This is a genomic window from Microbacterium paludicola, assembly GCF_015235415.1.
In the GTDB taxonomy this organism is placed as follows: Bacteria; Actinomycetota; Actinomycetes; order Actinomycetales; family Microbacteriaceae; genus Microbacterium; species Microbacterium paludicola.
In genome coordinates this window covers 1-54,440 of sequence record NZ_JADGLL010000006.1, presented here as the reverse complement: position 1 = coordinate 54,440, position 54,440 = coordinate 1, and the positions used below count along the sequence as shown (strand labels likewise).

Below are 54,440 nucleotides of genomic sequence, written 5' to 3'. Positions count from 1 at the left end.
TGGCTGTCTACACCCTCCCCGACCTGCCTTACGACTACGCAGCACTCGAGCCGCACATCAGCGGCAAGATCATGGAGCTGCACCACGACAAGCACCACGCCGCGTATGTCGCCGGTGCGAACACGGCGCTCGAGCAGCTCGCCGCCGCCCGCGAGAGCGGTGACTTCGCCAACGTGAACAAGCTCGAGAAGGACCTCGCGTTCCACCTCGGCGGACACACCAACCACACGATCTTCTGGAACAACCTCTCGCCGAACGGCGGGGGAGAGCCCGAGGGCGAGCTCGCCGCGGCAATCGCCGACCAGTTCGGTTCGTTCGCCGCGTTCCAGGCGCACTTCGCCGCCGTCGCCAACGGCATCCAGGGCTCCGGCTGGTCTGTCCTCGCGTGGGACGCCATCGGCCAGCGCCTCTCGATCTTCCAGCTGTTCGACCAGCAGGCGAACGTGCCGCTGGGCGTGACGCCCCTCCTCATGCTCGACATGTGGGAGCACGCGTTCTACCTCGACTACCTCAACGTGAAGGCGGAGTACGTCAAGGCGTTCTGGAACATCGCCAACTGGCAGGATGTCTCCGCTCGCTTCACCGCCGCCCGTGAGAAGACCGCCGGACTGCTCGTCGCCGGCTGACCGACGGAGGTCCCGTCGGGGTGCCTGCCCGCCGGGACGCCCCGTCACCACCAAACCGCGCGCGCAGCGCGCATGACCTACAGGAGACCTCAGTGTCCGTCAGGATCGGAATCAACGGCTTCGGCCGCATCGGCCGCAACTTCGTCCGCGCAGCTCTCGCGCAGGGCGCCGACATCGAGATCGTCGGTGTCAACGACCTCACCGACAACAAGGCGCTCGCGCAGCTGCTGAAGTTCGACTCGGTGGGTGGCCCGCTGGGCAAGGACGTGACCTTCGACGAGCAGTCGATCACGGTTGACGGCCACGTCATCAAGGCGTTCGCCGAGCGCGACCCCTCCGCCCTCCCGTGGGGCGAGATCGGCGCCGACATCGTCATCGAGTCGACCGGTCGCTTCACCAAGCCCGACGAGGCGAAGAAGCACCTCGCCGGCGGCGCCAAGAAGGTCCTCATCTCGGCCCCGGCCTCCGGCCCGGCCCCGACTTTCGTGATGGGCGTCAACGAGGACAAGTACGACGCGGCGAACGACCACGTCATCTCGAACGCCTCGTGCACCACGAACGCGCTCGCCCCGCTGGCGAAGGTGTTCAACGACGCCTTCGGCATCGAGCGCGGCTTCATGATGACCGCTCACGCCTACACGGCCGACCAGAACCTGCAGGACGGCCCGCACAGCGACCTGCGTCGTGCGCGCGCCGCGGCGATCAACATCGTGCCGACCTCGACCGGTGCCGCCAAGGCGATCGGCCTCGTGCTGCCCGAGCTGAACGGCAAGCTCGACGGCACCAGCTACCGCGTGCCGGTGCCCACCGGCTCGATCGTCGACCTGACGCTGGTCACGAAGGACGGTCTCACCGTCGACGAGATCAACGCCGCGTACCAGGCGGCCGCCTCGGAGGGCCGCCTCAACGGCATCCTGCAGTTCTCGACCGACCCGCTGGTCTCGAGCGACATCCAGCTCAACCAGCACTCGTCGATCTTCGACTCGGGCCTGACGAGCGTCGCCGGCAACCTGGCGAAGGTGTCGGCCTGGTACGACAACGAGTGGGGCTACTCGAACCGTCTCGTCGACCTCGCCGAGTACGTGGGAGCGCAGCTCTGATCTGACGTCACCTGAGGCCCGTCGGCACCGGATCCCCGGTTGCCGGCGGGCCTTCGTCGTGCGTCCTGTGAGAGCGGATGCCGCGCGGTAGAGTCGGATCGATGTCTCTGCGAACTCTCGATTCCCTCGGTTCGGTCGCCGGCAAGCGCGTCATCGTGCGCTGCGACCTCAACGTCCCCCTCAAGGACGGCACGATCACGGACGACGGGCGCGTGCGCGCGTCGCTCCCCACCCTGAACGCCCTGATCAACGCGGGAGCCCGCGTGATCGTCGTCTCGCACCTCGGTCGTCCCGAGGGCGCGCCCGACGCCAAGTACAGCCTGGAGCCGGTCGCGCAGCGACTGTCCGAGCTGCTCGGCAAGCCGGTCGCGTTCGCGCGGGACACGGTCGGCGAGTCGGCTCGGGATGCGGTCGCGGCCCTCGAGGACGGCGACATCGCCGTCCTCGAGAACCTGCGCTTCAACCCGGGCGAGACGTCGAAGGACGACGCGGAGCGCGGCGCCTTCGCCGAGCAGCTCGCCGCCCTCGGCGACGTGCTCGTCTCGGATGGCTTCGGCGTCGTCCACCGCAAGCAGGCGAGCGTCTACGACCTCGCGCAGCGGCTGCCGAGCGCGGCTGGCCTGCTGATCGCGACGGAGCTCGAGGTGCTCGACCGCCTCACGGAGACCCCGGAGCGGCCCTACACGGTCGTCCTCGGCGGCTCGAAGGTGTCCGACAAGCTCGGCGTCATCGACCACCTGCTCCCGCGCGTTGACCGCCTGCTGATCGGCGGCGGGATGCTCTTCACCTTCCTCGCCGCCCAGGGCCACAAGGTCGGCTCCAGCCTCCTCGAGGAGGACCAGCTCGAGAAGGTGCGCGGATACATCCGCGAGGCGCAGGAGAAGGGCGTCGAGCTCGTCCTGCCGACCGACATCGTCGTCGCCGCCAAGTTCGGCGCCGACGCGGAGCACGCCGTGACCGCGGCAGACGCCATCGAGGACACGCCCTTCGGCGCCTCCGGCATCGGCCTCGACATCGGCCCCGACAGCGCCGCGGCGTTCGCCGAGGCTGTCCGCGGCTCCAAGACGGTGTTCTGGAACGGTCCGATGGGCGTGTTCGAGTTCCCCAACTTCGCCAACGGCACGAAGGTCGTCGCCAAGGCGCTCACCGAGGTCGACGGCCTCAGCGTCGTCGGCGGCGGCGACTCCGCCGCGGCGGTGCGCCAGCTCGGCTTCGAGGATGCGGCCTTCGGCCACATCTCGACCGGCGGCGGCGCCAGCCTCGAGTTCCTCGAGGGCAAGAAGCTTCCCGGACTGGAGGTCCTCGGATGGGCATGATCCGCACCCCGCTCATCGCGGGCAACTGGAAGATGAACCTCGACCACCTTCAGGCGGTCGCATTCGTGCAGAAGCTGCACTGGGCGCTCAAGGACGCGAAGCACGACTTCGAGTCGGTCGACGTGTCGGTCTTCCCGCCGTTCACCGACCTGCGCAGCGTGCAGACGCTGATGGACGCCGACAAGATCCCGTTCGGCCTCGGCGCGCAGGATCTGTCCGTCCACGAGTCGGGCGCGTACACGGGCGAGATCTCCGGCGCGTTCCTGAAGCGCCTCGACGTCGGATCGGTCATCATCGGCCACTCCGAGCGTCGTGAGTACCACGCGGAGGGCGACGACATCGTCGCCGCGAAGGTCAAGGCGGCCCTGAAGCACGGGCTCGTCCCCGTGATCTGCGTGGGCGAGACGGCGGAGGACCTCGAGACCCACGGCGCCAGCGCCGTGCCGGTCGGTCAGCTCGAGATCGCGCTCGACGGCGTGGACGCCGCGGCGGACATCGTCGTCGCGTACGAGCCGGTCTGGGCGATCGGTTCGGGCCAGGCGGCGACGCCCGAGCAGGCGCAGGAGGTGTGCGCGAAGCTCCGCGACGTCGTGAAGACGAAGCTCGGCGACGACGCTGCCGCGCGCACCCGCATCCTGTACGGCGGTTCGGTGAAGGCCGCGAACATCGCGAGCTTCATGCGCCAGCCGGATGTCGACGGCGCCCTGGTGGGCGGCGCGAGCCTGATCGTCGACGAGTTCGCCTCGATCATCCGCTTCCAGAAGCACGTCGGCGTCTGAGTCGTCGTCGACCCGCCCTGCCGCGCACGACCGCGCGGCGGGGTGGGCCGTATACTGATCCTTCGTGCGGGTTCTCCGTTCCGCACCCACGAAAGGTCTCCTTAGTGTCGGTCATCGAATTCATCCTCCAGGTGCTGCTGGGGCTCACCAGCCTGCTCCTGACGCTGCTGATCCTGCTGCACAAGGGACGGGGCGGCGGGCTCTCCGACATGTTCGGCGGTGGCATGTCGCAGGCGATGGGCTCGTCGGGCCTCGCCGAGCGAAACCTCAACATCCTGACCATCGTGCTCGCCCTCGTGTGGTTCTTCTCCATCGTGGGCCTCGGCCTCATCACGAAGGCCTCGGTGCTCTGACATGGCCGTCGGTGGTAACGCGATCCGCGGCACGCGCGTCGGCTCCGGCCCCATGGGGGAGCAGGACCACGGGCACCACGCCGACCGCATCTCGGTGAGCTACTGGGACGGGCTCGGCAACGAGACGGTGCGCCACTATGCGGCGGGGCTCCCCGAGGAGGAGATCCCCGACATCGTCGACCACCCGCACTCGGGGCTTCCCGCGGGGCGCGACAAGGACAACCCTCCCGCCGTCGCCAAGAACGAGCCGTACAAGACGCACCTCGCCTACGTGAAGGAGCGTCGCACCGACGACGAGGCCGAGGAGCTGCTCGACGAGGCGCTCCAGAAGCTGCGCGAGAAGCGCGGCCAGTAAGCCTTCACGCGCAGCACGCGTCTGCTGCTCCCACCCGACTCCGGTCGTTGAGCGAGGAGCGAAGCGACGAGACGAAACGGCCCGGACTCCCTGCGGCAGATGCCATGGGAAGTCCGGGCCGTTTCGACTCGCTTCGCTCGCTCAACGAGCGGGAGTGCTCAGTACTCCGGGTCGATCAGATCCTCGGGGACGTCCGCGGCGGCATCCTGGTCGACGAACACGACCGTGTCGGCGGTGCCGGACGCGCCGGCGGCCGGGACGCCCGCCTGGCCCGCGCCCGCGAGCGTGAGGCCGAGGGCCGACGCCTTGTCGGCGCCGGCGACGACCATCCAGATGTCGGCCGAGGTGTTGATCACCGGCAGCGTGAACGTGATCCGCTCGGGCGGGGGCTTGGGCGACTCGCGCACAGGCAGCACCGCGCGGTCGGTGACGAGCACCTCGCTGCGGTCGGGGAACAGCGACGCGATGTGGCCGTCGGGGCCGACCCCGAGGAAGCACACGTCGAACGCGGGCCACGGCCGGTCGTCCTCGCCGTAGCGCGCGAGCTCGGCGGCGTAGGCGTAGGCGGCCTGGTCAAGCGTGATGCCGTCGTCGGACGCGGCAGGCTCGTGCACGTTCTCCGCGGGAACGCTGATGCGCTCCAGCAGCGCGTCACGCGCCTGTCCCGCGTTGCGCTCGGCGTCGGCGCGCGGCACGAACCGCTCGTCGCTCCACCAGAAGTGCACAAGCGACCAGTCGATGTTCGACGCCCAGCCGTGCGCGGCCGTCGCGGCGAGCACGGCGGAGCCCATCGACCCGCCGGTGAGCGAGATGTGCACCGGCCGGCCCTCCTGCGTCAGCTGGGCGAGGCGGCCGACGAAGCGGTTCGCGACTCCCTCGGCGAGCTGCGCCTTGTCGGGCAGGACGACGACACGACGATCGCTCATGCCGACTCCCGAGGCTCGGTCAGGCGCGACCAGCCGTCGCTGATGACCCGCCCGTAGAGCGTGTCGGGGTCGAGGCGGCGCAGCTCCTCCGCGAGGCACTCGCGCAGCGAGCGACGGGGGAGGTGCAGCTCGTGGTCGGGCTGCCCGGGCTGCGTGAGCAGCGCGAGCGACTCGGTCTGACGCTCGAGCAGGATGTCGCCGCTCGGCCGCGTGAGGCGCACCGAGTGGATCCCGTGATCCCAGACCGCCGGATCCTCGTACTGCCAGTCGACGGGAAGGTCGAGCGCGAGCCCGAGCCAGGCCGCGAGCAGTGCGGTCGACGGGGAGGTCGACGCGCCGCGCACGGAGACCGCGGTGACGGGCTCGTACGGCGGCTGGTCGAGCACCGCCGCGAGCTGCTCGCGCCAGTTCGTCAGCCGCGTCCACGCCAGGTCGGTGTCGCCGGGCGTGTACGACTCCTCGAGCTTCGCGAGCCGGTCCGATGAATACGGCGCGGTGGACGTGTCGGTGATGCGGCGCTGCGCGATCCGACCGAGGGCCGACGCCCCCGGCTGGGACGGCGGCTCATCCGGCCACCAGGCCACGACGGGCGCGTCGGGAAGCAGCAGACCGGTGAGCAGCGTCGACTCGTTGCTCGCCGCGTCGCCGTATGCCTGCAGCACGATGACCTCGCTGGCGCCCGCGTCGCTGCCGACGCGGATCTGCGCGTCGAGACGCGCGTCGCCCTCGGCGTCCGTCACGAGCACGATGACGCGCATCGGGTGCTCGCGCGACGCGTCGTTGGCCGCCTCGATCGCCTCCTCCTCGAAGCCGCGGTGCGACTTGATGACGAGGGTGAGCACGCGGCCGAGGGCGACGGCGCCGCCCTCCTCGCGCGTGCTGACGAGCTGGCGGGCGACCTTGCTGACGGTGGTGTCGGGCAGATCGATGATCACGGGCGCCTCCAGACGCGGCCGTCGCGGGCAAGGAGCTCATCGGCCGAGGGCGGACCCCACGAGCCCGAGTCGTACTGCTCGAGCGGGCCGCCGAGCGAGGCCCAGTACTCCTCGACCGGGTCGAGGATCTTCCAGGACAGCTCCACCTCCTCGTGACGGGGGAAGAGCGGCGGGTCGCCGAGCAGGACGTCGAGGATGAGACGCTCGTACGCCTCGGGGCTCGCCTCGGTGAACGCGTGGCCGTAGCCGAAGTCCATCGTCACATCGCGCACCTGGGTGCCGTAGCCGGGCACCTTGGAGCCGAAGCGGATGGTGACGCCCTCGTCCGGCTGGACTCGGATGACCAGCGCGTTCTGCCCGAGCTCGGCCGTCTGACCGCGCGTGAACAGGTGCTCGGGGGCGCGCTTGAACACGACCGCGATCTCGGTCACGCGGCGGCCGAGGCGCTTGCCCGAGCGCACGTAGAACGGCACTCCCGCCCAGCGGCGGGTGTTGATCTCGAGCTTGATGGCCGCGTACGTCTCCGTCGTCGACTGAGGGTTCATGCCCTCTTCCTCGAGGAAGCCGCACACCTGCTCGCCGCCCTGCCAGCCGCCCGCGTACTGGCCGCGCGCGGTCGCCGTGGACAGGTCCTCCGGCAGCCGGACGGCGGCGAGCACCTTCTCCTTCTCGGCGCGCAGATGCTCGGCCGAGAGGCTGATCGGCTCCTCCATCGCGGTGAGCGCGAGGAGCTGCAGCAGGTGGTTCTGGATGACGTCGCGTGCCGCGCCGACCCCGTCGTAGTACCCCGCGCGACCGCCCACGCCGATGTCCTCGGCCATGGTGATCTGCACGTGATCGACGTAGTTGCGGTTCCAGATCGGCTCGTAGAGCTCGTTCGCGAAGCGCAGCGCCAGGATGTTCTGGACCGTCTCCTTGCCGAGGTAGTGGTCGATCCGGAAGATCGAGTCGGCCGGGAAGGCTGCCTCGAGCGAGTCGTTCAGCTCTCGCGCGGAGGCGAGGTCGTGGCCGAACGGCTTCTCGATCACCACGCGGCGCCAGCGGTCGTCGTCGGGGCTGTCGTCGACGAGCCCCGAGTCGAGCAGCTGCTGGGCGACTACGGGGAATGCCTTCGGCGGGATCGACAGGTAGAACGCGTGGTTCCCCATCGTGCCGCGCTCGACGTCGAGACGGTCGACCGTCTCGCGCAGGCGCCGGAACGCCTCGGGGTCGTCGAACTCGCCCTGCACGAACCGGATTCCCTGCTGCAGCTGCTGCCACGTCTCCTCGCGGAACTCCGTGCGCGAGTACTGCTTGACGGCGTCGTGGACGACCTTCGCGAAGTCCTGGTCCTCCCAGTCGCGGCGGGCGAAGCCGACGAGCGCGAATCCGGGCGGCAGGAGGCCGCGGTTGGCGAGGTCGTACACGGCCGGCATGAGCTTCTTGCGCGACAGGTCTCCCGTCACGCCGAAGATCACCAGCGCGCTCGGCCCCGCGATGCGGTTGAGCCGTCGGTCTGACGGGTCCCGCAGCGGGTTGATCCCGCGGGCGATCTGCACCGGTCCAGCGGCGTCCGTCACTGTGCCGCCTCGAACAGCGCGAGGATCTCGGCCTGCGGGTCGGTGAGCGTCAGCGTGACGACGGGTCGGCCGTGCTCGCTGAGCACGTTCGCATCGCCGGCGGCCTGCGCCTCGATCAGCTGACCGAACGTGAACGGACGCTCGGGGATCTCGACGTCGACCTCGGTGCGCTCGGTGATCTGCAGGAACACTCCCTGCGCCGGACCGCCCTTGTGGTACTGGCCGGTCGAGTGGAGGAAGCGCGGACCCCAGCCGAAGGTCGTCGGGCGACCGGAGTCGGCCGCGACCATCTCGCGCAGGCCCTGCAGCTGCGGGACCTCGAGGCGGTTCACGTATGCCTGGATCGACACGTAGCCGTCGGCAGGCAGCGCGGCCCAGAGGGCGTCGAGGACGCCCTGCACCGTGCCGCTGGCGGCGAGGGCCGGGTCGCTCACGCGCACCTCGACGCCGGCCTCGACGAACGCCGGAGCGGTCGGCTCGGGGCGCGCGTCGAGAAGGCCGCGGGCCGCGACCTTCGCCGACTCGACGTCGGGCTGGTCGAACGGGTTGATGCCGAGCATGCGACCAGCGATCGCCGTTGCGTACTCCCACACGACGAACTGCGCGCCGAGCGTGCCGCTGACGAGGATCTCGCCGTGGTGACGGTGCTCCACCTCGTCGGCGTCGTCGACGAGGCGCACGATCTGCAGGTCGGCCGGCTTCGACTCGAGCTCGGGGGAGACCGGCAGCAGCACGACGGGGAGGATGCCCGTGCCCTGCTTGCCCGTGGACTCGGCGATGAGCTGCTCGATCCAGTCGGGCAGGCCCACGATGTGCGTGCCGTCCGTGATCAGGCCGAGCTTGTCGCGCCGGGCCGAGCCGTCGGGCGTCTGCGTGCCGGCGATCGCCGCGGCGAGCACCAGCGCGGGGTTCTCGGGCGCGTCGATCGCGACCTCGAGCAGCGAGGCCTCGGCCTCGTCCAGGAGCTCGTCGATGTCGACGCCGGCGAGCCCCGAGGGGACGAGCCCGAACGCGGTGAGGGCCGAGTAGCGGCCGCCGACGTTCGGGTCGGCGTTGAACACGCGGTAGCCCGCGGCGCGCGCCGACTCGTCGAGCGGGGATCCGGGGTCGGTGACGACGATGATCCGCTCGGCGGGATCGATGCCGAGGTCGCGGAAGGCTGCCTCGAAGGCGCGGCGCTGCGAGTCGGTCTCGACGGTCGAGCCCGACTTGGACGACACAACGAGCGCGGTGCGCTCGAGGCCGCCGTCGAGTGCGGCGAGGACCTGGCCCGGGGACGTCGAGTCGAGGATGGTGAGCTCGACCCCGGCCGTCTGGGTGATGACCTCGGGCGCGAGCGACGAGCCGCCCATGCCGCCGAGCACAAAGCGGTCGACGCCCTTTGCCGCGAGCTCCTCGCGCAGGGCGAGGATCTCGGCCACGAGCGGGCGCGAGACCTCGACGGCCTGCACCCAGCCGAGGCGCTTCGCCGACTCCTCCTCGGCCTCGGGGCCCCACAGGGTGGGGTTGAGGTTCGTGATGCTCGAGGCGACGTAGTCGCCGATCAGCGTCGGCAGGTGCGTGGCGACCGCGGTCTCGGCATCGCCCGAGACGCGGATCGAGAAGGTCACGCGTCCGTCCCCTTCGCGGCGCTCTCCAGGGCGGCCTTCACGGTCTCCTGGAGGTCGTGCCACGAGGCGATGAACTTGTCGACGCCCTCGACCTCGAGCACCTCGGTCACGTCGATGAGGTCGATTCCCGCCGCGGCGAGCTTGTCGAACACGTCGTGCGCCTCGGCGTACGCGCCGGTCACGGTGTCACCCGTGATCTCGGCGTGGTCGAAGGTCGCCTCCAGCGTCTTGGCCGGCATGGTGTTGACAGTGCCGGGCGCGACGAGGCCCGTGACGTAGAGCGTGTCGGGCAGCGCCGGGTCCTTGACGCCGGTCGACGCCCACAGGGGACGCTGGACGTTTGCACCCGCGGCGACGAGGTCGCTCGCGCGGCTCTCGGCGAACCGCTTCTCGAACAGCTCGTACGCGAGACGGGCGTTCGCGAGGCCCGCCTTGCCGACCAGGTCCTTCGCGTCGTCCGTGCCGAGGGCGGCGAGGCGCTTGTCGACCTCGGTGTCCACGCGGGAGACGAAGAACGACGCCACCGAGTGGATCTTCGAGAGGTCGAGGCCGGCGGCCTGCGCCTTCTCGAGGCCGGCGAGGTAGGCATCGATCACGAGGTCGTACCGCTCGAGGCTGAAGATGAGCGTGACGTTGACGCTGATCCCGGCGCCGATGACCTCGGTGATCGCCGGCAGGCCAGCGAGGGTCGCGGGGATCTTGATCAGGACGTTCTCACGGTCGACCGCGGCGTGCAGCTCCTTCGCCTGGGCGATCGTGGCCTCGGTGTCGTGGGCGAGGTCGGGGGAGACCTCGATCGACACGCGGCCGTCGACGCCGCCCGTGGCGTCGTAGACCGGACGGAAGATGTCCGATGCGTCGCGCACGTCCGTCGTCGTGATGGCGAAGATCGCCTCGTCGACGGACGCACCGGCGGCCGCCTGGGCAGCGATCGCCTCCTCGTAGCCGATGCCGGCCGAGATGGCGCCCTGGAAGATCGTCGGGTTCGTCGTCACGCCGGAGACGTCGCGCGTCTCGATGAGCTCGGCGAGGTTGCCCGTCGTGATGCGCTGACGCGAGAGGTCGTCGAGCCAGATGCTGACGCCCTGTGCGGCGAGAGCTGCGGTGGGGGTGGTCATGCGTTCTCCTTGATGGTCTCGCGGGCCGCGTTCACCACGGCTTCGGCGGTGATGCCGAACTTCTCGAACAGGGTCTTGTAGTCGGCCGAGGCGCCGAAGTGCTCGATCGAGACCGAGCGGCCGCTGTCGCCGACGATGCCGCGCCACGTGAGGCCGAGGCCGGCCTCGACGGACACGCGCGCCTTGACGCCCGAGGGAAGCACGCTCTCGCGGTACGCCTCGTCCTGCTCGGCGAACCACTCGAGCGAGGGGGCCGACACAACGCGGGCGTTCACGCCCTCGGCCGCGAGCGTCTCGCGGGCGGCGACCGCCAGCTGCACCTCGGAGCCGGTGGCGATCAGGATGACGTCGGGCGTGCCGTTGGGCGCCTCGGCGAGGACGTACGCGCCCTTGGCCGCGAGCGACGCGGACGCGAACGTGTCGCCCGTCGCCTCGCCGTCGCCGCGCTCGAACACCGGGATGTTCTGGCGGGTCAGGGCGATTCCCGACGGGCCGCCGCGACGCTTGAGGATCTCGAGCCACACGACGGCGGTCTCGTTCGCGTCGGCCGGGCGCACCACCGTGAAGTTCGGGATGGCGCGCAGCGTCGCGAGCTGCTCGATCGGCTGGTGCGTCGGGCCGTCCTCGCCGAGCGCGACCGAGTCGTGCGTCCAGACGAACACGCTCGGGATGTCCATGAGGGCCGCGAGTCGCACCGCGGGGCGCATGTAGTCGCTGAAGATCAGGAACGTGCCGCCGAAGGCGCGCGTCGGGCCGTGCAGCACGATGCCGTTGACGATCGCGCCCATCGCGTGCTCGCGGATGCCGAAGTGCAGCACACGGCCGTAAGGGCTGCCGCTCCACTCGTGCGTCGACCACTCGGCCGGGATGAACGACTTGGCGTCCTTGATCGTGGTGAGGTTCGACTCGGCGAGGTCGGCCGATCCGCCCCAGAGCTCGGGGAGCTCGGCGGCGAGGGCGTTGATGACCTGGCCCGACGCGGCACGGGTCGAGACGTCCTTGCCCGCCTCGAACACCGGCAGCGCGCTCTCGATGCCCTCGGGCAGGGTGCCGGCCTGCAGGCGGTCCCACAGCGCCTTGCGCTCGGGGTTCGCCTCGGCCCACGCGTCGAACTTCTGCTGCCACTCGGCCTTCGCCGCGGCACCGCGCTCGGCGAGCGCGCGGGTGTGCGCGAGGACGTCGTCGGCGACCGCGAAGGTCTGCTCGGGGTCGAAGCCGAGCACCTTCTTGGTGGCGGCGAGCTCGTCGGCGCCCAGCGCCGAGCCGTGGATCTTGCCCGTGTTCTGCTTGCCGGGCGAGGGCCATCCGATGATCGTCTTCAGGACGATCAGCGACGGCTTGGTGGTCTCGGCCTTCGCGGCCTCGATCGCGGCGTGGAGCGCGGCGACGTCCTCGACGTACTCGCCCGACGTCTTCCAGTCGACGACCTGCACCTGCCAGCCGTACGCCTCGTAGCGCGCGGCGACGTCCTCGGTGAAGGCGACGTTCGTGTCGTCCTCGATCGAGATCTGGTTCGAGTCGTAGATCGCGATGAGGTTGCCGAGCTGCTGGTGACCGGCGAGCGATCCGGCCTCGCTGGTGACGCCCTCCTGGAGGTCGCCGTCACCGGCGATGACGTAGACGAAGTGGTCGAACGGGCTCTCGCCCGCCGGGGCCTCCGGGTCGAACAGGCCGCGCTCGTAGCGGGCAGCGTACGCGAAGCCCACCGACGAGGCGAGGCCCTGGCCGAGGGGGCCGGTCGTGATCTCGACGCCGTCGGTGTGGCCGTACTCCGGGTGGCCCGGGGTGAGCGAGCCCCACGTGCGCAGCGCCTTGAGGTCGTCGAGCTCGAGCCCGAAGCCGCCGAGGTAGAGCTGCACGTACTGCGTCAGCGACGAGTGGCCGGCCGACAGGATGAACCGGTCGCGACCGGGCCAGTGCACGTCGCTCGGGTCGTGCCGCAGCACCCGCTGGTACAGCAGGTAGGCCGCGGGGGCGAGGCTCATCGCCGTCCCCGGGTGGCCGTTTCCGACCTTCTCGACGGAGTCCGCCGCAAGGGCGCGGGCCGTGTCCACGGCGCGCCTGTCGATCTCATCCCAACGCAGTTCCGTCACCGGATCGCCTTTCGTGGTGGGGTGGTGCGCCCGTGCGCCGGCGCATCGTGGCCGTGACAGCACTGGAGTGAAAAGCACGGTGGAGCAACCGGCGCGTGGCGCGCGTGTGCCCCCAGCATAGCGCTGGGGAAATGGCCGGGATCGAGTCCCGACACGGAGCGTGACATACCCGATCGCGCGCTCTGAGACGGCGCGGTGACGGGCGCGTATCGTGCCGCTCACCGGGGTGCCGTGCGCGTCGTGAGGTCCCGCCGATGCTCTAGAATCGAAGGGCCGTTCCCGGGCGCGTCCGCACCGTCATCCGCGTGCGACGGCGCCCAGGTCGTTATCGAGGTCGCAGAAGGAGAAGCATCGGCATGTCGACGATCGCGCCGGAGACCTCGACGTCGAACCGCAGCAGGGCCGGCTTCGGCCGCAAGGTGCGCGCGTATGTCGCCCTCACGAAGCCCCGCGTGCTCGAGCTGCTGCTGGTGTCGACCGTTCCGGTGATGTTCCTCGCCGCCGACGGGATGCCGAACCTCTGGCTGGTGCTCGCCACGGTGATCGGCGGCTCGATGAGCGCCGGATCCGCCGCGGCGTTCAACATGTACATCGACCGCGACATCGACGCGCACATGCAGCGCACCGAGAACCGGCCGATCGTGACCGGTGAGATCCCGCCGCGCAACGCGCTGATCTTCGCGTGGACGCTGGCGATCGTCTCGACCGTGTGGTTCCTGCTCACCACGAACGTGCTGACCGCGGCGCTGTCCGCGACGGCGATCTTCTTCTACGTCGTCATCTACACGATGATCCTCAAGCGCCGCACCGAGCAGAACATCGTGTGGGGCGGCATCGCGGGCTGCTTCCCGGTGCTGATCGGCTGGGCGGCCGTCGCGAACTCGCTCGACTGGGCCGCGTTCATCCTGTTCGCGCTCGTGTTCCTGTGGACGCCGCCGCACTACTGGCCGCTCTCGATCAAGTACGCGGCCGACTACGCGAACACCGACGTGCCGATGCTGGGCGCGACGCGCGACGGCGTGCAGGTCGGCCTGCAGATCATCCTGTACGCGTGGGCCACGGTGGCGTGCTCGCTGCTGCTGATCCCGGTCGCCGGCATGGGCCTGGTCTACACGGTGTCGGCGCTGGTGTTCGGCGGCTGGTTCCTCTACGAGTCGCACCGCCTGTACAACCGCACGGTCAGGCGCGAGACCGCCGGGCCGATGCGCGTGTTCCACGCCTCGATCACGTACCTCACGCTCGTCTTCGTCGCCGTCGCGATCGACCCGCTGCTGCCGTTCTGACGTGAGCGGCGCACGCTCCGTCGAGCCCTCGTCCACCGCCGGCCTCAGCCCCTGGCCCGCGTTCTGGGTCTGTGCGGGCGTCGCCAGCCTGACGATCCTCGACATGACGAAGGTCAACGTCGCGCTGCCGTCGATCGAGGCGGCGTTCGAGGTCGGCTCCACGGAGCTGCAGCTCGTGGTGTCGAGCTACGTGCTCGCGCTCGGTCTGCTGATGGTGCCGATGGGGCGCGTCGGCGACCAGCGGTCACGGCGCACGCTGTTCGTCGTCGGCCTCGCGCTGTTCACGCTCGCGTCGGTGCTGTGCGCCGTCGCGCCGAACGCCGAGGTGCTGCTCGTCGGACGCGTGCTGCAGGGAGTCGCGGCGGGAATCCACATGCCCCAGGTGATGGGGCTCATCCAGCAGCTGTTCAGGGGCGCGGAGCGGGGACGGGCCTTCGGTCTGTTCGGCGCGACGATCGGCCTCGCCACCGCATTCGGCCCGCTGACGGGCGGCATCCTGATCGGGCTCGGCGGCGCCGCGGACGGCTGGCGCGGGATCTTCTGGATGAACCTCCCCGCCGGGCTGATCGCGATCTGGTTCGCCGTGCGGCTGCTTCCCCGCGACGGGCACCGGGCCGCCGACGGGCCGCGACCGCGCCTCGAGCTCGACCCGGTCGGCACGGCGCTGTTCGGGGCGACGGTGATCGCGCTGATGCTGCCGTTCCTGTTCACGACCGGATCGCCGGAGGACCCGCCAGCCCGCTGGTGGTCGCTCGCGGCCTTCGCGGTGCTGCTCGCCGTGACGCTGTGGTGGGAGCGGCGGTACGCCGCAATCGGACGCGCGCCGCTGCTGCCGCTCGGGCTGTTCGGCGTCTCCTCGTTCCGCAACGGCGCGCTGGTCGGCACGGCGTACTTCTCCGCGATGCCGGCGATGTTCCTGCTCACCACGCTGTTCCTGCAGATCGGCGTGCACTTCGATCCGCTTCACGCGGCTCTCGTCACGATCGGCTTCGCGCTCACCAGCTCGCTGACCGCGTGGCTCGGCGGACGCCTCGTCGCGCGGATGGGGCGCGCACTCGTCGTCACCGGCGTCGCCACGATGCTCGCCGGCGCCGTCGGGCTCGTCGCGGCGGCCGTCTTCGCCCCGGTGGGCGCGGTCGGCTTCATCATGGCCGGGATCATGGTCATCGCCGGCCTCGGCGGCGGCCTCGTGATCTCGCCGAACCAGACGCTGATGTACGCCGAGGTGCCGGTCCACCAGGCGGGGCTCGCCGGATCGGTCGGGCAGCTCGGTCAGCGCTTCGGCACGGCGATCGGCACCGCGGTCGCGCTGTCGCTGTTCTACGCGACCGTGTACCGCGAGCAGGGCGAGGCGCAGGATTCGGTCGTCTACCACGACGCCTACGCCTTCGGGATGGCGGCGGTGGGCGCATTCCTCCTGGTCGCGCTCCTCGCCGGCGTCGCCGACCTCGTGCAGCGACGCCGCACCGCGGCTGCCGCGGGCTGACGGACGACGAAGGCCCCACCCGGCGCACGCGCGAGGGCGTGGCACCGGACGGGGCCTGAGGTGGACGTCAGTCGCGCGCGCCGGAGGTCGCGAGGTCGGCGTCGGCCGGCTCGCTCTCGGGCTCCGCGGCGATCTCCGGGGCCGTCTCGGTCACGACGGCGCGCGGGATCAGCGATGCCCCGGCGGCGAGCGCGAGGGCGATCAGGATGCCGAGCACACCCGCACCGGCGAGCGCCGCGCCGAGCGTGACCCAGGCCTGTCCCGAGTAGACCTCGACACCCGTGGCGCTGCCGTCGAGCAGGCTCGACGTCATCACGCCGATGTTCGGCACGGTCAGCAGCACGCCGATCGCGAGGCTCGCGATCGAGGTGAGCACGAGGACCCAGTAGGCGATGCTGCGCACGAGGCGCGGGCGGCGGACGGGGGTGGTCTGAGCGACGGACATGTTCCTCCATGGTCTGGCCGCAACGGCGGCCGGGTCGGGCAGCCACCCACCTTTCCCACCGAGCCGGTGCGGGACTCATGCGGCCCCTATGGATCTGCTGGACGCGTCCCGTCAAGGCCCGCGCGCGTGGGATGCGGGCGCTCTAGTCTGGCCGCGAAAGGAGGGTCAATGTTCTCTTACGACCCGTATGCCGAACTCGCCACGCTGCGCGACTTCGCGCCGCTGACCCTGACGAGCACCGACATCTCGCACGATCAGCCGCTCGCCAAGGCCCACTGGGGGTCGCAGGCCGGCGGATCCGACACCTCGCCTCAGCTCACCTGGTCGGGCGCCCCGGAGGGCACGAAGTCGTTCGCGCTGTCGTGCTTCGATCCGGATGCGCCGACCGGCTCTGGCTTCTGGCACTGGGCGGTGTACGACATCCCGGCCGACGTGACGTCGTTCCCGACGGGGGAGACCCCGGCCGGCATCACCCTGCCGAACGAGCAGCGCACGCGCCAGTTCATCGGCGCGGCCCCGCCGCCCGGCACGGGCGTCCACCGCTATTTCTTCGTGGTCGACGCGCTGGACGTCGAGCACCTGGAGCTGCCGGACGAGGCGACGCCCGCCATCCTCGGCTTCAACCGGCACTTCCACTCGCTCGCGCGCGGCATCCTGGTGCCCACCGCCACGAGCGACGAGTGACTACCGTCCGGCCGGGCGCTCGACGTGCCCGGCGGGGCGCTTCAGCCGCAGCACAACCACGGTGAACGCCGCGGCGGACAGCGCCGCCAGCACCATGTGGATTCCCACCAGCAGCTCGGGAAGCCCGTTGCGCGCCTGGATCACGCCGACGACCACCTGCACGGCGATAACCGCGAGCAGCACAACGAGCCAGCGCAGCGGCCGCAGGCGCAGCATCGCCGCCGCCACGGTCAGGATCACGCCGAGGCCGAGAAGGATGTAGCCGGGCCACGAGTGCACGTGCGCGAGCACCGTGGCGTCGAAGCCGGTGCGGATGACGTTCCGGTCGCCGGAGTGCGGCCCGTTGCCGGTCGTCAGGACGCCGAACGCGATGGTCGCCGCCAGGACGAGCGTCGTGACGTGCGTCAGGATGGCGAACCATGCCGGCACCGCGCGCTCGCGCGGCCCTGGCACGTCGTACGCCCGCACGAGATACGCGGCGGTCAGGGTGACGAGCACGACCGAGCTCGCGTAGTGGAAGCCCACGATGAACGGGTTCAGACCGGTCAGCACCGTGATCCCGCCGACGAGGCCCTGCGCGACGATGCCGATGAGGACGAGCCAGGCGAGGACCAGGAGGTCGCGGCGGGCGGGGACGCGCCGGATCGTGACGATCGCCGCGGCGATCACGGCCAGGAGGGCGGCCGAGACGGCGGCGACGAAGGAACTCGTGACGACGAGCGTCAGGACGGCGAGCGCGATGCCGCCGAGCGCGAACCAGCCGACCGTCACGAGCTGGCGGCGGGCCCGCAGGTGCACAAGGGTCAGCGCCAGCACGACGAGCGCCAGGATGCCGACGACTCCCGTCATCGTGCGGTTTCCGAACTCGATCAGCCCGTGGATGCCGAGCTCCTGCGTGGGCACGAGCGACTCGGGCGTGCACAGGGGCCATTCCGAGCAGCCGAGTCCCGACCCGGTCAGGCGCACCGCGCCGCCGGTGCCGATGATCACGACCTCCGCGATGAACGACAGCCACGCGAAGGTCATCAGCCAGCGGCCGGGCCGGTGGCTCGCCACCGGGCGGCGAGGGGAGACGGGCGCGAGGACGTCGGCGGACATGACGGTTTGCCTCCTGGCGTTACCCCGTGAGACAGGTGCCGAACGGCCGGGTGAAGGGCGGAACCTGTAGAATCGGGAGTGCTGCGGATGCGCGCGAGGAGTCTCGCCGCGCCGCTCCAAGTCTAGGCGCGAGTTCTTCGCGCCTCATGTGAAAGGCCCTACGGCGCAGGTGCTGGCTCGTCCAGTGCATCGTCGGGGCGGCTGACACCGTCTGAGGCCTGATGAGGAGAGTGACGCCATGTCCGATGTGCTGATCGACCGTCCCGAGCTCGAGGGTCTGGGGGTGTACGAGTTCGGCTGGCACGACGCGGATGCCGCGGGTGCCAGCGCACGTCGCGGACTCAGCGATACCGTCGTCCGCGACATCTCCGCCCTCAAGAACGAGCCCGAATGGATGCTCAAGACCCGTCTGAAGGGTCTCGACCTGTTCGGCAAGAAGCCGATGCCGACCTGGGGCGCCGACCTCAGCGACATCGACTTCGACAACATCAAGTACTTCGTGCGCTCCACCGAGAAGCAGGCCCAGTCGTGGGAGGACCTTCCGGAGGACATCAAGAACACGTACGAGAAGCTCGGCATCCCCGAGGCCGAGCGCCAGCGCCTCGTCGCCGGCGTCGCCGCGCAGTACGAGTCCGAGGTCGTCTACCACCAGATCCGCGAGGACCTTGAGGCGCAGGGCGTCATCTTCATGGACACCGACACGGCGCTGCGCGAGCACCCCGAGTTCTTCGAGGAGTACTTCGGCACCGTGATACCGGCCGGCGACAACAAGTTCGCCGCGCTGAACACCGCCGTCTGGTCGGGCGGATCGTTCGTGTACGTGCCCAAGGGCGTGCACGTCGAGATCCCGCTGCAGGCCTACTTCCGCATCAACACCGAGAACATGGGCCAGTTCGAGCGGACCCTGATCATCGCGGACGAGGACTCCTACGTCCACTACATCGAGGGCTGCACCGCCCCGATCTACAAGAGCGACTCGCTGCACTCGGCCGTGGTCGAGATCATCGTGAAGAAGAACGCCCGCGTTCGGTACACGACGATCCAGAACTGGTCGAACAACGTCTACAACCTGGTCACCAAGCGCGCCGTGGCGCACGAGGGAGCGACCATGGAGTGGATCGACGGCAACATCGGCTCGAAGGTCACGATGAAGTACCCGTCGATCTTCCTGATGGGCGAGCACGCGAAGGGCGAGACCCTCTCCGTCGCCTTCGCCGGTCCCGGTCAGCACCAGGACGCCGGCGCGAAGATGATCCACATGGCGCCGTACACGCAGTCGTCGATCGTCTCCAAGTCGATCGCCCGCGGAGGCGGCCGCGCCGGCTACCGCGGCGAGGTCCGCGTCGACGCGAACGCCCATCACTCGGCGAACACGGTCCGCTGCGATGCGCTGCTCGTCGACACGATGTCGCGCTCCGACACGTACCCCGCAATCGACATCCGCGTCGACGACGTGCAGCTCGGCCACGAGGCCACGGTGTCGAAGGTCAGCGAGGAGCAGCTGTTCTACCTCATGTCCCGCGGCATGCCGGAGGACGAGGCGATGGCCATGATCGTGCGCGGCTTCATCGAGCCCATCGCACGCGAACTGCCCATGGAGTACGCCCTCGAGCTGAACAAGCTCATCGAGATGGGCATGGAAGGATCGGTCGGCTGATATGACGACGTCGACGTCGGCGCCGGAGACGGCGCAGGATACGCACGCCCACGTGGACCCCGCGGCGCAGGTCGCGGACACGAGCGCGCGCTCCGGCAACGTGCCGGTGCAGACCCGCTCGGAGCGCCTCCGCTCGTACGAGCCCGCCGACTTCGGCGTGCCGACGGGCCGCGAGGTGAACTGGAAGCACACGCCGCTGAACCGCCTGAAGCCCCTCCTCGCGCCCGCCGCCGTGAACGACGGCGTGACGGTCGAGGTGACGGGCGGCAGCGAGTTCGTCGGCGTGCCGCTCAAGATCGGCGACGCCCCGCGCGGCGAGTTCTTCGTCCCCGAGGACCTGCCCGCGGCCATCGCGTGGCAGGGCGCCGCCGAGGCCCTTCACGTCCGCGTGCCGCGCGAGGCCGAGGTCGCCGAGCCCATCGTGATCGAGATCACTGGCGCCGGCGCCGACCGCCGTGCGGACGGCCACTTCGTCATCGAGGCGCTCGAGCACAGCAAGGCGACCGTCGTGCTGCGCCACGCAGGATCCGCGCAGTACGCGCAGAACGTCGAGATCATCGCCCGTGACGGCGCGAACCTCACGGTCGTGACCGTCCAGCAGTGGAACGACGACGCGATCCACGCCGCGGCGCACCAGACGCGCGTCGACCGCGACGCCACGGTGCGCCACGTCGTCGTCAGCTTCGGCGGCGGCGTCGTGCGCGTCAACCCGAACCTCGAGCTGTCGGGCGCCGGTTCGAATGGCGAGATGTACGGCCTCGCGTTCAGCGACGCCGGCCAGCACCTCGAGAGCCAGGTGTATCTGCACCACAAGGGCGTCGAGACCGTCGGCGACGTGCTCTACAAGGGCGCGCTGCAGGGCGAGAGCGCCCGCACTGTCTGGATCGGCGACGTGCTGATCGGCCCGGACGCCACCGGCACCGACTCGTACGAGGCGAACCGCAACCTCGTCCTCACGAACGGCGCGCGCGCCGACTCGATCCCGAATCTCGAGATCCAGACGGGCGACATCAAGGGCGCCGGCCACGCGTCGGCGACCGGTCGCTTCGACGACGAGCAGCTGTTCTACCTGCAGGCTCGCGGCATCTCCGAGGAGGAGGCTCGCCGCCTCGTTGTGCTCGGCTTCCTCGCCGAGACCGTGCAGAAGATCGGCGTCCCCTCCCTGGAGGAGGAGCTCACGGCGCTCATCGAGAAGGAGCTCGCCGAGGGAGCGGATCCGATCGGAGCCGGCGCGTGAGCGCCACGCGCGTCTGCGCGCTGAGCGACCTCGAGCAGGACACCCCGCTGAAGGTCGACGTCGACGGCGTCGCGATCGCCGTGGTGCTCGACTCCGCCGGTGAGGTGCACGCCATCGGCGACACCTGCACGCACGGCGACATCTCCCTCTCCGAGGGCTTCGTCGAGGGCGAGACGCTCGAATGCTGGGCCCACGGCTCGGCCTTCTCGCTCCGCACCGGCAAGCCCCTGAACCTCCCCGCTTACGAGCCCGTCCCGGTGTTCGCCGTCCAGATCGACGGCGACGACGTGCTCATCGACCCCAGCCTGAAGAAGGAAGTCTGAAATGTCCGTTCTCGAGATCCGCGACCTGCATGTCACGGTCGAAACCGACGAAGGCATCATCCCGATCCTCAACGGCGTGACCCTCACGGTCCGCTCCGGCGAGACGCACGCCATCATGGGCCCCAACGGCTCGGGCAAGTCGACGCTCGCGTCGACCATCGCCGGCCACCCGAAGTACACGGTCACGAGCGGCAGCATCACGTTCGACGGTGAGGACGTGCTCGAGATGGCCGTCGACGAGCGTGCCCGCGCCGGCCTGTTCCTCGCGATGCAGTACCCGGTCGAGATCCCCGGCGTCACGGTCACGAACTTCCTCCGCACCGCGAAGACCGCGATCGACGGCGAGGCGCCCTCGCTGCGCACCTGGACCAAGCAGGTCAAGGAGGGGATGAAGAACCTCCGCATGGACGACAAGTTCGCCCAGCGCAACGTCAACGAGGGCTTCTCGGGCGGCGAGAAGAAGCGCCACGAGATCCTTCAGCTCGAGCTTCTGCAGCCGAAGCTCGCGATCCTCGACGAGACCGACTCCGGCCTCGACGTCGACGCGCTGAAGATCGTGTCGGAGGGCGTGAACCGCGCGAAGGAGAACACCGGCCTCGGCGTTCTGCTCATCACGCACTACACGCGCATCCTGCGCTACATCAAGCCCGACTTCGTGCACGTGATGGTCAAGGGCCAGATCGTCGAAGAGGGCGGCCCCGAGCTCGCCGAGCGTCTCGAGAACGAGGGCTACACGGCATACCTGCCTGCCGACGCCCCGCTCGAGGCGTAGGATCGCCGCCATGAGCGCGACCCTCACGCCAGAGAAGTACGACGAGGTCACTGAGGCCCTCAAGGACGTCATGGACCCCGAACTCGGTGTCAACGTCGTCGATCTCGGCCTCATCTACGACCTCGCGTGGGACGACGAGAACGACGCCCTCATCATCCACATGACCCTCACCAGCGCCGGCTGCCCGCTGACCGACGTGCTCGAGGAGCAGACGGCGCAGGCGCTGGACGACGTCGTGGAGCGATTCCGGATCAACTGGGTCTGGATGCCGCCGTGGGGTCCGGAGCGGATCACGGACGACGGCCGCGACATGATGCGGGCGCTGGGGTTCGCTATCTGATTTCCCGCTTCGCGGGGTAGTGCATCGAGCGTGCGCGATCTCTCGCCCGGCGCTTCGCGCCGGGGCTCGGGATCGCGGGCTGTCGCTTCGCTCCATCCCCGACGGGGGTCGCGTTGTGGAGATGGTCGGCAGTCGCTTCGCTCCACGCTCGCTTCGCTCGCACAGCATTGTTCAGAAGCGGCTCGCACGCTTCGGGGCCGCAAGCGGCGCCCTCGCGAGCGAGGCACCGTCGCTGGCGCTCCGTTGCGGCAGCGCTTCGCGCTGCGGGGTCGCTTCGCTCCACGCTCGCTTCGCTCGCAGGGGGTTACGGCCTGAGGGCTTCGCTCGCAGGGGTTGCGGCCTGGGGGCTTCGCTCGCAGGGGTTGCAGTCTGTGGGCTTCGCTCGCACAGCATTGTTCAGAAGCGGCTCGCACGCTTTGGGGCCCGGGGGAGACTCCGGGCCCTTCGGCGTTCGCCGGTAGGCTCGAGCGGGTGAGCATCACCCCGCTGGAAGCGCTGCCCCTGGAGGAACTCCGCAGGCGGAGCAGCTCGAAGTGGCGCACCTACCCCGCCGACATCCTGCCCCTGTTCGTCGCGGAGACAGACTTCGCGCTGGCGCCCGCCATCACGCGCGCGCTGGCCGCCGCGGTCGAGCGCGGCGACACCGGCTACACCCCGCCCCGCACGGGGCTGCCCGCCGCGTTCGCGGGCTTCGCCGAGCGCCGGTTCGGCTGGACCATCGACCAGGAGCGCGTGCGCACGACGTGCGACGTGATGATGGGCGTCGCGGAACTGCTGCGCGCGGTGACCGAGCCGGGCGACCGGGTCATCGTCACCCCGCCCGTGTATCCGCCGTTCTTCATGGTGAACGAGGAGTCGCGCACCGAGGTCGAGCGCGTGCCGCTCCTCGCCGACGAGAACGGCTGGAGCCTCGATCTCGACGGCATCGACGCCGCGTTCGCGCGCGGCGCGAAGGCGATGCTGCTGTGCAACCCCCACAACCCCACGGGCACGGTCCACTCGCGCGAGGCGCTTGCCGAGCTCGCACGCATCGCCCATCGGCACGGCGCGTGGGTCATCAGCGACGAGATCCACGCCCCGCTGACCCTTCCCGGCGCGACCTTCACGCCCTTCCTCGACGCGGCGCCGGAGGCCGCGGAGGTCGGGTTCGCGCTGACGAGCGCGAGCAAGGCGTTCAACCTCGCCGGCCTGAAATGCGCGTTCATCATCACGGCCGCGGACGCACCCTCCCGGATCGTCAGCGACCTGCCGGCCGAGGTCGAGTGGCGCACGTCCCTGTTCGGCGTGTTCGCCAACGTCGCCGCGTTCGAGGAGAGCGACGAGTGGCTCGACGCCCTGATCGCGCGGCTCGACCTCAACCGCTTCCTGCTGCGCGACCTCCTCGCCGAGCACGTTCCCGGGGCCCGCTATCTGCCCGGCCAGGGCGGCTACCTCGCGTGGGTGGACCTGTCCGCCCTCGGGTGGGGCGACAACCCCGCCGCCCGGATCCGGAAGGAGGCGGGCGTCGCGCTCCACCTCGGTCCGCTGTTCGGCGACGAGGGACGCGGCCACGTCCGGATCAACTTCGGCACCGGGCCGGAGATCCTCACGGAGGCCGTCACGCGCATCGGTGCGCTCGCGCGATGACCGGCCCCCTCAACCCGGAACCGCACGGCCTCACCCGTCCGATCCCCGTCGCCCATGTGGATGCGGAGGGTGCACGCTCGCTGTGGGATCCTCGCGTCGCCTGGGTGACCGCGGGCTCCGTCTCGCTGATCTTCCTGGCGGCGCTGACGTCGCTCGCCCTCACCACCGTGATGCCGATCGTGAGCGAGGCCCTCGACGGCGACGCGCTGTTCGCGCTGGCGTTCTCCGGCACGCTCGCCACCGGCGTCATCGGCATGGTCGCCGCCGGCGCATGGTCGGACCGATCCGGTCCCGTGCTGCCGCTGTTCACCGCGGTGGCGCTCTTCGTCGCGGGGCTCGCGATCGACGCCCTGGCGCCGACCATGGAGATCCTTGTCCTCGGGCGGCTCATCACCGGGCTGGGGTCCGGCGCCCAGGTCGTGGCGCTGTACGTCGTCGTCGCCCGCGTGTATCCGTCAGCGCTTCACGGCCGCGTGATGGCGGCGTTCTCGGCGGCGTGGGTGGTGCCGTCCCTCGTCGGTCCGTCCGTGGCCGGCATCGTCACCGAGCACCTCGGCTGGCGCTGGGTGTTCGCGGGTCTCGGAGCTCTCACCATCGTCGCGTTCACGATGATCCTGCCGCGGCTGCTTCACCTGCGCGGCCCCGCAGAGGGCGGTGCGATCCCGCAGGGCGGCGTGGCCCGGCGGCTCATGTTCGCCGTCGTCGTGGCGGTGGCGGCGCTCGCGCTCGGCATCACGGGCGAGCTCGCCGAGTCGCTCGACCCGGCGCTCGGCTGGGGGATCGCCGGGGTCACGCTCGTCGTCATCGGCGCGACCATCCTGCCGCTGCTGCCTAAGCGCACCCTGCGGAGCGCGCGGGGGCTTCCCAGCGTGGTGCTGATGCGTGGGCTGATCGCCGGCGCCCTGTTCGGCGCCGAGATCTACGTTCCGTACCTGCTGATCGATCATTACGACTTCACGCCGACCTGGGCGGGGCTCGGGCTGACCACCGCGGCGATCGCGTGGGCCATCAGCGCACAGGTGTCAGGCCGGTTCGGCGATCGGATCGGCAACACCAGGATCGCCGCGACGGGTGTCGTGCTGCTTCTCGTCGCCGCGGCGGCGTGCGCCGTGACGGCGCTGCTCGCGCTGCCGCCCGTGGTGCCGATCGCGCTCTGGTCGTTCGCCGGGTTCGGGATGGGCCTGATGTATCCGCGCCTGACCGTGCTGACGCTCGCCTACTCGGATCGCGCGAACGAGGGCTTCAACTCGGCCGCGCTGCAGATCAGCGACTCGGTCGGCGCTTCGGCGACGATCGCGGTGATGGGTCTTGCGTTCACATCGCTCGCGGGCACCGGCGCCGGTTTCCCCGTCGTGTTCGCCATCGCGGGCGCGCTGGCGATCCTCGCCCTCGTGCCGGGCCTGCGTCTCGGCCACGCCCACGAACTGACTCAACACAGGTGAGGCTGTCCTAACTTCATCCCGTAGACTCGTCGCCGTGACCACCATCGCGCCGCCTGTCATCCGCCCCGCGTACCGCCCGTACCGTGCTGTCGTGCGGCGCGTCGAACGGCTGAGTCCGCACTTCGCGCGGATCACGTTCGCGAGCGACGAGTTCGAGAACTTCGGCACGGCGGGGCTCGATCAGCGGATCAAGCTGATCTTCCCGTTCGCGGACGGATCGCTCTGCGACGTGGGTCAGGACGACGAGGAGCGCCGGCTCGCCGGCGACTGGTACGACACCTGGCGCGCGCTGCCCGAGGAGCGCCGCAACCCGTTCCGCACCTACACGGTCCGCCGGATCGATCCGGTCGCTCGCCTGCTCACCGTCGACTTCGTTGTGCACCACGACGCGGGCCCCGCCGGCACCTGGGCCGAGAACGTGCGCGGCGGCGAGGAGATCGTCATCGTGGGCCCGGACGAGCGCAGCCCGCATTCGCGGGGCGGCATCGACTTCCGGCCCGCGAACGCCTCGCGGCTGCTCCTCATCGGCGACGAGACCGCCGTGCCCGCGATCGGCGGCATCCTCGACTGCCTGCCCGAGGGGCGGACGGCCGACGTGTTCGTCGAGGTGCCGAGCGTCGCCGACGCCGGGGTGTTCGAGGCGCCGAACGCGGGCGTGAACATCCGCTGGATCGTGCGCGAGCGCGAGGGCGGCGCCGAGCGGGAGCACGGCGAGGCGCTGATCGAGGCCGTCGCCGACTGGGCGCAGGCGCACCGCGATGTGCTGTCCGTGGCCGCGGCCCCGCGACCGCAGGAGCTCGCCGACGTCGACGTCGACCGCGAGATGCTGTGGGACAGCCCCGACCCGATCGAGGGCGAGTTCTACGCCTGGATCGCGGGGGAGGCGGCAACCATCAAGCAGCTGCGCCGGCTGCTTGTGTCGACGCACGGCGTCGACCGCCGCCGTGTCGCCTTCATGGGCTACTGGCGCCGGGGAATCGCCGAGCGCACGGGCTGAGCGGGCTCAGCCCGTGACGTCGAGGCCGGCGAGGATCATCCGCACTCCCGCCGAGAAGTCCGCGGAGGTCGTTGCCACGACGTCCGCCTCGTCCTGAGGATAGGCGCCGAACCTCGCCGCCTGAATGCGCTGCTGCACGAGCGACGCATGTCCGAGGATGAACTGAAGCAGCACTGTCGCCGCGGACGCCGCCGCGTCGCCGCCACCGAGCGCCTGGGCAAGGCGCCGGTGCGTGGCCTCGGACCCGAGGCCGAGTGCCTGCGTGCTCAGCACGACCTCCGCGCCGTCGCGGTGGCTCAGCAGCGCGTCCCGCAGCCCGATGGCCGCCGCTGTCACATCCGCGTCGCGGTCTCCGGTCGCCGGCGCGGCCTCCGCCGCTCCGACGATCCTGTCGGCGACCGCGGCGAGCAGCGACTGCTTGTTCTCGAAGTGCCAGTAGAGCGCGCTCGGCTGAACGCCGATCGCGCCGGCGAGCCGCCGCATCGAGAGGTCGGGGAGGCCCGTCTCCTCGAGCAGGCGTATGGCGGTGTCGATGATGCCGTCCCGTGTGTTGCGCTCCATGACGGGTCGCGCGTCACGGGATTCCATGCGGCTCAGTATAGTGAACGGTGTTCAGGTGAACAGTGTTCAGGTCGCTGTTCGACTTCTCAGGAGGAACCATGGCGTCGTCCGCCCGTTTCGAATCGCGCGATCTCGCACGCATCGCGATCTTCGCCGCGATCATCGTCGTGTTGGGCGTCGCCGGTCAGGTCCCGCTCCCGGTCGGCGTGCCCATCACCCTCCAGACGCTCGGGGTGATGCTCGCCGGGATCGTGCTCGGCCCGGTGCGTGGTGCGGCGGCCGTGCTCGTGGTCCTGCTGCTCGCCGCCGTGGGCCTCCCCGTGCTGTCCGGTGGCCGCGGCGGGCTGGATGTGTTCTTCGGGCCCACTGTCGGCTACATGATCGGCTGGATTCCCGGTGTGATCGTCACCGGCCTCCTCGCTCGCTCCGGACGGACCCGCGGGGCCGGCCCCGTGTGGTGGCGAGTCGCGCTCGGCGCGATCGTCGGCGGGATCGGGGTCGTCTACGCGTTCGGCGTGCCGGGCGTCGCCCTGGTCGTCGGCATCCCGCTGGCGGACGCGGCGGTGTCGAGCCTTGTCTTCATCCCCGGCGACCTGGCGAAGGCCTTCGTCGCGACCGTGCTGGCGCTCGCGCTGTGGCGGGCGTACCCGCCGGCGTTCGCCCTCGCGCCGGCCGCGCCGCGCGCCGGGGAGCCCGTGCCCGCCGCGCGATGACGCGCACGTCGGAGCCCGGTGCACCGGTGATCGAGCTCGACCGGGTCTCGGTCGAGCTCGGGGGCCGGGCGGTGCTGCGTGACGTCTCGGTGCGGCTGGATCAGGGCCGGATCGCCGTGATCGGGGCGAACGGATCCGGCAAGTCCACCTTCGCGCGGCTCCTCAACGGCCTCGTCGCGCCGAGGTCCGGCCGGGTGAGCGTGCACGGCATCGATGCCTCCCGCGAGGCGCGACGCATCCGGGACCTCGTGGGCTTCGTCTTCACCAACCCGGATGCCCAGATCCTCATGCCCACGGTCGCCGAGGACATCGCGCTGTCCCTGCGAGGCACCGGCCTGCCGCGCGACGCGGTCGCGGCGCGCGTCATGGCTGAGCTCGAGCGCTATGGGCTCGCCGACCGAGGCGACCAGCCCGTCTACAGCCTGTCCGGCGGGCAGAAGCAGCTGGTTGCGCTGATCGCCGTGCTCATCCGCCGGCCGGCGGTGCTCGTCGCGGACGAGCCGACGACGCTTCTCGACCTCGGCAACGCGCGGCGGATCGGCGAACTCCTCGCCCCCGCGGCCACGGAGGACGCGATCGCGGCACAGACGGTGATCGTCACCCACGACCTGGATCTCGCGGCACGCTGCGACGTCGCCCTGCGCTTCTCCGAGGGGCGCCTCGTCGAGGTGGGGGCGCCCGCCGAGGTGATCGCGCGGTACCGCGCGGAGCACGAGGACGCGCGACGGTGATCTCGCTCTACCGGCCGGGTACGAGCCCCCTGCACCGGGCGCCGGCGGGCGCGAAGCTCGCCGGCATGGCGGTGCTCGCGGTGGCGATCTCCCTCGTCGCCCGCACGCCGCTGATGGCCGGCGTCGCGGTGCTCGTGGTCTTCGGTGCCTTCCTGCTCGGCGGGTTCGGACCGGTCACGTGGCTCCGGCAGCTGTGGGCCGCGCGCTGGATCGCCGTGTTCGTCGCGGTCACCCAGTTCGTGTTCCTGACCCCCGCGGACGCCGTGGTCAACACCACGCGGGTCGTCTCCGTGGTGATGCTCGCGGGGCTGCTGACCCTCACGACGCGGACCTCGGAGCTGCTCGAGGCCCTGCAGCGGGTGCTGTCGCCGCTGCAGCGCCTGGGAGTCGATCCGTGGCGCGTGGGCTTCACGCTCACGCTGACGATCGCGCTGGTGCCGGTCGTCGCCGACTTCGCGGCGCGCATCCGCGAGGCCCAGCGCGCCCGCGGGGTGCGGATCGGCCCGCGCGGCATCGTGACGCTGCTTGTGATGTCGCTGCGGCACGCCGACGATGTCGCCGACGCGCTCACGGCACGGGGGATCGCGTGAGCACGGGAGATCGCGTGAGTGCGGGCATCCGGGTCGGCGTTCACCGCGTCCACGGTGCGGTGGTCGACGCGCAGACGCGCTGCGCGCACTGGGCGGGCCCGCTCGACGTGTTGGCGATCCTGTTCCCCTGCTGCGGCCGGTGGTACCCGTGTCACTCGTGCCACGAGGAGCACGCCGACCATCCGGCACGCCCGTGGCCGGCCCGCGTCCGCGAGGCGCAGGCGCTGCTGTGCGGCGTCTGCGGCGAGACGTCGTCGATCGACGAGTACCTCGCCGCGGGGCAGTGCGCCCGCTGTCGAGCCGGGTTCAACCCGAACTGCAGCCTCCACCACCACCTCTACTTCGCCTGAGAGCGGGCCGGCGCTCGGGAGACGCTCGGACGCGGGTCCCTATACTGGGACGCTGGCCCGCCTTCGACAGGTTCTCGGGCCGACACCCCCTGAGCAGGCCGCGCGACGCGCGGGGAATGGATGTCCGCTGTGCTCGCCGTGCACGACCTCGAGATCCGCGTCGGCGCGCGCATGCTCATGTCCGACGTCTCGTTCCGCGTCAGCCCCGGCGACAAGGTCGGCCTCGTCGGCCGCAACGGCGCCGGCAAGACCACGCTCACCAAGGTGCTCGCGGGTGACCTCATTCCGGCGAACGGCCGCGTGGAGCGCACCGGAGAGCTCGGCTACCTGCCGCAGGACCCCCGCAGCGGCGATCCGGAGCAGCTCGCGCGCACCCGCATCCTCGATGCCCGCGGGCTCGGCTCGCTGCAGCTCGGGATGCACGAGGCGTCGCTCGAGATGGCCTCCACGGACGAGAAGGTCGCCGCCAAGGCGATGAAGCGCTACGCGCACTACATGGAGCGGTTCGAGGCGCTCGGCGGGTACACGGCCGAGGCCGAGGCGGCGACGATCGCGAACAACCTCTCGCTTCCCGACCGCATCCTCGACCAGCCGCTGAAGACGCTCTCGGGCGGCCAGCGTCGCCGCATCGAGCTTGCGCGCATCCTGTTCTCCGACGCGGAGTCGATGATCCTGGACGAGCCGACGAACCACCTCGACGCCGACAGCGTCGTGTGGCTGCGCGACTTCCTGAAGTCGTACAAGGGCGGGCTGATCGTGATCAGCCACGACGTCGACCTCGTCGAGGAGACCGTGAACCGGGTGTTCTACCTGGACGGCAACCGCCAGGTCATCGACATCTACAACATGGGCTGGAAGCACTACCTGCGCCAGCGCGTCGCCGACGAGGAGCGCCGCAAGAAGGAGCGCGCCAACGCCGAGAAGAAGGCGTCGGCGCTGCAGGATCGCGCCGCCCGCTTCGGTGCGAAGGCGTCGAAGGCGGCCGCCGCGCACCAGATGGTCGCCCGCGCCGAGAAGCTGCTCGAGGGGCTCGAGGAGGTGCGCCAGGTCGACCGCGTCGCGGCGCTGCGCTTCCCGAAGCCGGCGCCCTGCGGCAAGACGCCGCTCATGGCGAAGTCGCTGTCGAAGTCGTACGGCGCGCTCGAGATCTTCGCGGGCGTCGACCTGGCGATCGATCGCGGCTCGAAGGTCGTTGTGCTCGGCCTCAACGGCGCGGGCAAGACCACGCTGCTGCGCATCCTCGCGGGCGCCGACAAGAGCGACACCGGGCAGATCGAGCCGGGCCACGGCCTGAAGATCGGCTACTACGCGCAGGAGCACGAGAACCTCGACGTGAAGCGCTCGGTGCTCGAGAACATGGTCTCGGCCGCGCCGAACCTGAACGAGACCGAGGCGCGCAAGGTGCTCGGCTCGTTCCTGTTCACGGGCGACGACGTCCACAAGCCGGCCGGCGTGCTGTCCGGCGGCGAGAAGACCCGCCTGTCGCTCGCGACCCTCGTGGTCTCGAGCGCGAACGTGCTGCTGCTCGACGAGCCGACGAACAACCTCGATCCGGCATCGCGCGAGGAGATCCTCGGCGCCCTTGCGCACTACGAGGGTGCGGTCGTCCTCGTCTCGCACGACGAGGGCGCCGTCGAGGCGCTGAACCCCGAGCGGGTGCTGCTGCTGCCCGACGGCGTCGAGGACATCTGGAACAAGTCGTACCTCGACCTGATCACGCTCGCGTAGGCGCGCGATCAGGCGTCGAGGAGCGCATCCTCTTCGTCGGCGTCGCGGTCGCGGCGGCGCGGCTTCGCGCGCGCGGGCGCCGCAGTCGGGAGCTCATCGTCGTCGTCACCCTCGGCGTCCTCGTGGCGCGCCCTGACCTCCGTGCGGATCATGTAGGCGATGAAGACGAAGCCCATGATGGCGAACAGGATCCACTGGATCGCGTACGACAGGTGCGGTCCGGGGTCCTCGGTGGGTGCGGCGACCGCGGCGGGGCGGGCCTCCGCCGGCGCCGGGTCCTCGCTGACGAGCTGGCCGTAGAACGCGGTCTCGGTCTCGGGACCCGTCAGGTCCGCCACCGACGGCAGGTGGATGGTCGGCAGCTGACCCTCGGGTGCGGAGCGACCGGATGACGGCAGGGGCTCGCCGGGACGGATCCGCGCGATCACGGTGACCTCGCCCGTGGGCGGGGCGGGCACCGCATCCGGGACGGCGTCCTCGCCCGGCGGGACCCAGCCGCGGTCGATCACGACGATCCGGCCGTCGGCGAGCTGGAAGGGCACAAGCACCTCGAACGCGCTTGTGCCGCCCTGCGCGCGGTTGCGGACGAGCAGCTGCTCCTCGGCCAGATAGCGCCCGGCGAGACGGACGGGGTGCCACTCGTCCTGAGGGGCGAACCCGCGGTCGAGCACCTCTTCGACCGGCAGGGGAGCGGCGTCGTAGTTCGCCTCGACGAGCTCGAGCATCGCGGCGCGGTCCTCGTTGCGCGTGAACTGCCAGTGCGACAGGAATCCGCACGCGATGGCGAACAGGACGGCGATGAGTGCGTAGACGCTCCAGCGCGTGGCGCGGTTCTGCGAGAAGGGGGCGCTCATGCGTCAGCCTCCTTGGGCACGCCGGCAGTGACCTCGAGCGGGAAGTCGCGTGCCGCGAGGAACTCGCGCAGGTAGTCGACGTGCGCGTCGCACGCGAGCCAGATCTTGCGGCGATCGGCCGTGTGGATCTTGGGGTTGCGCCACGCGATCGACCAGGTCGCCGTGTCGCCGCAGCCGGCACGCGAGCAGGTCGGCTCCGCGAGGCCTCCGCCGTTGAGCAGGTCGCCGATCATGTGCGGTCCTCGTCGTCGGGCGCGAAGGTGGGCCGCGCGGCGGGGTCGGCGGTGGGGCGCTCGGGGGTCTCGGCGGCGGGACGCGCGGTGGTCTCGGCGATGCGGATCACCGTCGGCTCCGCGGGGGCCGCTTCCGTCTTCTCCTCGACCGGAGCGGCGTCGAGCGCCGCCGCCACGGGACGTTCGGCGACGGGAACGTTGCGGCCGCTCGCGGCGTTCGCGCCGACCACGGCGATGTAGGGGAGGAAGATCGCGCCGACGGCGAAGACGAACGTGTACCAGCCGTAGGGCGTGATGAGTGCCATGAGAAGCAGGCAGGTGATCCGGATCCCCATCGTGAGCAGGTAGTTGCGCACGCGGACGCCCGCGTCGTCGGCCGGGGCGACCGGCAGCGAGGTCGCCGACTGCGCGGCGGAGGAGGGCTCTCGGCGGGGGGATCTCACGGTCCATCAAGCCTACGCCGCTGTCCCTCCGGTACAGCCGTGCGTCGGGATGCTTGTGCGCGCCCGCACCGGGGTCGGCGTGAGGTGCGTCAGTAGGCTTGCCAGGATCGGCGAGCCAGTGGATCGCCAGGACAGGAGAGCAGCATCGTGAGCAGTGCAGAGGGACGCGTCGTCCTCGTCACCGGCGGCAACCGCGGCATCGGTCGGGCCATCGCCGGGCGCTTCGTGGAGGAGGGCTACCGCGTCGCGGTGACCGCCCGCAGCGGCGAAGGACCCGAGGGCACGCTCACGGTGCGTGCGGACGTGACCGACGGCGCCGCGGTGGACGCCGCGTTCGCCGAGGTCGAGCAGCAGCTCGGCCCGGTCGAGATCGTCGTCGCGAACGCCGGCATCACCAAGGACACGCTGCTCATGCGGATGAGCGAGGACGACTTCGACAGCGTCGTCGCCACGAATCTCGGCGGATCGTTCCGCGTGGTCAAGCGCGCGTCGAAGGGGATGCTGAAGGCGCGGTTCGGTCGCGTCATCCTGATCTCGAGCGTCGTCGGTCTGCTGGGGTCGGCGGGCCAGGTCAACTACGCCTCGTCGAAGAGCGCACTGGTCGGCTTCGCTCGCTCGCTCACCCGGGAGCTGGGAGCGCGCGGCATCACCACGAACGTCGTCGCCCCGGGCTTCATCGAGACGGACATGACCGCCGAGCTTCCCGAGGCGACGCAGGCCGAGTACCGCAAGTCGATCCCCGCGGGCCGCTACGGCAGCGCCGCCGAGGTCGCCGCGGCCGTCACCTGGCTCGCCTCCGATGACGCCGGCTACATCTCCGGCGCCGTGATCCCGGTCGACGGTGGCCTCGGGATGGGGCACTAGACCCGGTCGGCGGCCTTCAGGATCTCGGCCGCCAGCAGTTCCGGCTTCGAGAACTGGGGCCAGTGGGCCGTGCCGAGCTTGACGACCTCGACGTGCTGGATCCGGTCGAAGTTCTCGCCCCAGGCCGGCCACTCCGCGAGCATCCCGCGCAGCTCGGCCTCGTCCTGCCCGCCCGCCAGAACCGTCACCGGCACCGCGAAGCGGCGGTCGTCGTTCAGCTGAAGCTCATCGGTGGGCACGCGCGCAGGGACGGACTTCGTCGTCGGCGCGGTGCGCCTGCGCGTCTCGTCATCGAGATCGGCGGCATCGTCGCCGAAGAAGTCCCAGCCGGGGAACGGCACGACACCGTCGACCAGCGGGAACTCGGAGATGCCCGAGCCGCTCGGCGGCGGCATCGTGTCCACCAGGATGACGCGGCTCACCTTCTCGGGGCGGCGATCGGCGACGCCCCACGCGACGTTGCCGCCGCCCGAGTGGCCGACCACGACGACGGGGCCTGCGGTCGCGTCGACGCGCTGCACAACCGCGTCGACCCAGTCGTCGATGCCGACGTCCTGCGACTCGGTCGCGGGAGCGCCGACGCCCGGGAGGGTGAGCGGGCGCACGCGGTGTCCCGCGGCTTCGAGCGTCGGGACCACGTCGTCCCACGAGGAGGCGTCGAGCCAGAGGCCCGGGATCAGGATGATGTCTGCCATGCCCGCAGGCTATGACGGGCCACCGACATCCGGCGAGAAGATCTCGGGCAGAGCCGCGACGAAGGCGTCGAAGTGGCTGTACCAGACGGTGTGGGCGGCGCCGGGGATGCTGCGGACGTCCACGCCGTGCTCCCACAGCACCCGGACATCCGCGTCGGTGACGAACTCGCTCGGCTCGGCGCGCAGGACGATCGATCCGGGGGAAGGCGCCCAGGATCCGCCCGGGCCCGCGGAAATCGAGGCGGATGTCGCCGGATCGAATCGCTCGGCAGCACGTCCCTCGACGACGGCGTCCGCCTCGCTGTAGTGGGAGCGGGTCTCACGCAGCCGCTGCGGGGTCCGGACCCGCTTGTCGCGCTTGTATCGCGCCAGGGTGGCGTCGCGATCCGCGCCACCGGGGAACGCGAGGGGCGCGTCCACATACACCGCGAGACGGGGCCGCATCCTCTCCGCGGCCGCCGCGAGCAGGAGTGCGCCGTACGAGTGTCCGATCGCGACGGCGGGCGGATGGTCGACGAACGCCCGCACCGTGTCGACGACAGCGTCGGCGGCGCCCTCGAGCGTCATCGTCGGGTCGCGCGGCGACAGCCCGTGCCCCGGCAGGTCGAGGGCGAGGACGCGGTACCCCGCGTCGACGAGCAGCGGCACGACCCGCTGCCAGCTCTCGGCGGAGCCGAGCATCCCGTGCAGCAAGACTGCGCAGCGAGGTCCGCTGCCGGCCTCCACGACATTGAGCAGCATCAGCGCAGCCCCTGGCCGATGGCGTCCTTCATCGGCTGCCAGAGCGCGTCGAGACGTGGGAGCCACGGCGCGGCGAACGCGTCGAGGTTCCGGAGGTGCTCGACGTCATCCGTGGTGACCCAGTCGGCCTCCGCCACCTCTTCGGGATCAAGCGCCAGCACTGACCCATCCGGAAACGGCGCCGTATAGATGTCGACGAGAGCCGAGGGCTCGGGGAATCGGCCGACGAACCGGAAGCGGGCCGGATCGGGGGACAGGCCGGTCTCCTCGCGGAGCTCACGGGTGGCCGCCTCGACGCTCGTCTCGCCGGCGAGGGCGCTCCCGGCGGGGAACTCCCACGTCAGCGGATAGTCCTTCCCGGCGGCGCGGCGGGTGATCAACACCGCACCATCAGGCCGGTAGACGCAGGTCGCGGAAACAATGTGGAAGAACCCGGGCGGGATCTCGCCGATCCCGCGCCGGTGGGTGCGTCCCACCGGGCGTCCGCGATCGTCCGTCAGGTCCCAGAGTTCACCCGTGCCCATGCGTCCATGCTGGCAGGCGCGTCAGAAGGGGGCGCGTGGCCCGCCGGTGTAGATGAGGGATGGGCCTTCGGTGTAGTCGTAGCCGCAGGGACTGGTGATGCGGGTGCGACCGTGCCCGAGGTTCTGCCATCGCCAGGGGGCGTGGTGCTTGAGCATGTGGTGCTGCTCGCAGACGCAGTTCAGGTTGTCGACGTCCGTGACTCCGCCCGCCGAGTAGGGGATCGTGTGGTCGAGGTCGCAGTGCTTGGCCTTGGTCTCGCACCCGGGGACGCGGCAGGTCTTGTCCCGTGCGAGGAGGTACCGGCGTTGGGCCGCCGTGGGGGTGTAGTGGTCGACGGTGAGCAGGGCCCCGGTGTCGGGATCGAGGAAGATCCGCTCCCAGCCGGCGGTCGTGCCGGCGAGACGGCGGGCCGTGTCGGGGTCGATGGGGCCGTAGCCGGCAAGGAGGGCGGGGCCGTCGTCGAGGCCGATGAGGGTGGTGACGGGGATGGTGATCTCCACCGTGGCGCGGATGTCCTGCTCGATGTCGTGCCCGGTCGGGATGCCGGTCAGGAGGAGGTCGAGGGCGAGGTCGGCGCGCAGCTGGCCGAGGTGACGATCGTCGTGGTACTTCGCCGCGTCCGGGGACTGCGGCGCTGGCTCGATGCCGTCGAGTTCGCGGGTCACCCGGCGCCGGTCGCGTATGACGGCGCGGGCACGGGCGGTGAGGCGATCGTAGGCCCCGTGGATGGCGACGGCGTTGCCGATGATGGCGAGCATCGACTGCCCGTCGGGGAGGTCATCCAGGAACACCCGTCGCTCGGCGCGGGCCTTCTCGTGGCGGACCGCGAGCACGTCGGGGTGGTGCCGTTCGGCCACCAGAGAGGCGGTCTCCTTCGTGCGGTGCGGCGTGGTCTTCTCCGCCAGCGCGACGACCTCTGCCTCGTACGCGGCCCGCGCCTCGGGGGCGGGGATGCCGATGCCGGCGGCGCTGATCTCGCGGGCGTGACGGTCGGTGATACGTCCCGCCGCCAGGGCGGCGTGTGTGGCCGGGAACTTCTCGACGAGCTCGGCGGCGCGCTCCATTCGCCCCTGCATCGCCCGAGGCGACTCCCGAAGCGCCAACGCGAGCTCGGTGGCCATCGACCGGAGGGGGAACGCGTACTCGCTGGGCGACGGCATCCGCTCGATCTGCCCGACCGCGATGCCGGTCAGTGCTGCCAGCTCTGTCGCCTCCTGCGCATCCAGCCGCGCCCGCTCGGCCCGGATCTCCTTCAGTCGCTCGACACCCGCACGCGTCCGCGCCTTCTCACCCGAGGTGAAACCCCAGGTGAGACCGTCGGAATCCGTGAACTTCGGCATACATCAAGTGTCCCACGAACCTCGGACATTCGTTCGAATCTCTGGCCTATGTGGAGAATCGAGGGGCTCACCTCCTGTGTGGACGACAGTGCGCCCAGCATCTATTGACTTTCGATAGGTGATCTATCGAAGATCGATGCATGGACCACGATCTCCCGAAGCCGCCGCTCGCGCTTGTCGTCCTCACCCAGGCGCTCCTGGCGGCGCTGCTCCTCGGCGGCATCGGGGTGATCGCCCTCCTGCCGGCTATGTCGGCGAGCATCGCCGCGGCGCTTCCCGAGTACGCATCTCTGCGGACGCCCCTGCTCGCTCTCGCGATCGCGATCGTCCTGCTCGCTCTCGTTACGCTCGCCATGGTCGCTCTGCTCGTCCAACGGATCCACGCCGGCACCGTCCTCGCGCGACCGTCCCTCCTGTGGGTCGACGTGATCGTCTCGACGTTGATCTGCGCCGCTGCGCTGGTGGTCGTCGCATTCGTCGTCATCGGCGTGGGGCAGGCGGGAAGCCCCTGGCTTGCGCTCATCCTGGTGACCGCGTGCCTCGCCCTCACCGCGCTCGCCTGCATCACTCTCGTGCTGCGGTCACTCCTCGGCCACGCGATCCGGCTGCGCACCGAACTCGACGAGGTCGTGTGATGGCGATCCGCATCTCGATCGATCGGATGCTGCGGGAGCGCGGGATGAGCGTCGGCGACTTCGCCGACGCCATCGGCATCACCCCGGCGAACGTCGCGGTGCTCAAGAACGGGCGGGCGCGCGCCGTGCGGTTCACCACCCTGGACGCCATCTGCCGCGTCCTCGACTGCCAGCCGGGGGACCTCCTTCACTACGAGGCCTGAGCGGGCTTCACTACGCGGCCTCAGCGGGCGCGCGGACTCCTCGGCTCACACGTCGCGAAGCACCTGGTCGATCCATTCGTGTCTGGTCAACTGGCCGATCTCGGTCGCGTGAACCACGCGACCTTGTGCAGTTCCTCTTGCTCCAGAACCATCGGGCCTCGCGGAAGCCGGCATTCATAGGCGGTCGTGACGTATGCAACCTCGTCGCCGTTGGGAAGCACGCTGTGCAGCTCGGGTCCGCCGTACGCGCCGATGACCCGGACGACCTCGGGCACCACGCCCAGCTCTTCTGCCACCTCGCGGATGACCGCATCCCGCGGTTGCTCGTCGAGCTCCACACCGCCGCCGACCAGGCTCCAGCGCGCGGTGTCCCGCTGCCGTGCGAGCAGGAAGCGGTCGCCGTCACGGATCACCGCGGTCACACCGGGGAGGATCAGGAGGTCGTGGCCGATCTTCTCGCGCATTGCGCGGACATATGGCGACGCGGGCATGTGGACACCTTAGTGACGAGCCTCGCGATGTGCCTTCGGAAACCTAGTCAAGGCCGAGCGGTAGCGCGGACTTCATGCTCGCCTCAGAACGGCAGCAGCGGGATGACCTGGGACAGGTTGACCGGACCGATCACCAGGGGAGCCGCGCGACGGACGGCGGGCTTGGCGTTGAAGGCGAGGCCGAGGCCGGCGGCCTCCAGCATGAGCAGGTCGTTCGCCCCGTCGCCGATCGCGATCGTGCGCGACATCGGCACACCGTGCTCGTGTGCCCAGCGGGTCAGCCACTCGCGCTTGGCGGCGGCATCCACGATCGGGCCGTCGACCTCGCCCGTCAGCACGCCGTCCGCGGCGAGCAGGCGGTTCGCGCGCCAGAGGTCGACGCCGAGATGCGGGGCGAGCTCGTCGAGGATCTCGTGGAACCCGCCGGAGACGACGCCCACGAGTCCGCCGCGCGCGTGCACGGCGTCGATCAGGGCTGTCACGCCCGGCGTCGGCTCGATCCGGGCCCGCACCCGCACGAACGAGGCGACCGGCACCCCGGTGAGCTCCCGCACCCGCGACCGCAGGCTCTGGGCGAAGTCGACCTCGCCGCGCATCGCCGCCTCGGTGGCGGCGGCGACCTCCGCGCCCCGCCCGGCCTCATCCGCGATCAGCTCGATGACCTCGTTGCGGATCAGAGTGGAGTCGGCGTCGAGGACGACGAGAAAGCGCGCGGTCACGAGTGACGAGCGTAGCGCCCGGCACACCGCGCCCGTGCCCGACCGAGCCCGCGCGTCCGCGCTGGGGGCCCCATCCGGATAGGTAGGCTGAACGCATGCCCACTGTGCTCTCCTTCGAAGACGTCGTGGTCCGCCGAGAAGGTCGGAACATCGTGGATGGACTCACCTGGGCGGTGAACGACGACGAGCGCTGGGTTGTGCTCGGCCCGAACGGCGCCGGCAAGACGACGATCCTGCAGCTCGCCGACACGCTCATCCACCCGACCGCCGGCACTGTCGACATCCTGGACGAGCGCCTCGGCCGGACGGACGTGTTCGAGCTGCGCCCCCGCATCGGCTTCGCGTCCTCCGCGCTGGCAAAGCGCATCCCGGCGGACGAGACCGTGCTGAACGCGGTGCTGACCGCCGCCTACTCGGTGCTCGGCCGCTGGAACGAGCAGTACGAGAACATCGACGAGCGCCGCGCACTGCGCGTGCTGCAGGAGTGGCGTCTCGACCACCTCGCCGACCGCACCTTCGGCACCCTGAGCGAGGGCGAGCAGAAGCGCGTCCAGGTCGCCCGCGCGATCATGACCGACCCCGAGCTGCTGCTGCTCGACGAGCCCACCGCGAGCCTCGACCTCGGCTCGCGCGAGGTTCTCGTCGGTCTGCTCAGCGAGTATGCGAAGTCGCCGGTCACGCCGGCCCTCGTTATGGTGACGCACCACGTCGAGGAGATCCCCGCCGGGTTCACCCACGTGCTGCTGCTGCGCGACGGGAAGATCGTCGCCGCCGGCCCGATCCCCGAGACGCTCACCGAGGAGAACCTCTCGGAGACGTTCGGCGTGCAGATCAAGCTGAGCGAGGACGGCGGCCGCTACGCCGCACGCGCCCACTGACAGCGGTCTCAACGGCGGGTTGAGTCTGGTAGACTCGTTCGCTGGTGCCCAAGCACCGGAAGACTTTTCAAAATCTCTTGGCAAGGACCCCCATGAAGACTGACATCCACCCCGAGTACAAGGCGGTCGTGTTCCGCGACCTCGGTTCGGGCGAGACCTTCCTCACCCGTTCGACCGTGACCAGCGACAAGACCATCGAGCTCGACGGCGTCGAGTACCCGGTCATCGATGTCGAGATCTCGTCGGCGTCGCACCCGTTCTACACGGGTAAGCAGCGCATCATGGACTCGGCCGGTCGCGTCGAGAAGTTCAACCAGCGCTTCAAGAACTTCGGCTCCAAGTAAGCCCTCGTTCTTCAGAAAGGCCCCGCTTCGGCGGGGCCTTTCGCGTTTCCGGGGTGACGGATCACTCGTCGACGTGGATCTCGATGGTCCCGTTATCGAAATCGAGCACGCCCGGGCCGGTGTCCGGGCTTGGCGCGGGGACCGGGATGATCTTCAGCGACTGCGCCTCGATGTCGGCGTCGTGAGCCGAGGGGCGCCAGACCGCGTCCATCGCGGATCCTGCGCCCTGCAGCGGGTACTTCCGCCGCAGCCGGTCCATCCCGTCGTCGCGCACCATGGGGCGAGGCTACGCCGGGGTCAGCGCACGGGCCAGGAGCCGTCGAGCGCTTCGGTCGGCTCGAGGCGGCCGATCGAGATGAAGTACTCCGTGAGGCTCTCGGCCTGCTCGCGCGCCCAGCCGATCTGGCGGGTGTGGAGCTCGAGCGGATCCTCGGGCAGGCGGTCGGCGAACCGGTTCGCCAGCGCGAGGGCGACGCGCCCCGCGGCGATCGCGTCGGCGGACGCCTCGTGCGCCGACTCCAACGGCACGGCATAGTGCGCGGCGACGACGTCGAGCGTGCGCTTTCCCTTGCGGTAGCGGTCGAGCGTCTTGTCGATCACGAGCGGATCGATCACCGGCGCGGGGGAGTCGAGGCACTCGAGCCCGTGGCGCTCTCCCTCGTACTTCAGCAGCGAGAAGTCGTAGGCGGCGTTGTAGGCGACGACGGGGATGCCGCCCGCGAGCAGCGTCCGCAGCGCGGCGGTCACCTCCGCGACGACCTCTTCGGCGGGCCTGCCGTGCGCCCGTGCGTGTTCGGTCGTGATGCCGTGGACAGCGGTCGCGCCCTCCGGGATCTCGGTTCCGGGGTCGGCGAGCCAGTGCTCCTCATGCACGACCTCGCCCGACGCATCGAGCAGGCCCACGTAGGCGGTCACGATGCGGTCCTCGGCCACGTCCACGCCGGTCGTCTCCAGATCGAACACGCCGATCCTGCTCGTCCAGCGGTCGGGAGCGACCTCCACGAGCGCCTCGACGGATGCCTCGGCCTCGACCCGGACGGCCGGCGCGACCTCGACGGTCGCCTCGACGACGGTCTCGACGTGGACCTCGATCACCGGCTCGGGTTCGGATGCCACAACCTCGACGAGCGTCTCGACCTCGACGGCGGTCTCGACGGGCGGGACCCAGGTGATCGCCTCGCCCGGATGGTCGAGCTCGTCAAGCTCGAACAGCGGGGGCGGATCCGGCCACGACCTCGTCATGATCCACACCGTAGAGCGCGCCGCCGACATCACCGGGAAGCCACACCGCGGAGCGCTCACGAACGCCCAGCGGACCCTCCGTAGACTCGACGGATGCCCGTCGCCTCGCCCTACTCCGCCAAGCTCGCCGAGATCCCCGTGGTGCGGCACGAGGTGGAGGTCCTCGGCGGTCGCACCGCCTACTGGATATACGGGCCCGACGACGCGGCGATCACGGTCCTGGCGGTGCACGGGTTCCGCGGCGAGCACCACGGGCTCGAACCCGTTGTGGCGTTCCTTCCCGACGTGCGGCTGATCATGCCGGATCTTCCCGGGTTCGGCGAGACGGCGCCCCTTCCCGGCCGGCGTCACGGCATCGAGGCGTACGCCGACTGGCTCGACGCGTTCCACGCCGCGGTCGCCCCCGAGTCGATCATCCTCGGCCACTCCTTCGGCTCGATCGTGTCGGCCGCCGCCGTCGCGCGCGGTCTCCGGACGCCGAGGCTCATCCTCGTCAACCCGATCGGCGCCCCTGCGCTCGAGGGGCCCCGCGGCATCCTGACGCGGCTCGCGATCTTCTACTACTGGGCGGGGGCGCGGCTGCCGCGCGCGATCGGCACGTGGGTGCTGCGGAGCAAGGTGATCGTGCGGGTCATGTCGATCGCGATGGCGAAGACCCGCGATCCGCAGCTGCGGGCCTTCATCCACGATCAGCACGACCGCTACTTCTCGAATTTCGCCGACCGCGACGTGCTGCACGACGCGTTCGTCACAAGCGTGTCGCACGACGTCAGCCAGTACGCCGAGCGGATCGCCGTGCCCACGCTGCTGGTCGCCGCCGACCGCGACGACATCACTCCGATCGAGGCGGAGCGGGTGCTCGCGACGCGCTTCGCCGACGCGCGCCTTGTCGAGATCGCCGGCGTCGGCCACCTCATCCACTACGAGAAGCCGGCCGAGGCGGCCGCGGCGATCCGGACCTTCCTCGCCTGAGACGGCGCGTCAGCCGCGCGTGGGCTTCTTCCCGGCGAGCACGCGCAGCACGATGCCGATCGTGAGCAGCGTGGTGCCGAGGAGGCCGCCGCCGATCCCCGCGAAGCCCAGCAGGATCGTCGCGTTCAGGCCGAGGAAGAACTCGCCGAAGCCTCCGCCCTCGGTGACGAGGAAGAGGGCGTCCTCGGGCGCGTCCGCACCGGATGCGACCGTGATCAGGTACGAGCCCGCCTCGTCGGCCTGGAACGACGCGACCGCGGATGCCACGGTGGACCCCGAGCTCGAGGTCTCCGCCACGAACGCCGGATCGACGCGGACGGTCTCGGGGCCCGTCACGGTCACGTCCTCGAAGCTCAGGAAGTCCGGATCCGAGGACGAGGACATCTGCCAGATCGTGTAGCGCGCGGGTTCGGCCACGTCGAGCGCCGCCTCGCCGGGGAGCGATCCGGACGCGATGACCTCGGGGCCCGGCCTGCCCGACAGGTCGAGCACCCCGAAGGGCACCGTGCGTAGGAAGAAGAAGAGCGAGAAGGTCGCCGCCGCGATGGCGATCACCAGCAGCACGCTGCCGGTCCAGATCAGCCCGACTCCCCAGCCCCGCAGACCCGGGCGGTAGGGGCGCGGCGGCGGATCGAACGGGCCCGCGACCGGAGGCGGCGGGACGGGCGGCAGCTGGCTCACACGGTCATTCTGCCGCGCGGCGTCGCGGCGCCCGCAAGGCGTGCCCGGGCAGGTTACGGCTCGCGGCGGGCGAGCTGCATAAGACCGTTCACGCGGTAGGGCACTGCTTCGCTCATCACGAGCGACGTCTCGGTGCGCTCGACGCCCTCGATGCCCAGGATGCGCGCATCGACGTCGAAGAGATGACGCGCATCGCGGCACGCGACGAGGGCGAGCAGATCCGTCTGACCGGAGAGCCCGTGCACCTGCACAACCTCCGGGACAGAGGCCAGCTCGCCGGTGATGCGGGGGAGGTCGACCTGGCGCACGCCGATCGCGAGGAAGGCCTCGAGCGGGAACCCCAGGGCGGCCGTCGAGATCGAGCGCTCGAACGAACGGAAGACGCCGGCCTTGTCGAGCCGCGCCATGCGCGCCTGGACGGTGTTGCGGGACAGGCGGAGGCGCTCCGCGAGCGCTACGACCGTTGCGCGCGGGTCCTCGCTCAGCGCGGCCAGCAACTCGAGGTCGACGTGATCCAGGGAAGCCATAGTGCGAGACATTAGCAGTCTCTGGGACAGGCTCTTGGGCATCCTGCTCAGTCGTTATCGGATCGATTGCGCGGCCTGGCCTGCCGTACGTCAGTGTGCCGTGGGCGATCCGATCAGGCCTCGTCGGTCTCCCGGATCAGCCGGCGCGTCGCCCGCTCGAGGGAGAGCTGGCGCTCATCCGCGGAGTCGTAGCTGCGCCGGACGGCGCGGATGATCGTCCGGCCCTCCTCGTAGGCCGACACGACGCGAGGATCCACGTAGGACGTGCGGGCGAGCGTCGGCGTGTTGCCGAGGAAGTCCGCGACCTCGCGCATCGCATCGCTCACGACCCGGCCACGCCGCGTGACGCCGCCGCGACCGGAGCGTTCGAGCTCGTCCGCCCCGGTGGCGATCTCGGCGGCGGCGAGCACGGTCGCGTGCCAGGTGCGGAAGTCCTTGGCCGTCGCGTCCATGCCCGTGATCTCGCGCACGTACTCGTTCACCATCGCGGGGGTCAGGGTGCGCCACGAGCCGTTGCGGCAGGCGAGCAGGGTCTCGGCGTCGTCCCGTCGCCGGCGGAGGGTCTCAACCGCCGCGGTGACGGGCTCGTCCTCGATCTCGATGCGGTGGTCGACGCCCGACTTGCCGGTGAACTCGAACACCAGCGAGCGGCCGTGGCGCGTCACGTGATCGCGGCGCAGCGTGGTGAGGCCGAAGCTGCCATGGGTGTCGGCGTAGACGTCGTTGCCGATGCGGAAGCAGCCGAGGTCAAGCAGCCGCACCGCCAGCGCGCAGGCGCGCTCGGGCGGCATGCCCTCGAGCGCGAGGTCGTCGAGCACCCGGCCGCGCGCGCTGCCGAGGGCACGACCGAAGTCGAGGACGCGATCGAACTTCGCGGCGTCGCGGCGGGTGCGCCAGTCGGGGTGATAGAGGTACTGGCGCCTTCCTGCGTCGTCCGTGCCGACGGCCTGAAGGTGTCCGTGCGGGTACGGGCAGATCCACACGTCCTTCCACGCGGGCGGGATCGCGAGCGACCGGATCCGCTCCACGGCATCGTCCGGAAGGCGGGATCCCTGCTCGTCGAGGTAGACGAATCCCCGCCCCGCGGCGCGTCTCGTCCAGCCCGGCTGATCGGGGGAGGACCGGCGCAGGCGCACCACGGCGAGGCTCTGCCTACGCCTCGGCGTCCGCCTGCGGCGCCACGAGCGACGCCGACTCGAGGGCGAGACCGTCGGAGGTGAGGCGGAACACCGTCACCGACGCGTTGTCGATCCGCTCGCCGGGCCGCGGCAGAGCGCCGTCCGTGGCGATGCCGAGAAGCGACCGGATGACGCCGCCGTGCGCCACGACGATGGTCGGCTCTCCGGCGGAGTCGGCGGCGACCTCGCCGAGGGCCGCGAGAACGCGCTCGGCGAGCTCCTCGAGCGTCTCGCCGCCCGGGGCCACGCCGGTGTCGTACCGGGCGTGGAAGTCGGAGACGAGAGTTCCCTCGCCGATGCCGTAGTCGCGCTCGACGAGCCCCGCGTAGGTCTTCGGAGCGTCGAGGCCGAGCGAATCGGCGATGATCTGCGCGGTCTCGCTTGCCCGCTGAAGCGTGCTCGAGGCGATCCGCGTCCACCCGCCGTCCCGCAGCGCCTCTGCGGCGAGCAGCGCCTGTGCGCGGCCCGTGTCGTTCAGGGGGATGTCGGTGCGGCCCTGGATGCGCCGGTCGAAGTTCCAGTCGGTCTGGCCATGGCGCACGAGAGCAAGGAGGGTCACCCCTCGAGTTTATGGCGCCTCCGGAGAAGCCGGCTCCGCTCGGCGGATGGGCGCGGCACCGGCGGGCGGATCAGCGCGCGGCGGGCAGCGCGCGGGCGAGCTCCCGGAGGACCTCGGTGGTGCCCGCCTCGATCCGCACCGTCGCGCGGTTGTCGGCGCGCGTCTCGCCGCGGTTCACGATCACGACCGGCAGCTTCCGGCGGCGGGCGCGCTCGACGAACCGGATGCCCGAATTCACCGCGAGCGACGAGCCGGCGATCAGCAGGGCGTCGCTGCTGAGCAGCAGCTGCTCGGCCTCGCGGAACTTCTCGGCCGGGATGTACTCGCCGAAGAAGACGACGTCGGGCTTCAGCATGCCGCCGCAGACGGTGCACTCCGGCACCACGAAGTCCTCGGCCGACTCGGGAAGCACGTCGCCGTCGGGGCCGAGCGCGACGTTCTCGGGCACCGTGATCCAGGGATTCGCCTGCTCGAGCCGCTCGCCGATGTCGCGGCGGTCGAAGACCTGGCCGCAGTGCGTGCAGAACACCCGGCGCATCGTGCCATGCAGCTCGACGACGCGGTGACTGCCGGCACGAAGGTGCAGGCCGTCGACATTCTGCGTGATGATGCCGGTGGCGATGCCGTCGCGCTCGAGCGAGGCGAGGGCCTCGTGCCCGCCGTTCGGTGCGGCCGCGGTGAAGGCGCGCCACCCGAGGTGGGATCCGACCCAGTACCGGCGGCGGGCGGCCTCGTCGCTGAGGAACGCCTGCGCGGTCATTGGCGTGCGCTTTGGGGCGCCCTTGCCTCGGTAGTCGGGGATGCCGGAGTCGGTCGACACCCCGGCGCCGGTGAGCACCGCGACCCGGCGACCGGCGAGGGCGTCGACGGCGCGGCCGACGGCCGCGGTCGCGGGGGCGTCGAGTTCGGGGACGGGCACGAAGCCGAGTCTAGGGAATGCTGGATGGGTGAAGATCCTCCCCGTGGACGACCCGTCCGACCCGCGCCTCGCCGACTACCGCGACCTCACCGACGTCGCGCTCCGCCGTGTGCTCGAGCCCGAGGGAGGCCTGTACATGGCGGAGTCCGCGAAGGTGCTCGCCCGCGCCCTGGCGGCGGGGCACCGTCCGCGCTCGGTGCTGACGCAGGAGCGCTGGCTGCCCGAGCTCGAAGACGTCCTCGCGGGCCTTGACGAGGTGCCCGTGTACCTCGTCCCCGCCGAGGTGGCCGAGGGCGTCACGGGATACGCCGTGCACCGCGGCGTGCTCGCGGCGATGCACCGGCCCGAGCCGCCGGCGGTCGCCGACGTGCTCGCCGGGGCGCGCCTCGCGGTCATCCTCGAGGACATCGTCGACCACACGAACGTCGGCGCCGCCTTCCGTGCCGCGGCTGGCCTCGGGGCGGATGCGGTGCTCGTCACGCCCCGGTGCGCGGACCCGCTCTATCGGCGAAGCGTGCGCGTGAGCATGGGGACGGTGTTCCAGGTGCCCTGGACGCGTCTTCCGGAATGGCCGGAGGCGCGCGAGCAGCTTCACGCCGCCGGGTTCCACATCGCCGCGCTCGCGCTCTCGGACGAGGCGGTCTCGCTCGACGAGTTCGCCGCGGCTCCGCCGGAACGCGTGGCGCTGCTGATGGGCGCGGAGGGCGACGGGCTTTCCCGCCGCGCGCTGGCGGCGTCGGACTCGGTCGTGACGATCCCGATGGCGGGCGGCGTGGACTCGCTCAATGTCGCATCCGCGAGCGCCGTCGCCCTCTGGGCGGTCGGCCGCGGCCAGCGCGGCTGACGCGCCGCGGGTCAGTCCTCGGGCTTGAGCGTGGCGAACGGCGCCGCCTCGGGCCGCTTGGCAGTGACGTTGTCGCCGGATGACTGGTGGCGCACGCGCCGCAGCACCCACGGCACAAGGTGCGTGCGGGCCCAGATGAGGTCGCCGCGCCGCGCCTCGCGCCAGGTCGTCGGCGGGAGCGGGTCGGGCTGCATCGGCTGCAGGTCATTCGGCACGTTCAGCGCGCGCAGCACCATCCGCGCCACCTCATGGTGACCGAGCGAGTTCATGTGCAGCCGGTCGTCGTCGAAGAACCGCGGGTCCTGGATGGTCTTCAGCGCCCACTGGTCGGCCACGACGCAGTCGTAGGCGTCGGCGATCGCCCGGATGTTCTCGTTGTAGATCGCGATGCGGCCGCGCAGCGGTCGGAACACCGGCGTGAAGCGCGTGTCGATCCCGGTGAAGACGACCACGGTCGCCCCCTCGCTGCTGAGCCGCGCGACCGCCGCCTCGAACTGCGCCGCGACCGCATCCGGGTCGCCGCCGGGGCGGATCACGTCGTTCCCGCCCGCGCAGAGGGTCACCAGATCGGGCTTGAGCGCCATCGCGGGCTCGAGCTGCTCGTCGACGATCTGCGTGATCAGCCGTCCGCGCACGGCGAGGTTCGCGTAGGCGAAGTCGTCGACCTGGCGGGAGAGCACCTCGGCGACGCGGTCGGCCCAGCCGCGGTGGCCGCCGGGAGATCCGGGCTCGGGGTCGCCGATTCCCTCCGTGAAGGAATCGCCGATGGCGACGAAGCGGCGCCAGGGGTGGGGACCCACATTTGCATCGATCGGGGCCTGCGCGGCGTCGTTTGTCATCGAATCCTCCAGGGGGACGGGACGGACGGGATGGACGGGATGGGACGTGCAGAAGACTACGACTCGGCGCGTTCCCGCGGATCCGTCGCGCGGATGATCCTGCGCGGCCGGCGCGGGTGGGGAGCGCTCGGCGGAACGTCGGCGGGGGCCGTTACGCTTGAACCCCATGCTGTCACCGTCCTACCCGCAGAGAGCTCCGTGGGGAACCGCGGGCAAGCTCCGCGCCTGGCAGCAGGAGGCCCTGGACGCGTATTTCGAGGCGGACAAGCGCGACTTCCTCGTCGCGGCGACCCCCGGCGCCGGTAAGACCACCTTCGCGCTCACGCTCGCGGGCGAGCTGCTGCGCACGCGCGAGGTCGACCGGATCATCGTCGTCGCCCCGACCGAGCACCTCAAGACGCAGTGGGCCGATGCCGCGGCGCGGGCGCACATCCGGCTCGATCCGGTGTTCCGCAACAGCCACACGACCTTCTCCCGCCAGTACCACGGCGTCGTCGTGACCTACGCGCAGGTCGCCGTGAAGGCATCAGTGCACCGCGCGCTCACCGAGGGCGGCCGCACGCTGGTCATCCTCGACGAGGTGCACCACGGCGGCGAGGCGCTCAGCTGGGGCGACGCCCTCCGCGAGGCGTACGGCCCGGCGAAGCGGCGGCTGCTGCTCAGCGGCACGCCGTTCCGCAGCGACGACGCGCCGATCCCGTTCGTCGAGTACGCCCCCGATGCGCAGGGCCTGCGCACCTCGGTCACCGACTACGCGTACGGCTACGGCAGGGCGCTCGCCGACGGCGTCGTGCGGCCCGTCCTGTTCCACGTGTACTCGGGCCACATGAAGTGGCGCACGCGCGCCGGGGACGAGCTCGAGGCGCACCTCGGCCAGGACAACATCAAGGACGTCACGTCCCAGGCCTGGCGCACGGCGCTCGACCCCCAGGGCGAGTGGATGTCGGCGGTGCTGAAGTCGGCGGATCAGCGGCTCACCGAGATCCGTCAGCACGTGCCGGATGCCGGCGGCCTCGTGCTCGCGACGGACCAGACGGCCGCGCGTGCCTATGCGAAGCTGCTCCACTCGATGACCGGTCAGCGCGCGACCGTCGTGCTGTCGGACGACGCGGAGGCGTCGAGCCGCATCGAGCGCTTCTCGGAGAGCACCGATCGGTGGATGGTCGCCGTCCGGATGGTGTCGGAGGGTGTGGACGTGCCGCGCCTCGCTGTGGGCGTCTACGCCACGTCGTCGTCGACGCCGCTGTTCTTCGCGCAGGCGATCGGCCGCTTCGTGCGCGCCCGCCGCCGCGGAGAGGCCGCGAGCGTCTTCCTGCCGCACGTGCCGACCCTGATGACGCTCGCGAACGAGATGGAGCGTCAGCGCGACCACGTGCTCGACCGCGGCGAGAAGGACGAGGACGGCCTCGACGACTCCCTGCTCGAGGCGGCGGAGCGCGAGGAGAAGGCCTCCGACGCGCTGACCGAGGAGGGCTCGTTCGAGGCCCTCGGATCCGTCGCGCACTTCGACCGCGTTGTGTTCGACGGCAAGGAGTTCGGCCAGCTCGCCGTTCCCGGCACGGAGGAGGAGCTGGAGTTCATCGGCCTGCCGGGCCTGCTCGAGCCGGAACACGTACACGAGCTGCTGATGCAGCGGGTCGCGCGGCAGTCGCGGCACCGCCAGGTGCGCGAGGCGCGCGAATCGGAGAGCGGCGAGGAGCCCGTGTCGACGCTGCCGGCCCCGCTTCACCGCACGCTGCGCGAGCAGCGGCAGCTGCTCAACAGCCTGGTGGGCGTCTACGCCCGCCAGACGGGTGAGCCGCACGGCGTCATCCACGCCGAGCTGCGCCGTCGCTGCGGCGGCCCGGAGGTCGCCAAGGCGACGGTCGCCCAGCTGCAGGCGCGCATCGACGTGCTGCGCAAGCGCGTCCGCTCCTGAGGCTCAGGCCACGGCAGCGGGTTCACGCGCGGGACGCGACGCCCGGTCGAGCGGAAGCACGAAGGCAAGCAGCGCCGCACCCGTCGCCCAGCCGGCCCAGAAGCCGAGCTGCGGCACGGCGAAGAGCCCGAGCACGCCGATCGCGGTGAGGACGAGGGCGAGCGCGAGGTAGAGCCGGAGCCCGTACAGCGAGACGAAGACCAGGTAGTGCACGCCGATCATGAGCGTCGCGGCCGGGAAGAACCGGTCCGGACCGAAGATCCCCACCACGATCGCGAGCAGCGTGCCGGCAGGGGCGACCATCGCCGACTCGAACGCGAGCGCGCTCGACGGGTGACCAGGGGGAAGAGACGCCGGACCGCCTCGCGCGCGGAGCAGCAGGGTGGAGATCGGGAAGATCAGCGCTCCGCCGACGAACAGCGCCCACATCGCCGCCGGCGGGGAGGCCCACGTCATCAGCGCGGTGGCGACGAGCCACACCGCGCCGGAGACCAGGGGGCCCATCGACCCGCCGCGGTGCACGCGGCGCACGTCCGCCTGGGCGTGTGCGATCGTGATCTCGCCGGGTCCGCTCATGTGCAGCGGGGCGCCGCGCCGGCGGTAGTGTCGCCGGCATGTCCGCGCGCTACTCCTTCCGCACCCGCTGGAGCGTCGATGCGTCGCCCGAGCGGTGCTGGCAGGAGCTCGTGGCGGTGGCGATGGGACGATCCGACGGATGGTGGCGATCGCTGCGCGTGACGGCACCGGCCACCAGGGTGGAGCCGGGCGCCGAGATCGGGGCGCGCGTTCGCGCGCCCTTCGGCTACTCCCTGCGGTTCGTCCTGCGGGTCACGGCGGTCGACAAGGGACGCGCCATCGACGCCGTGAGCCTCGGCGACCTCGAGGGGCGCGGGCGCGTGGAGATCCAGCCTCGTGGCTCGGGCAGCGAGCTGCGATTCGAGTGGGACGTGACCGCGCGACGACGTTGGATGATCGCGGCCGGCCCGGTGCTGCGTCCCGTCTTCGCACTCGGCCACCGCATCGTGATGCGCGCGGGGGAGCGCGGACTGCGCCGCGCGGTGCGGGGCGCCCCTTCGGGGGCCCGAAAACCTGCCAATCCCGGCGCCTGACGGGGGAAGCCGCCGTCGGCTGGCTACCGTGGAGTGATCCCCCTCGTCATCCCTCTCTGGAGGCCTCTTGAGCGCGCCCACCGCCACATCCGCCGACCGTCGCCGCTGGGCGCAGTACCTCGCCGACGAGCGCGCCGAGGCGAACGTGTACCGCCGGCTCGCCGCCTCGAAGGAGGGTGAGATGCGCGCGATCCTCGAGCAGCTCGCCGCCGCGGAGGGCCGCCACGAGGCTCACTGGCTGACGCTGCTCGGAGGCGAACCGAAGCGGATGCCGCGCGCGAGCCTGCGCACGCGGATGCTCGGCTGGATGGCGGGGCGCCTGGGCACGATCTTCGTGCTCGCCCTGGCCCAGCAGGCGGAGGCGCGGTCGCCGTACGACGGCGAGCGGTACGCGACACCCGCCATGCGCGCCGATGAGAAGGTGCACCACGAGGTCGTGCGGGGCCTGGCGGCGCGCGGTCGCCGCCGGCTGTCCGGCACGTTTCGGGCGGCGGTCTTCGGGGCGAACGACGGCCTCGTCTCGAATCTCGCGCTCGTCCTCGGCATCGGGGCGACCGGCGTCGCCCCGCAGCTCGTCCTCTTCAGCGGCATCGCGGGCCTTCTCGCGGGTGCGCTGTCGATGGCGGCGGGGGAGTTCGTCTCCGTCCGGTCGCAGCGCGAGATGCTCGATGCGACCGATCCGGGCAGCACCTACGGCGACACGGCCCTGCCCGACCTCGACATCGACTCGAACGAGCTCGCCCTCGTCTACCGCGCGCGCGGCATCCCGGAGGAGGCGGCGATCGAGCGCGCGCGGAAGGCGATCGCCGAGGCCCACGCGGGCCGGGCTCCCGTGCACACCGGCCCCATCGACACGCACGAGGTGGTCGGCGGTGCGTGGCGCGCCGCCGGATCCAGCTTCCTGTTCTTCGCGAGCGGCGCCGTCATCCCGGTCCTTCCCTGGCTGTTCGGGCTCACAGGCGTGCCGGCGGTCGTGACGGCACTCGTCCTTGTGGGTCTCGCGCTCCTCGGCACCGGGGCGACCGTCGGCCTGCTCTCGGGCGCCTCGCCCCTGAAGCGCGCCCTCCGCCAGCTCGCGATCGGCTACGGCGCCGCCGCCGTCACGTACCTCCTCGGCCTCGCATTCGGCGTGACGCTCGCCTGACCCGGTCCCGAAGACGCGCCCGGGGCCGCGCCGCGATTCGTCACCGGGTTCACCGCGTGGTAATGTTTCTCTTCGGTCGCCACGGCGGCCACAGCCCCGGTCGAGAGATCGGGCACCCAGTTGCGCGGGTGGCGGAATAGGTAGACGCGCTAGCTTGAGGTGCTAGTGCCCGTATAGGGCGTGGGGGTTCAAGTCCCCCCTCGCGCACAGATCGAAGGCCCCGGAGAGATCCGGGGCCTTCGTCGTTCCCCGACTAGGTTGGAAGGCATGTCGACGTCCGAGCTGCCCGAGGTCGCGCGGATCGCGCGAGACCTGATCCGGATCGACACCACGAACTGGGGCGGCGGGCGGTCGAAGGGCGAGCGGGAAGCCGCCGAGTACGTCGGGGCCCACCTCGAGTCGCTGGGCCTTGCGCCCGAGTACTACGAGCCGATCGAGCGGCGCACGAACGTCATGGCGCGCGTGCCGGGCCGCGACGCGACGAAGCCCGCGCTCGTGCTGCACGGTCACCTCGACGTGGTCCCCGCGGTCGCCGAGGACTGGTCGGTGGATCCGTTCGCGGGGGTCATCCGCGACGGGATGCTGTGGGGCCGCGGAGCGGTCGACATGAAGAACATGGACGCGATGATCCTCAGCGCCATGGGAGACATCCTGCGCGCGGGGGAGCGGCCGGAGCGAGACCTCGTGCTTGCGTTCTTCGCCGACGAGGAGAACGGCGGCGTCGAGGGATCGCAGCTCGTGGTCCGCGACCGGCCCGAGTGGTTCGCGGGAGCGACCGAGGCGATCAGCGAGGTGGGCGGCTACTCGATCCCCGTCGGCGACCGCAGCGCGTACCTGCTGCAGGTGGGGGAGAAGGCCCTGATGTGGGTCACGCTCGTCGCGCGCGGCCGCGCGGGTCACGGCAGCCGCGTGCACCCGGACAACGCGATCACACGGCTCGCCGCCGCCGTCGCGCGCCTCGGGTCGACCGCGTGGCCGGTCGAGATGACCGAGACCACGGAGAAGCTGCTCGCCGGCATCGCGGAGATCAGCGGCATGGACCCGGCGTCGGATCCGGATGCCCTCGCGGCCGCCACGGGGCCCGCGGCGGCCTTCGTCGCCTCCACCTTCCGCACCATCACGAACCCGACCGGGCTCACCGCCGGCTACAAGCACAACGTCATCCCGGACGCCGCCGAGGCGACCGTCGACATCCGCGTGCTGCCCGGCGCCGAGGACGCGGTGCTCGCCGAGGTGCAGCGCATCGTCGGCGACGACATCGAGATCCGGATGTTCCATCGCGACATCGGGTTGGAGATCCCGTTCTCCGGTGGTCTCGTCGACGCGATGGTCGCCGCGCTCGGCGCCCACGACCCGGGGGTCCCCGTGCTTCCGTACCTGCTGGGCGCGGGAACCGACAACAAGGCGCTGGCGGGGCTCGGCATCGACGGCTACGGCTTCGCGCCCCTCAAGCTGCCCGCCGACCTCGACTTCACCGGCATGTTCCACGGCGTGGACGAGCGCGTGCCGCTCGACGCCCTCGACTTCGGGGTGCGCGTGCTGCGGGATCTGATCCGCACGTACTGAACGCGGGGCGCGCCGGATCCGATTGCGAGGATCATCCGGAAGTCTGACGAACCCGTCAGGAGCGGTGACCTAGAGTCGTCTCTCGTGCCGTTCATCGAAGCGATCATCCTCGGCCTCGTGCAGGGCCTCACCGAATTCCTGCCGATCTCGTCGAGCGCCCACATCCGCATCCTTGGTGAGTTCCTGCCGTCCGCCACGGACCCGGGCGCGACCTTCACCGCGATCACGCAGATCGGCACCGAGGCGGCCGTCCTCGTGTACTTCTGGAAGAAGATCACCACGGTGATCTCCCGGTGGGCGCAGTCGCTCGCGGGCAAGGTGCCGCACAGCGATCCGGATGCCCGGATGGGCTGGCTGGTGATCATCGGCACCCTGCCGATCGGCGTGCTCGGCTTCCTCTTCCAGGAGACGATCCGCGACGTGTTCCGCAACCTGTGGCTCGTCGCCATCGTGCTGATCGTCTTCGGCATCATCCTCGGCCTCGCCGACCGCTACGGCCGTCGCGAGCGCGACCTCGACGACATCACCTACCCGAGCGGCATCGCGATGGGCTTCGCCCAGGCGCTCGCGCTGGTCCCCGGCGTCTCGCGCTCGGGCGCCACGACGACCGCCGCGCGCCTGCTCGGCTACAACCGCACCGCCGCGGCGGAGTACGCGTTCCTGCTCGCCGTGCCGGCCGTCTTCGGGTCCGGCCTCTACGAGCTCCTTCACGCCGTCACCGAGCCGCAGTCGGGCCCCTACGGCCTGGTCGAGACGGCCGTCGCCACGATCGTCGCGTTCATCGTCGGCTGGGTCGTCATCGCCTACCTGATGCGCTACCTGAAGACCGGCAGCTTCCTGCCGTTCGTGATCTACCGCGTCGCCCTCGGTGGCGTCCTGCTGGTGCTGCTCAGCACCGGGGTGCTCAGCGCGTTCTGATCTTCTTTGGCCGCGCGCGGATCGGTCGCTCGGCGTTTTTGTAGCCGCGCGCTGATCGATCGCTCGCCCGACGCTCCGCGCCGGGGCTCGCGCTCGATTGGCTGATGCTCCTATGTCCTGTCAAGCGGCGTTGAGCCATTGCCGGTAGGCGTTGGCGAAGTCGTCGTCGCGGCGGGCGCCGCGTTCGATTGTGGAGATCTTGTCGGGCCAGACGCCGAAGTGCGCG

General features: G+C 70.9%; 61 protein-coding genes and 1 tRNA gene (1 of these 62 running past the window's edge). 35 read left to right on the top strand and 27 right to left on the bottom strand.

Features of this window, described 5'->3' with window-relative positions:
- From IR155_RS04465 to IR155_RS04440, 6 genes are all read left to right on the top strand, one after another.
- On the top strand, positions 1–626 hold the 3' portion of the coding sequence (locus IR155_RS04465; RefSeq protein ID WP_135113584.1) for a superoxide dismutase. The gene continues 1 nt to the left of window position 1, outside the view; the window shows 626 of its 627 coding nt (coding positions 2–627); its start codon straddles the left edge of the window (only 2 of its three bases are visible, at positions 1–2); the stop codon is at positions 624–626.
- A gap of 92 nt (positions 627–718) precedes the next feature.
- On the top strand, positions 719–1,726 hold the full coding sequence (gap, locus tag IR155_RS04460) for a type I glyceraldehyde-3-phosphate dehydrogenase (RefSeq protein WP_135113582.1): 1,008 nt from the start codon (positions 719–721) through the stop codon (positions 1,724–1,726).
- Between the two features lie 101 nt (positions 1,727–1,827).
- Positions 1,828–3,042, top strand: a complete 1,215-nt coding sequence (locus tag IR155_RS04455; protein WP_135113580.1) for a phosphoglycerate kinase — start codon at positions 1,828–1,830, stop codon at positions 3,040–3,042.
- Positions 3,039–3,821, top strand: a complete 783-nt coding sequence (tpiA, locus tag IR155_RS04450) for a triose-phosphate isomerase (protein WP_406916379.1) — start codon at positions 3,039–3,041, stop codon at positions 3,819–3,821. Before IR155_RS04455 ends, tpiA begins: the two co-directional genes overlap by 4 nt.
- Positions 3,822–3,925: 104 nt before the next feature.
- A complete protein-coding gene (secG, locus tag IR155_RS04445; RefSeq protein WP_135113576.1) occupies positions 3,926–4,174 on the top strand; it encodes a preprotein translocase subunit SecG in 249 nt (82 codons plus the stop codon).
- 1 nt (position 4,175) lies between these two features.
- On the top strand, positions 4,176–4,529 hold the full coding sequence (locus IR155_RS04440; protein WP_135113574.1) for an RNA polymerase-binding protein RbpA: 354 nt from the start codon (positions 4,176–4,178) through the stop codon (positions 4,527–4,529).
- A 158-nt stretch (positions 4,530–4,687) separates the two neighbouring features.
- On the opposite strand, the gene pgl is transcribed toward IR155_RS04440, so the two are convergent.
- The 6 genes from pgl to tkt are packed head-to-tail and all read right to left on the bottom strand — an operon-like array spanning position 4,688 to position 12,770.
- A complete protein-coding gene (gene pgl, locus IR155_RS04435; RefSeq protein ID WP_135113572.1) occupies positions 4,688–5,455 on the bottom strand; it encodes a 6-phosphogluconolactonase in 768 nt (255 codons plus the stop codon).
- The gene (locus tag IR155_RS04430) at positions 5,452–6,390 is read right to left on the bottom strand and encodes a glucose-6-phosphate dehydrogenase assembly protein OpcA (RefSeq protein WP_135113570.1); all 939 of its coding nucleotides are present in this window, start codon (positions 6,388–6,390) and stop codon (positions 5,452–5,454) included. Before IR155_RS04430 ends, pgl begins: the two co-directional genes overlap by 4 nt.
- Positions 6,387–7,949, bottom strand: a complete 1,563-nt coding sequence (gene zwf / locus IR155_RS04425) for a glucose-6-phosphate dehydrogenase (protein WP_194210294.1) — start codon at positions 7,947–7,949, stop codon at positions 6,387–6,389. The genes IR155_RS04430 and zwf overlap by 4 nt, the downstream gene beginning before the upstream one ends.
- The gene (locus tag IR155_RS04420) at positions 7,946–9,559 is read right to left on the bottom strand and encodes a glucose-6-phosphate isomerase (RefSeq protein ID WP_135113568.1); all 1,614 of its coding nucleotides are present in this window, start codon (positions 9,557–9,559) and stop codon (positions 7,946–7,948) included. The genes zwf and IR155_RS04420 overlap by 4 nt, the downstream gene beginning before the upstream one ends.
- Entirely contained in the window at positions 9,556–10,677 is a 1,122-nt protein-coding gene (gene tal, locus IR155_RS04415) for a transaldolase (RefSeq protein WP_135113566.1), read from the bottom strand. Before tal ends, IR155_RS04420 begins: the two co-directional genes overlap by 4 nt.
- Entirely contained in the window at positions 10,674–12,770 is a 2,097-nt protein-coding gene (gene tkt / locus IR155_RS04410; protein WP_135113564.1) for a transketolase, read from the bottom strand. The genes tal and tkt overlap by 4 nt, the downstream gene beginning before the upstream one ends.
- Before the next feature lie 356 nt (positions 12,771–13,126).
- Between tkt and IR155_RS04405 the strand changes: the two genes are divergently transcribed.
- Both IR155_RS04405 and IR155_RS04400 read left to right on the top strand, forming a co-directional pair.
- Positions 13,127–14,053, top strand: coding sequence for a heme o synthase (locus IR155_RS04405; RefSeq protein WP_135113562.1), 927 nt, complete (start codon positions 13,127–13,129; stop codon positions 14,051–14,053).
- Between the two features lies 1 nt (position 14,054).
- Positions 14,055–15,539, top strand: coding sequence for an MFS transporter (locus IR155_RS04400; protein WP_267899510.1), 1,485 nt, complete (start codon positions 14,055–14,057; stop codon positions 15,537–15,539).
- A gap of 67 nt (positions 15,540–15,606) precedes the next feature.
- Here IR155_RS04400 and IR155_RS04395 read toward each other — a convergent pair whose 3' ends face one another.
- Positions 15,607–15,984, bottom strand: a complete 378-nt coding sequence (locus tag IR155_RS04395; protein ID WP_135113560.1) for a dinucleotide-utilizing enzyme — start codon at positions 15,982–15,984, stop codon at positions 15,607–15,609.
- 168 nt (positions 15,985–16,152) lie between these two features.
- Between IR155_RS04395 and IR155_RS04390 the strand changes: the two genes are divergently transcribed.
- Complete coding sequence (locus IR155_RS04390; protein WP_135113558.1) at positions 16,153–16,668, top strand: YbhB/YbcL family Raf kinase inhibitor-like protein; 516 nt, start codon at positions 16,153–16,155, stop codon at positions 16,666–16,668.
- Here IR155_RS04390 and IR155_RS04385 read toward each other — a convergent pair whose 3' ends face one another.
- The gene (locus tag IR155_RS04385) at positions 16,669–17,766 is read right to left on the bottom strand and encodes a COX15/CtaA family protein (protein ID WP_194210293.1); all 1,098 of its coding nucleotides are present in this window, start codon (positions 17,764–17,766) and stop codon (positions 16,669–16,671) included.
- Between the two features lie 238 nt (positions 17,767–18,004).
- Between IR155_RS04385 and sufB the strand changes: the two genes are divergently transcribed.
- From sufB to IR155_RS16210, 8 genes are all read left to right on the top strand, one after another.
- Positions 18,005–19,423, top strand: coding sequence for a Fe-S cluster assembly protein SufB (gene sufB, locus IR155_RS04380; RefSeq protein ID WP_135113556.1), 1,419 nt, complete (start codon positions 18,005–18,007; stop codon positions 19,421–19,423).
- A gap of 1 nt (position 19,424) precedes the next feature.
- Positions 19,425–20,660: a Fe-S cluster assembly protein SufD gene (sufD, locus tag IR155_RS04375; protein WP_135113554.1), complete on the top strand. Its 1,236-nt coding sequence runs from the start codon at positions 19,425–19,427 to the stop codon at positions 20,658–20,660.
- Positions 20,657–20,983 carry a non-heme iron oxygenase ferredoxin subunit gene (locus IR155_RS04370; RefSeq protein WP_135113552.1) on the top strand — a complete coding sequence of 109 codons (327 nt, stop codon included), beginning with the start codon at positions 20,657–20,659 and terminating at the stop codon, positions 20,981–20,983. The genes sufD and IR155_RS04370 overlap by 4 nt, the downstream gene beginning before the upstream one ends.
- Position 20,984: 1 nt before the next feature.
- On the top strand, positions 20,985–21,755 hold the full coding sequence (gene sufC / locus IR155_RS04365; protein ID WP_135113550.1) for a Fe-S cluster assembly ATPase SufC: 771 nt from the start codon (positions 20,985–20,987) through the stop codon (positions 21,753–21,755).
- Positions 21,756–21,765: 10 nt separating this feature from the next.
- Complete coding sequence (locus tag IR155_RS04360) at positions 21,766–22,095, top strand: metal-sulfur cluster assembly factor (RefSeq protein WP_135113548.1); 330 nt, start codon at positions 21,766–21,768, stop codon at positions 22,093–22,095.
- A gap of 471 nt (positions 22,096–22,566) precedes the next feature.
- A complete protein-coding gene (locus IR155_RS04355) occupies positions 22,567–23,721 on the top strand; it encodes a MalY/PatB family protein (RefSeq protein WP_135113546.1) in 1,155 nt (384 codons plus the stop codon).
- Positions 23,718–25,163, top strand: coding sequence for an MFS transporter (locus IR155_RS04350; RefSeq protein WP_135113544.1), 1,446 nt, complete (start codon positions 23,718–23,720; stop codon positions 25,161–25,163). Before IR155_RS04355 ends, IR155_RS04350 begins: the two co-directional genes overlap by 4 nt.
- A 34-nt stretch (positions 25,164–25,197) precedes the next feature.
- Complete coding sequence (locus IR155_RS16210) at positions 25,198–26,160, top strand: siderophore-interacting protein (RefSeq protein ID WP_233441097.1); 963 nt, start codon at positions 25,198–25,200, stop codon at positions 26,158–26,160.
- Positions 26,161–26,166: 6 nt separating this feature from the next.
- Here the strand turns inward: IR155_RS16210 and IR155_RS04340 are convergent, their stop codons facing one another.
- Positions 26,167–26,748: a TetR family transcriptional regulator gene (locus IR155_RS04340; protein ID WP_228066641.1), complete on the bottom strand. Its 582-nt coding sequence runs from the start codon at positions 26,746–26,748 to the stop codon at positions 26,167–26,169.
- A gap of 71 nt (positions 26,749–26,819) precedes the next feature.
- Here IR155_RS04340 and IR155_RS04335 point away from each other — a divergent pair, with 71 nt between their 5' ends.
- The 5 genes from IR155_RS04335 to IR155_RS04315 all read left to right on the top strand — a co-directional run bounded on the left by IR155_RS04335 (position 26,820) and on the right by IR155_RS04315 (position 30,833).
- Entirely contained in the window at positions 26,820–27,434 is a 615-nt protein-coding gene (locus IR155_RS04335) for a biotin transporter BioY (RefSeq protein WP_135113542.1), read from the top strand.
- Positions 27,431–28,165, top strand: coding sequence for an energy-coupling factor ABC transporter ATP-binding protein (locus IR155_RS04330; protein WP_135113540.1), 735 nt, complete (start codon positions 27,431–27,433; stop codon positions 28,163–28,165). Before IR155_RS04335 ends, IR155_RS04330 begins: the two co-directional genes overlap by 4 nt.
- Positions 28,162–28,755, top strand: coding sequence for an energy-coupling factor transporter transmembrane component T family protein (locus IR155_RS04325; RefSeq protein WP_135113539.1), 594 nt, complete (start codon positions 28,162–28,164; stop codon positions 28,753–28,755). The genes IR155_RS04330 and IR155_RS04325 overlap by 4 nt, the downstream gene beginning before the upstream one ends.
- Positions 28,752–29,105: a CHY zinc finger protein gene (locus tag IR155_RS04320; RefSeq protein WP_233441096.1), complete on the top strand. Its 354-nt coding sequence runs from the start codon at positions 28,752–28,754 to the stop codon at positions 29,103–29,105. The genes IR155_RS04325 and IR155_RS04320 overlap by 4 nt, the downstream gene beginning before the upstream one ends.
- A 129-nt stretch (positions 29,106–29,234) precedes the next feature.
- Positions 29,235–30,833, top strand: a complete 1,599-nt coding sequence (locus IR155_RS04315; RefSeq protein WP_135113648.1) for an ABC-F family ATP-binding cassette domain-containing protein — start codon at positions 29,235–29,237, stop codon at positions 30,831–30,833.
- A gap of 8 nt (positions 30,834–30,841) precedes the next feature.
- On the opposite strand, the gene IR155_RS04310 is transcribed toward IR155_RS04315, so the two are convergent.
- Genes IR155_RS04310 through IR155_RS04300 form a run of 3 tightly spaced genes read right to left on the bottom strand, consistent with a single transcriptional unit; the run spans position 30,842 to position 32,363 of the window.
- On the bottom strand, positions 30,842–31,687 hold the full coding sequence (locus IR155_RS04310; RefSeq protein WP_135113537.1) for an SURF1 family cytochrome oxidase biogenesis protein: 846 nt from the start codon (positions 31,685–31,687) through the stop codon (positions 30,842–30,844).
- Positions 31,684–31,920 (bottom strand): hypothetical protein, encoded by a 237-nt coding sequence (locus IR155_RS04305; RefSeq protein ID WP_135113535.1) that lies wholly within the window; start codon positions 31,918–31,920, stop codon positions 31,684–31,686. The genes IR155_RS04310 and IR155_RS04305 overlap by 4 nt, the downstream gene beginning before the upstream one ends.
- Positions 31,917–32,363 carry a DUF3099 domain-containing protein gene (locus IR155_RS04300; protein WP_135113533.1) on the bottom strand — a complete coding sequence of 149 codons (447 nt, stop codon included), beginning with the start codon at positions 32,361–32,363 and terminating at the stop codon, positions 31,917–31,919. Before IR155_RS04300 ends, IR155_RS04305 begins: the two co-directional genes overlap by 4 nt.
- Before the next feature lie 147 nt (positions 32,364–32,510).
- On the opposite strand from IR155_RS04300, the gene fabG reads away from it, so the two are divergent.
- Positions 32,511–33,227 carry a 3-oxoacyl-ACP reductase FabG gene (gene fabG, locus IR155_RS04295; protein ID WP_135113531.1) on the top strand — a complete coding sequence of 239 codons (717 nt, stop codon included), beginning with the start codon at positions 32,511–32,513 and terminating at the stop codon, positions 33,225–33,227.
- Here fabG and IR155_RS04290 read toward each other — a convergent pair.
- From IR155_RS04290 to IR155_RS04275, 4 genes are read right to left on the bottom strand one after another with little or no spacing between them, the layout of a single operon-like run.
- The gene (locus IR155_RS04290; RefSeq protein WP_167760702.1) at positions 33,224–33,922 is read right to left on the bottom strand and encodes an alpha/beta fold hydrolase; all 699 of its coding nucleotides are present in this window, start codon (positions 33,920–33,922) and stop codon (positions 33,224–33,226) included. The two genes, fabG and IR155_RS04290, sit on opposite strands and share 4 nt — an antisense overlap.
- A gap of 9 nt (positions 33,923–33,931) precedes the next feature.
- On the bottom strand, positions 33,932–34,663 hold the full coding sequence (locus IR155_RS04285; protein ID WP_135113529.1) for an alpha/beta fold hydrolase: 732 nt from the start codon (positions 34,661–34,663) through the stop codon (positions 33,932–33,934).
- A complete protein-coding gene (locus IR155_RS04280) occupies positions 34,663–35,187 on the bottom strand; it encodes an NUDIX hydrolase (protein ID WP_135113527.1) in 525 nt (174 codons plus the stop codon). The genes IR155_RS04285 and IR155_RS04280 overlap by 1 nt, the downstream gene beginning before the upstream one ends.
- Before the next feature lie 21 nt (positions 35,188–35,208).
- On the bottom strand, positions 35,209–36,528 hold the full coding sequence (locus tag IR155_RS04275) for an HNH endonuclease signature motif containing protein (RefSeq protein WP_135113525.1): 1,320 nt from the start codon (positions 36,526–36,528) through the stop codon (positions 35,209–35,211).
- A gap of 140 nt (positions 36,529–36,668) precedes the next feature.
- On the opposite strand from IR155_RS04275, the gene IR155_RS04270 reads away from it, so the two are divergent.
- Positions 36,669–37,163, top strand: coding sequence for a DUF2975 domain-containing protein (locus IR155_RS04270; protein WP_135113523.1), 495 nt, complete (start codon positions 36,669–36,671; stop codon positions 37,161–37,163).
- Complete coding sequence (locus IR155_RS04265; RefSeq protein WP_135113521.1) at positions 37,163–37,366, top strand: helix-turn-helix domain-containing protein; 204 nt, start codon at positions 37,163–37,165, stop codon at positions 37,364–37,366. The genes IR155_RS04270 and IR155_RS04265 overlap by 1 nt, the downstream gene beginning before the upstream one ends.
- Positions 37,367–37,452: 86 nt before the next feature.
- Here IR155_RS04265 and IR155_RS04260 read toward each other — a convergent pair whose 3' ends face one another.
- Both IR155_RS04260 and serB read right to left on the bottom strand, forming a co-directional pair.
- The gene (locus IR155_RS04260; RefSeq protein ID WP_228066639.1) at positions 37,453–37,830 is read right to left on the bottom strand and encodes an NUDIX domain-containing protein; all 378 of its coding nucleotides are present in this window, start codon (positions 37,828–37,830) and stop codon (positions 37,453–37,455) included.
- A gap of 110 nt (positions 37,831–37,940) precedes the next feature.
- Positions 37,941–38,576: a phosphoserine phosphatase SerB gene (serB, locus tag IR155_RS04255; protein WP_233441095.1), complete on the bottom strand. Its 636-nt coding sequence runs from the start codon at positions 38,574–38,576 to the stop codon at positions 37,941–37,943.
- Between the two features lie 95 nt (positions 38,577–38,671).
- Here serB and IR155_RS04250 point away from each other — a divergent pair, with 95 nt between their 5' ends.
- Both IR155_RS04250 and IR155_RS04245 read left to right on the top strand, forming a co-directional pair.
- Positions 38,672–39,454: an ABC transporter ATP-binding protein gene (locus tag IR155_RS04250; RefSeq protein WP_135113517.1), complete on the top strand. Its 783-nt coding sequence runs from the start codon at positions 38,672–38,674 to the stop codon at positions 39,452–39,454.
- 92 nt (positions 39,455–39,546) lie between these two features.
- Positions 39,547–39,798, top strand: a complete 252-nt coding sequence (locus tag IR155_RS04245; RefSeq protein WP_135113515.1) for a type B 50S ribosomal protein L31 — start codon at positions 39,547–39,549, stop codon at positions 39,796–39,798.
- A 61-nt stretch (positions 39,799–39,859) separates the two neighbouring features.
- Here the strand turns inward: IR155_RS04245 and IR155_RS04240 are convergent, their stop codons facing one another.
- Together IR155_RS04240 and IR155_RS04235 are read right to left on the bottom strand one after the other, a co-directional pair.
- Positions 39,860–40,075: a hypothetical protein gene (locus IR155_RS04240; RefSeq protein ID WP_135113513.1), complete on the bottom strand. Its 216-nt coding sequence runs from the start codon at positions 40,073–40,075 to the stop codon at positions 39,860–39,862.
- Positions 40,076–40,095: 20 nt separating this feature from the next.
- Positions 40,096–40,800, bottom strand: a complete 705-nt coding sequence (locus IR155_RS04235; RefSeq protein ID WP_233441100.1) for a 3'-5' exonuclease — start codon at positions 40,798–40,800, stop codon at positions 40,096–40,098.
- A 333-nt stretch (positions 40,801–41,133) separates the two neighbouring features.
- Here IR155_RS04235 and IR155_RS04230 point away from each other — a divergent pair, with 333 nt between their 5' ends.
- On the top strand, positions 41,134–42,012 hold the full coding sequence (locus IR155_RS04230) for an alpha/beta fold hydrolase (protein ID WP_135113510.1): 879 nt from the start codon (positions 41,134–41,136) through the stop codon (positions 42,010–42,012).
- Positions 42,013–42,021: 9 nt separating this feature from the next.
- Here IR155_RS04230 and IR155_RS04225 read toward each other — a convergent pair whose 3' ends face one another.
- The 5 genes from IR155_RS04225 to IR155_RS04205 all read right to left on the bottom strand — a co-directional run bounded on the left by IR155_RS04225 (position 42,022) and on the right by IR155_RS04205 (position 45,876).
- Positions 42,022–42,693 carry a hypothetical protein gene (locus IR155_RS04225; protein WP_135113508.1) on the bottom strand — a complete coding sequence of 224 codons (672 nt, stop codon included), beginning with the start codon at positions 42,691–42,693 and terminating at the stop codon, positions 42,022–42,024.
- Positions 42,694–42,746: 53 nt separating this feature from the next.
- Positions 42,747–43,220: an Lrp/AsnC family transcriptional regulator gene (locus IR155_RS04220; RefSeq protein ID WP_135113506.1), complete on the bottom strand. Its 474-nt coding sequence runs from the start codon at positions 43,218–43,220 to the stop codon at positions 42,747–42,749.
- Between the two features lie 113 nt (positions 43,221–43,333).
- Entirely contained in the window at positions 43,334–44,356 is a 1,023-nt protein-coding gene (locus IR155_RS04215; RefSeq protein ID WP_322783509.1) for a DNA topoisomerase IB, read from the bottom strand.
- A gap of 16 nt (positions 44,357–44,372) precedes the next feature.
- A complete protein-coding gene (locus IR155_RS04210; RefSeq protein ID WP_135113502.1) occupies positions 44,373–44,957 on the bottom strand; it encodes a histidine phosphatase family protein in 585 nt (194 codons plus the stop codon).
- Between the two features lie 70 nt (positions 44,958–45,027).
- Positions 45,028–45,876, bottom strand: coding sequence for a Sir2 family NAD-dependent protein deacetylase (locus IR155_RS04205; RefSeq protein ID WP_135113500.1), 849 nt, complete (start codon positions 45,874–45,876; stop codon positions 45,028–45,030).
- A gap of 28 nt (positions 45,877–45,904) precedes the next feature.
- Here IR155_RS04205 and IR155_RS04200 point away from each other — a divergent pair, with 28 nt between their 5' ends.
- Complete coding sequence (locus IR155_RS04200; protein ID WP_135113498.1) at positions 45,905–46,720, top strand: TrmH family RNA methyltransferase; 816 nt, start codon at positions 45,905–45,907, stop codon at positions 46,718–46,720.
- Between the two features lie 11 nt (positions 46,721–46,731).
- Here IR155_RS04200 and IR155_RS04195 read toward each other — a convergent pair whose 3' ends face one another.
- Positions 46,732–47,559, bottom strand: a complete 828-nt coding sequence (locus tag IR155_RS04195; RefSeq protein ID WP_135113496.1) for an SGNH/GDSL hydrolase family protein — start codon at positions 47,557–47,559, stop codon at positions 46,732–46,734.
- A 166-nt stretch (positions 47,560–47,725) separates the two neighbouring features.
- Between IR155_RS04195 and IR155_RS04190 the strand changes: the two genes are divergently transcribed.
- The gene (locus IR155_RS04190) at positions 47,726–49,477 is read left to right on the top strand and encodes a DEAD/DEAH box helicase (RefSeq protein ID WP_135113494.1); all 1,752 of its coding nucleotides are present in this window, start codon (positions 47,726–47,728) and stop codon (positions 49,475–49,477) included.
- A gap of 3 nt (positions 49,478–49,480) precedes the next feature.
- Here the strand turns inward: IR155_RS04190 and IR155_RS04185 are convergent, their stop codons facing one another.
- A complete protein-coding gene (locus IR155_RS04185) occupies positions 49,481–50,053 on the bottom strand; it encodes a DUF7010 family protein (protein WP_135113492.1) in 573 nt (190 codons plus the stop codon).
- A gap of 38 nt (positions 50,054–50,091) precedes the next feature.
- Here IR155_RS04185 and IR155_RS04180 point away from each other — a divergent pair, with 38 nt between their 5' ends.
- From IR155_RS04180 to IR155_RS04160, 5 genes are all read left to right on the top strand, one after another.
- A complete protein-coding gene (locus IR155_RS04180) occupies positions 50,092–50,586 on the top strand; it encodes an SRPBCC family protein (RefSeq protein WP_135113490.1) in 495 nt (164 codons plus the stop codon).
- A gap of 67 nt (positions 50,587–50,653) precedes the next feature.
- A complete protein-coding gene (locus IR155_RS04175) occupies positions 50,654–51,730 on the top strand; it encodes a VIT1/CCC1 transporter family protein (protein ID WP_135113488.1) in 1,077 nt (358 codons plus the stop codon).
- 122 nt (positions 51,731–51,852) lie between these two features.
- Positions 51,853–51,937, top strand: a tRNA-Leu gene (locus IR155_RS04170).
- Positions 51,938–51,997: 60 nt separating this feature from the next.
- Complete coding sequence (locus IR155_RS04165; protein ID WP_135113486.1) at positions 51,998–53,296, top strand: M20/M25/M40 family metallo-hydrolase; 1,299 nt, start codon at positions 51,998–52,000, stop codon at positions 53,294–53,296.
- Between the two features lie 84 nt (positions 53,297–53,380).
- Positions 53,381–54,214 (top strand): undecaprenyl-diphosphate phosphatase, encoded by an 834-nt coding sequence (locus IR155_RS04160; RefSeq protein ID WP_135113484.1) that lies wholly within the window; start codon positions 53,381–53,383, stop codon positions 54,212–54,214.
- Positions 54,215–54,440 lie beyond the last annotated feature (226 nt).

What these genes read in the sequence shown, in the direction of transcription:
- IR155_RS04455 (WP_135113580.1), top strand. Translation starts at nt 1,828, where the DNA reads ATGTCTCTGCGAACTCTCGATTCCCTCGGTTCGGTCGCCGGCAAGCGC.
- tpiA (WP_406916379.1), top strand. Translation starts at nt 3,039, where the DNA reads ATGATCCGCACCCCGCTCATCGCGGGCAACTGGAAGATGAACCTCGAC.
- IR155_RS04440 (WP_135113574.1), top strand. Translation starts at nt 4,176, where the DNA reads ATGGCCGTCGGTGGTAACGCGATCCGCGGCACGCGCGTCGGCTCCGGC.
- pgl (WP_135113572.1), bottom strand. Translation starts at nt 5,455, where the DNA reads ATGAGCGATCGTCGTGTCGTCGTCCTGCCCGACAAGGCGCAGCTCGCC.
- tal (WP_135113566.1), bottom strand. Translation starts at nt 10,677, where the DNA reads ATGACCACCCCCACCGCAGCTCTCGCCGCACAGGGCGTCAGCATCTGG.
- IR155_RS04405 (WP_135113562.1), top strand. Translation starts at nt 13,127, where the DNA reads ATGTCGACGATCGCGCCGGAGACCTCGACGTCGAACCGCAGCAGGGCC.
- IR155_RS04395 (WP_135113560.1), bottom strand. Translation starts at nt 15,984, where the DNA reads ATGTCCGTCGCTCAGACCACCCCCGTCCGCCGCCCGCGCCTCGTGCGC.
- IR155_RS04390 (WP_135113558.1), top strand. Translation starts at nt 16,153, where the DNA reads ATGTTCTCTTACGACCCGTATGCCGAACTCGCCACGCTGCGCGACTTC.
- IR155_RS04385 (WP_194210293.1), bottom strand. Translation starts at nt 17,766, where the DNA reads ATGTCCGCCGACGTCCTCGCGCCCGTCTCCCCTCGCCGCCCGGTGGCG.
- sufB (WP_135113556.1), top strand. Translation starts at nt 18,005, where the DNA reads ATGTCCGATGTGCTGATCGACCGTCCCGAGCTCGAGGGTCTGGGGGTG.
- sufD (WP_135113554.1), top strand. Translation starts at nt 19,425, where the DNA reads ATGACGACGTCGACGTCGGCGCCGGAGACGGCGCAGGATACGCACGCC.
- sufC (WP_135113550.1), top strand. Translation starts at nt 20,985, where the DNA reads ATGTCCGTTCTCGAGATCCGCGACCTGCATGTCACGGTCGAAACCGAC.
- IR155_RS04360 (WP_135113548.1), top strand. Translation starts at nt 21,766, where the DNA reads ATGAGCGCGACCCTCACGCCAGAGAAGTACGACGAGGTCACTGAGGCC.
- IR155_RS04350 (WP_135113544.1), top strand. Translation starts at nt 23,718, where the DNA reads ATGACCGGCCCCCTCAACCCGGAACCGCACGGCCTCACCCGTCCGATC.
- IR155_RS04340 (WP_228066641.1), bottom strand. Translation starts at nt 26,748, where the DNA reads ATGGAATCCCGTGACGCGCGACCCGTCATGGAGCGCAACACACGGGAC.
- IR155_RS04335 (WP_135113542.1), top strand. Translation starts at nt 26,820, where the DNA reads ATGGCGTCGTCCGCCCGTTTCGAATCGCGCGATCTCGCACGCATCGCG.
- IR155_RS04330 (WP_135113540.1), top strand. Translation starts at nt 27,431, where the DNA reads ATGACGCGCACGTCGGAGCCCGGTGCACCGGTGATCGAGCTCGACCGG.
- IR155_RS04310 (WP_135113537.1), bottom strand. Translation starts at nt 31,687, where the DNA reads ATGAGCGCCCCCTTCTCGCAGAACCGCGCCACGCGCTGGAGCGTCTAC.
- IR155_RS04305 (WP_135113535.1), bottom strand. Translation starts at nt 31,920, where the DNA reads ATGATCGGCGACCTGCTCAACGGCGGAGGCCTCGCGGAGCCGACCTGC.
- IR155_RS04290 (WP_167760702.1), bottom strand. Translation starts at nt 33,922, where the DNA reads ATGGCAGACATCATCCTGATCCCGGGCCTCTGGCTCGACGCCTCCTCG.
- IR155_RS04285 (WP_135113529.1), bottom strand. Translation starts at nt 34,663, where the DNA reads ATGCTGCTCAATGTCGTGGAGGCCGGCAGCGGACCTCGCTGCGCAGTC.
- IR155_RS04280 (WP_135113527.1), bottom strand. Translation starts at nt 35,187, where the DNA reads ATGGGCACGGGTGAACTCTGGGACCTGACGGACGATCGCGGACGCCCG.
- IR155_RS04275 (WP_135113525.1), bottom strand. Translation starts at nt 36,528, where the DNA reads ATGCCGAAGTTCACGGATTCCGACGGTCTCACCTGGGGTTTCACCTCG.
- IR155_RS04270 (WP_135113523.1), top strand. Translation starts at nt 36,669, where the DNA reads ATGGACCACGATCTCCCGAAGCCGCCGCTCGCGCTTGTCGTCCTCACC.
- IR155_RS04265 (WP_135113521.1), top strand. Translation starts at nt 37,163, where the DNA reads ATGGCGATCCGCATCTCGATCGATCGGATGCTGCGGGAGCGCGGGATG.
- IR155_RS04260 (WP_228066639.1), bottom strand. Translation starts at nt 37,830, where the DNA reads ATGCGCGAGAAGATCGGCCACGACCTCCTGATCCTCCCCGGTGTGACC.
- IR155_RS04250 (WP_135113517.1), top strand. Translation starts at nt 38,672, where the DNA reads ATGCCCACTGTGCTCTCCTTCGAAGACGTCGTGGTCCGCCGAGAAGGT.
- IR155_RS04245 (WP_135113515.1), top strand. Translation starts at nt 39,547, where the DNA reads ATGAAGACTGACATCCACCCCGAGTACAAGGCGGTCGTGTTCCGCGAC.
- IR155_RS04240 (WP_135113513.1), bottom strand. Translation starts at nt 40,075, where the DNA reads ATGGTGCGCGACGACGGGATGGACCGGCTGCGGCGGAAGTACCCGCTG.
- IR155_RS04230 (WP_135113510.1), top strand. Translation starts at nt 41,134, where the DNA reads ATGCCCGTCGCCTCGCCCTACTCCGCCAAGCTCGCCGAGATCCCCGTG.
- IR155_RS04220 (WP_135113506.1), bottom strand. Translation starts at nt 43,220, where the DNA reads ATGGCTTCCCTGGATCACGTCGACCTCGAGTTGCTGGCCGCGCTGAGC.
- IR155_RS04195 (WP_135113496.1), bottom strand. Translation starts at nt 47,559, where the DNA reads ATGACAAACGACGCCGCGCAGGCCCCGATCGATGCAAATGTGGGTCCC.
- IR155_RS04190 (WP_135113494.1), top strand. Translation starts at nt 47,726, where the DNA reads ATGCTGTCACCGTCCTACCCGCAGAGAGCTCCGTGGGGAACCGCGGGC.
- IR155_RS04185 (WP_135113492.1), bottom strand. Translation starts at nt 50,053, where the DNA reads ATGAGCGGACCCGGCGAGATCACGATCGCACACGCCCAGGCGGACGTG.
- IR155_RS04180 (WP_135113490.1), top strand. Translation starts at nt 50,092, where the DNA reads ATGTCCGCGCGCTACTCCTTCCGCACCCGCTGGAGCGTCGATGCGTCG.
- IR155_RS04165 (WP_135113486.1), top strand. Translation starts at nt 51,998, where the DNA reads ATGTCGACGTCCGAGCTGCCCGAGGTCGCGCGGATCGCGCGAGACCTG.